Here is a 56,770-nt window from a genome sequence, read left to right on the forward strand (position 1 = left end):
CCCGCGCCGGGGGGGGCGCCGCCCGCCGGGGCCCCCCCCCGCCCACCCCCGCCCCGCCCCCCGCCGCCGCCGCGCCCCCCCGCGCCCTCGTGGACCCCAGGCCCGGCGCAACGGTCGTCCCCCGGGCCGCCCGGCCCGGGGGGTGACGCCCGTCCACCCCGCCCCGGTCCCCCCCCCCCCCCCGGACTAACGAGGGCGGCGCGCCCCGGGCCGGTCCGCGCCGCCGGATGACGGCCGGGGTCCTGACCCCTCACGCCTCCTGGAGGAGACGGGTCGAGTCGACGAGCCCGACGAACTCGTTCTCCGCTCCGATCAGGCCCCAGCTCGCGACCCAGTCGACGGTGCGGTTGAAGTGGTCCTCGGGATAGGGACCCGCGTGGATGTAGCGCAGCCGGCCCAGCTTGAAGTCGTCCGGCTCGAGCTCGGCCACGGGGGCGGCCGTCTCGATGAAGTACTTGAGGTAGGGGCGGATGTCCTCGTGGATCTTGTCGACGCCTCGGTTGACCGCCCGGGTGATGCGGGTGAGCTCGTCGGAGGTCAGGTTGTCCCCGGCGATCTCCGCGCCGAAGTAGTGCCCCTCGGCGAGGACCTTGTAGCCCTGCTTCTCTGCCACGGTGATCCACGGCTCCATCACGGCGACCGCGTCGATGTCGCCGTCGCGGAGCGCCGCGAAGCGCTCCTTGCCCTTGATGCCGACCAGGTTGATGTCGGTGCGGGGGAGGAAGCCCTCCAGCAGCTGCAGGACCAGGTAGTGCGAGCCATGGTGGAAGTTCACCCCGACCCGCACGCCCGCGAGGTCACCTGCCACGTTGTAGGGAGAGTCGGGCCGGACGATGATCGCCTGGCTGGCAACGGCCGAACGCCGCGCGACGACCTTGCCGTTGACCTGGCTGTCCTGGGACCGACGCAGCTGCCCCCACTCGCAGGCGTTGTAGAGCTGGCTGCGGCCGGCCTCGAACAGCTTGAAGCTGCTGAACGAGGAGACGACGTCGGGCCGTTCGACGAACCGCAGCTGCTGCTCGTCGGCGGCCGGCGTACGCAGGAGCTCGACGTCGAGGCCCTCGTCCTCGAAGTAGCCCTCCTCCTCGGCGACGTAGTAAGGCAGGTAGAAGACGGTGCCGGCCGCCTCGATCTTGATCGACATGATGCTCCTTATCGCTGGGTTCGCGTCTTGCACTAGAAGTTCTAGCAAGAAACCTAGCGTTGTGTACATAAAAATAATGTGGGATGTTCATATAGTGAGATGATCAAGTCTAGTGATCTACTAGGCATTAATGTCGGATCGTCGCCCTGTGCCGATCACCCCGAGAGAGCGAGTCCCATGACGCGTCCCACGCGAGGCCGACCAGCCCTCGTCCTTGTCGCCCTGATTGCTGCCGCCACCCTTCTCAACGCCTGCGGCGGCGCCGCCGGTGGCCGTGAGGGCGGCGGAGGTTCCACCACTCCCGTCGAAGGCGGGGTGCTGAAGTACCGCACGACCGGCGCGAACCTCAGCTCGACCGACCCTGGTGTCCACACCGGCTACGGGCCTGCCATTCCCGTGCGCGGGATCGTCGACTCGCTGGTGTTCCAGAACGAGTCCGGTGAGTTCGAGCCGTGGCTGGCGACCGAGTGGAAGGTGGACGAGACCGCGTCGCGCTACGAGTTCGTACTGCGCGACGACGTCACCTTCAGCAACGGTGAGGAGCTCGACTCCAGCGCGGTGAAGCAGAGCGTCGACGCGTTGGTGGAGCAGGGGGCCAAGTACGCCACGGTGAACCAGTGGATCGGCCGGCTGCGCGAGATCAGCACACCGGCTCCTACCACCGTCGTGTTCGAGTTCGCCGAGCCGAACTCCTCCTTCCTGCAGGCGGTCTCCACGACCTCCCTGGGGATCGTCGCCCCCGAGACCTCCGCCATGAGCTACGAGGAGCGTCAGGAGGGGACGACCATCATCGGCAGCGGGCCGTTCGTCGTCACCGAGTCCCGCGGCGAGGAGGGCTACGTGCTCGAGCGCCGCGAGGACTACGCCTGGCCCCCGGCCTCGGCCCAGAACCAGGGGCCGGCCCACCTCGAGGGCATCGAGGTGTTCACGACGCCTGACAACAGCATTGCCGCGGCTCAGTTGCGCGCCGGCGAGATCGACATGATGCACAACACCGAGCCCGTCGACAAGACGGAGTTCTCGAACAACCCCGACCTCACCATCAGGCGGGACCCGCTGCCCGGATCGGCGCTCGGCTTCACGGTCAACACCGAGGTTCCCGGACTCGACGAGCCGGAGGTGCGCCGGGCGCTGGCGCTCGCGATCGATCGCGACGCGGTGCTGGAGCGGGCTTCGGCGATCGACATCCCGCCGACCAGCCTCTTCGCGGCGAACAACCCGTACTGGACCGACCAGTCCGGTCTGATCTCGACGGACGTCGATGAGGCCGCGAGGCTCCTCGACGAGGCGGGTTGGGAACGTGGCGAGGACGGGGTGCGCGCCAAGGGCGGCGCGCGGCTCTCCTTCGACCTGATCTACAGTCCGTCGACCATCTCCCACGAGCCCAACATCGCCGTGGTCCAGTCGCAGTGGAAGGACATCGGGGTCGAGCTCACGTTCGGCAGCCTGACCGCAGCCGAGCTCAACCAGCGCCTGGTCAGCGGCGACTACTCGTTCTCGTGGGGCAGCAGCACCCGGCCGGATGTGGACATCCTGCGCAGCACCTATGCCGGCCTCGACCCAGAGCTGGACAAGGTGTTCACCCAGTTGCAGGCCGAGCCGGACATCGAGGCCAAGCGGCCGCTGGCCGACGAGGCGGTGCGCCGGATCCTGGAGCAGGGCTACTTCGTCCCGCTCTACGACTTCATCCAGCCCCTGGCCTACCGCAACACGACGCACGTGCCGACGCTCGAGGCGAGCACCATCCCGATCCTGAGTGACGCGTGGCTGGACCGGTCATGAGCCTGCCCTCGCCGGTCGACACCGAGCCGGAGCCGACGGTCGCGCTCGACCCGTCGGGGTCGCGGGGGCGCACGGTGGCGCGGGTCGTCGGCGTGCGCCTGCTGCATGCCGTCGCCGTGGTGGCGGTCGCCTACACAGCGTCGTTCCTGCTCCTGTTCGTACTGCCCGGCGACGCCGTTCTCGCCCGGATCGGTACGACCGACACCGTCGGGAACGCCGACCTCTCCGGCATGCAGCTCGACTCGCTGCGGGCCGAGGTCGGCCTCGACGCCAGCCTGGGCCGGCAGTACTGGAGCGGCCTGACCGGACTGGCGCGCGGCGACCTCGGCAGCTCGCTCATCAACGACCGGCCGGTCACCGCCCTGCTAGGGGAGGCGCTCCCCAACACGCTCACGCTGACCGGCCTGTCGCTGTTGTTCTCGGTGCCGCTCGGCTTCCTGCTCGCTCTCGTCGCCGTCGTGCCCCGCTCGCGTGCCGTGCGCTCTCTGGCAGCCCTGCTGCCCTCGGCCTACGTCAGTCTGCCGGTCTTCTGGATCGGTGTGCTCTTCATCTATCTCTTCGCCATCACGCTCGGCTGGTTCCCGTCCGGGGGCAGCCAGGGCGCTGCGTCGGCGGTGCTGCCCGTCGCCGTCCTGTCGCTGCTCGGCGCGGCGCAGTTCGCGCAGGTGCTGATCAGCAGCCTGCGCGCCGAGGTCGGCAAGACCTATGCCGCCGTCACCGCGCCCGCCAAGGGTGCCGGCCGCGCGTACACGGTGTTCCGGCACTGCCTGCGCAACGCCGCCTTCCCGTTCCTGGCCGTCTTCGGACTGCGCGTGGGTGCCCTGCTCGCCGGGACGGCGGTGGTCGAGGTGGTCTTCGCCCGCAACGGGATCGGCCGGCTCATGGTCGAGTCCGTGCGCGCCGTCGACCTGACCGTGGTCCTGGGACTCGTCGTCGTGCTCGCCCTGGTCTACGTCGTGATCAACACGCTCGTCGATGTCGGGTACGCCCTGCTCGACCCGCGCCTGCGCCGGATGGCGCCCGTCCGTTCAGGAGGCGAGTCGTGACCGCGACCGCCGTACGCCCGGCCGAGACCCTCACGCCGTCGGAGCCGCCGGAAGCGCGCGGGCCACGCCGGCGGCTCCGTGAGTTGCACGTGCACCTGGCGCTGCTCGCCGCTCTCGTGGCGATCGCGCTCCTCCCGTCTCTCATCGCGACCCACGATCCGCTCGCCCTCGACGGGCGCCCGTTCACCGCCCCGGGCGGCACCTACTGGTTCGGCACCGACGAGATCGGCCGCGACCTCTACTCACGGGTCGTCCACGGACTCCAGATCTCGTTCCTGTCGGCAGCACTCGCGGTGCTGGTGGCGCTGGTGCTCGGCGCCCTGGTCGGTGTGCTGTCCGGACTGCGCCCGGGCGGCGTACTCGATCGGGTGCTCAGTGTCCTCACCGAGGCGGTCATGGCGATCCCCGCGGTGCTCCTGGCGCTCGCCGCGATCACGGCCTACGGGCGCGGTGCCTACATCGCCGCCGTCGCCATCGGCGTCGCGGAGGCCACCGGCTTCGCCCGCCTCGTGCGCGGGCTGATGCTGCAGTCGCAGTCCCTGGTGTTCGTGGAGGCCGCTCGCACCTGCGGCACCAGCCCGTTCCGCGTGCTCGTGAGGCACGTCATCCCGACCGTCTATCACCCGGTGCTGTCCTACACCGCGATGCACTTCGGGCTGGCCATGCTGGCCATCGGCTCGCTGAGCTATCTCGGCTTCGGTGAGGCACCGCCCTCCCCGGAGTGGGGGGTGCTGATCAGCGGCGGTCAGAAGTACCTCGTGCACGCGTGGTGGGTGGCACTGATCCCCGGGATCGCGTTGACGGCGGTCGTCGTCCTCCTCAACCGCATCGCCAACCTGCTGCAGGAGGGGCGCTCGTGACCGAGACACTGCTGGAGATCTCCGACCTCACCGTGACCTACGAGCGAGGGAGCACGGTCGACACCGCCCTTGCCGAGGTCGGGCTGAGCCTTCGACGCGGCAGCGTGACTGCCGTGATCGGGGAGTCGGGATCGGGGAAGAGCACCCTCGCGCACGCCGTGGTGCGGCTGCTTCCGGACAACGGCGCGATCACCCGGGGGACCGTCGTCCTCGACGGCGAGGACGTGCTGCGGCGCACCGAGCGTGAGTTCCGCCCGCTGCGCGGGCGCCACGTCGGGTTCGTCCCGCAGGACCCGATCGCCTCGCTCAACCCGACCAAGTCCATCGGCGCACAGGTCAAGGAGTCATTCGCGCTCGCCGGGTCGTCGCTGTCGGCGCGGCAGGTCGAGGAGCGGGTGGCGGGCGACCTGCGCGACCTCGGGTTCAGCGACCCCGAGGCGCTGCTGCGCTCCTATCCGCACGAGCTCTCCGGGGGAATGCGGCAACGTGTCCTGGTCGCCATCGCCTTCAGCCAGCGACCGCAGCTGGTGATCGCCGACGAGCCGACCAGCGCTCTCGATGTGCTCGTCGGGCAGGACGTGCTGCGGCGCCTGCACGCCCTCCGGGCGAAGCACGGCACCACGGTCCTGCTGATCACCCACGATCTCGCTCTCGCCAGCCGCAATGCCGACGACGTGGTCGTGCTGCAGCGGGGCCGGATCGTCGAGAGCGGCCCGATCGCCGAGGTCTTCGCCGACCCTCAACACACGTACACGCGCTCGCTGCTGGCCAGCTCGGCGCGCCTCGTCGCGGGGCGGGTGCTCGATGTCGGGGAGGCCTACCGGCGCTTCGCTCGCGCTGAGCCGGCCGACGTGGCGACCGTCGACCCGGTGATCGAGCTGGCCGGGGTCGCGCGCACCTTCCGGGCCGGTGGACGCGAGGTCGTCGCGGTCCGGGACCTGTCGCTGACCGTGCCGCGCGGAGCGACCTTCGCGCTGGTGGGGGAGTCGGGCTCCGGCAAGACCACCACCAGCCGGATCATCCTCGGCCTCGAGCGGGCTGACCGGGGCTCGGTCCGTGTGTTCGGCAACGACGTGGTCGGGCTCGGGCGCGGCGGGATGAAGGCGCTTCGAAGGCGGATGCAGGTCGTCTACCAGAGCCCGTTCGAGTCGCTGAACCCGCGCCTGTCGCTCCGCGAGATCGTGGCCGAGCCGCTCGATGCCTACCGGGTCGGGTCGCGTCAGGAGCGTCGCGCGCGGGTGGTCGAGCTCCTCGACCGGGTGCAGCTCCCGCCGTCGTACGCCGAACGTCGCCCGCGGGAGCTGTCCGGCGGCCAGCGGCAGCGAGTGGCGATCGCGCGGGCGCTGGCCCTCGAGCCCGAGCTGCTCGTGCTCGACGAGCCGGTCTCGGCGCTGGACGCCACGATCCAGGCCCAGGTGCTCACGTTGCTCACCGAGCTGCAGCGCGACCTGGGGCTGACCTACTTCCTCGTCACCCACGACCTCGGCGTCGTCGCCGACGTCGCCTCGCAGGTGGCGGTGATGCGGCGCGGCCGCCTCGTCGAGCACGGTTCCACCGCCGAGGTCGTGCTCCGGCCCAAGCACGACTACACCCAGGCACTGCTCGCTGTCTGAGCGACGAACCCCCGAAAGGAGCCCGGCCGTGTCCGGATACGACTACGCGAGTGCGATCACCGGCTGCACCACCGACGTGCACGGCAGGTTCGCGCTGCGCGGACCGTCCTTCGAGATGCTGGCCGACGGGTCCGTGGCCTCGGGCGGCCCAGGGCGCGCACCCGGCCCCCTCGACCTGCTGGTCTCGGCGCTGGTGGCCAACCTGCTCAATGTCCTGCACGACGGCCAGCTGGTCGACACAGGCCCGCGAGGTGACGCGGCCGACGAGGACCGTGACGCCGTCCGGCGCGATGTGCAGGTGCGCGCACGGGTGACCCGCTATCCCGCGGGGCGGCTGAAGGTGGGGTTGTTGACGGTGGACGTCCGCATCGGCGGACATGACGACGCCTCGACCCGGCGCCTGCTGGCCGACTACCGGAACGGCTGCCGGGTGCTCCCGGCCGTCGAGACGGTGGTCGACGTCGCGCTGCAGCCCGCGGCGTCGGATGCCGCGGCCTGAGCGCGGTCGCCGCGTCCCACTAGGCTGCTGGTCGGCGGCCGAACAACGGGGAAGAGATGGCGTTCGAGAAGAAGTACAGCGACGAGGTACGTGACGCTGCCGTGCGCAGGGTCGCCGAACGGCGCCAGAGCGAACCCGGCAACCGATCGATCCTGCGCGAGGTCGCCGAGGAGTTCGAGGTCGGCGAGCAGTCGCTCCGGATCTGGGTCAAGCGCCTCGACGACGGCATGTTCGACCCCGGTGAGGCGGCCCGGCTCCGCCAGGCGCCGCGCGAGCAGCTGCTCGCGCGGATCGCGGAGCTGGAGGCCGAGGCCGCCTCGCTGCGCGAGGACAACGAGGCGCTCAAGCGGGCCTCCATCATCTTCGCGGCCGAGGCCGCCAAGCAGTTCACACACTGACTGCGATGCGACGCTAGAAATTCTACTGTGCCATATAGCATCTAACTAGAGTTAGTTGATATAAATAAGGGTATGCACTTCTCCCTTCACCTGAGTCCGCAGAGCAAGGATCCGGCCGACGACGCCGAGATCATCGAGACGCTGGTCGAGACCGCCCTGCGCGCCGAGCGACACGGCGTCGCGTCGATCGGGCTGACCGAGCATCACCTCGCGGGCTACAACACGTACGTCGACCCGTTCATGCTCGGCGCGCACCTGGCCGGCCGGCTGACGACGGCGCACATCTCGGTGACCGTGGCCCAGGTCGCCCTGGAGCACCCGGTCCGCCTGGTCGAGAAGTGCAACCTGCTCGATGTGCTCACCCGGGGCCGGCTCCTCGTCGCCCTGGCGGCGGGGTCCGCGTCCCCGGTCGAGCTCGAGGCGTTCGGGGCGGGCAAGGTGGACCGCGCCGTGGTCACCGAGGAGCGGATCGAGGCGATGATGAAGATCTGGGCCCGCGAGGACGGCGATCCGCCGCTCGATGTCAGCACGAGCGTCGACCGCGGCGTCGTGGCGGCGCGTGTGGGACCCGCGTCCTACCGCCTGCCCCGACCGTTGGTCGCCCGCGCCACGCGGACCCCGGCGACCATCGCCCATCTCGGACGTCAGGGCATTCCGGTCGTCAACGGCCAGTGGTTGACCAAGGACGGCGACAACCGGGACCTGCTCGGTCTCTACGCCGACGCCCTCTTCGCCGGCGACTTCGACGAGCAGACCGTCGCCGACTGCCTCGCCTGGCACGGCTTCGGGCTGACGATCGTGATCGCGCCCACCCAGCGTGCCGCCGAGGAGCGGTGGGCGCGCTTCCTCGAGGTAGGCGGCGAGGGGCCGCAGCCGGGACGGCTCGGCGGCGCCGCCGTGTGGGAGAAGGAGTGGACCCACCGTGAGGTCGCTCGCTCCGCCGGCGCGCTCGTCGGCTCGCCGCAGCGCATCGTCGAGGAGATCGGGCTGATCCGCGAGCAGGGTGCGCGGCACGTGCGGATCATCCCGGCCATTCCGGCGGGCGCGGCCGAGGACCGCGACGAGATCTACGACCTGATCTTCGAGGAGGTCATGTCCCACGTGGATCCCGAGCCGTTGGCCGACCCCGTCCACGTGCGCCGCGCGACCGTGGCCGGCTGACGTGCGGGTCCGCACCCTCGAGGCCCCCGGGCTCGGCAACCGGAGAGCCATGTCGTCGACGCCTCGTTTCCACGAGCCACCGATCTGCGGCTGACCCGGGCCTCTGGCGAGTGGGGCGATCCGGCGCCGGGGTTGCCGATAGGTCGTCGAGCCGCGGGGCCGAGCGCGCTGGGTTGTGAGTTCCAACTGACCTACCATCGGGGTATGACGTCAGAGGTCCGCGAGTGCTCGGTGGCTCGCACGCTCGAGTTGGTGGGAGCGAAGTGGACGCTGCTCGCCGTGCGGGAGCTGCTTCTCGGCAGCCACCGGTTCGAGGAGATCGTGCGCTACACGGGGGCGCCGCGGGACATCCTCACCGACCGCCTCCGCAGGCTCGAGGCGGAGGGGTTGGTGGTGCGCTCGCAGTACCAGGAGCGCCCGCCCCGTTTCGAGTACCACCTGAGCGACCTCGGCCGGTCGCTCATTCCCATCATCGCGACGATGCGCGAGTTCGGAGACCGCCATCTCGCCGGTGCCGACGGCCCTCCGCTGCGACTCGAGCACTCCTGTGGCGAGGAGTACCACCCTGTGCTGGCGTGCAAGGCATGCGGAGAGGTCGTCGGCCGGGGCGAGGTCGGCGTGGTCGGCTTCCCTGCCGCCGCCAACTGAGTCGAGGAGCCCGGCTGCGGGGTGTCCCGTCCGGGGTGGCGCTGCCGTCGGATGTTCGTTCGTTGGTCCTGAGGGCCGCCCCTCCGATTGCGTTGGAATTTCCAACTGGTAAGTTGGAGAATCCAACTGAGGGTTCCGGCTGGCGCCCTCGCGCACGAAAGGGCACACCATGACCTCCGCAGTCATCGTCGATGCAGTCCGGACCCCCGTCGCCAAGGGCAAGCCCGGCAGCGCCTACTCCGAGATCCATGCGGTCGACCTGCATGCTCATGTCCTCGCCGCGTTGGTCGAGCGCACCGGCATCGATCCCGTGGTCGTCGACGACGTGATCAGTGGCGCAGTCGGCCAGGTGGGGGAGCAGTCCGGCAACACCGCGCGGTGGGCGCTGCTCGGCGCGGGCTTCCCCGAGTCGGTCCCGGGCGTGACGGTCGACCGTCAGTGCGGCAGCTCGCAGCAGGCTCTCCACTTCGCCGCCCAGGGCGTGATCGCAGGGGCGTACGACGTGGCCATCGCGTCGGGCGTGGAGTCGATGAGCCGCGTCCCGATGGGCTCGCAGTTCCTCGGCAAGGACTTCTACGGCTCGAAGGTGAGTGCCCGCTACGACAACGGTCTGGTCTTCCAGGGGATCTCGGCGGAGCTGATCGCCAGCAAGTGGGATCTCTCTCGAGCGCAGCTGGATGAGTTCGCCGCCGAGTCCCACCAGCGTGCGGCGACGGCCTGGAAGGACGGGCTCTTCGAGTCGCAGGTGGCCTACGTCAACGACCTGCGCACCGACGAGACCATCCGGCCCGCCACGACGGTGGAGTCGCTGGCCGGCCTGCGACCGGCCTTCGAGGACGCGGCCTCCGCCGCCAGGTTCCCCGGCATCGACTGGCGGGTGACAGCCGGCAACAGCTCCCCGATCAACGATGGCTCGGCGGCGATCCTGGTCACGAGCGAGGAGGCGGCAGCACGTCTCGGGCTGACCGCGCGTGCGCGCGTGCACTCCTTCGCGGTGGTCGGCGACGACCCGGTCCTGATGCTGACCGGCATCATCCCTGCCACCCAGAGGGTGCTGTCCCGGGCGGGGCTGTCCATCGAGGACATCGACGTCTTCGAGGTCAACGAGGCATTCGCCTCGGTCGTCCTGGCCTGGCAGCAGGAGACCGGCGCCGATCTCGCCAAGGTCAACATCAACGGGGGCGCCATCGCGATCGGCCACCCGCTGGGCGGCTCGGGTGCGCGACTCATGACGACCCTGCTGAACAACCTGGAGCAGACCGGCGGCCGCTACGGGCTCCAGGTCATGTGCGAGGCCGGCGGCCTGGCCAACGCCACCATCATCGAGAGGATCTGACATGACGACCCTGAGCGGAGCTGTCGTGCTCGTCACCGGAGCCAACGGCGGTCTGGGCACCCACTTCGTGGGCCAGGCCCTCGAACGTGGCGCCACCAAGGTGTATGCCGCCGCACGCACACCGCGCGAGTGGGAGGACGACCGCGTCGTGCCGTTGCGCCTCGACGTCACCGCCCCCGCGTCGATCGCCGCAGCGGCCGCGCAGGCCGACGACGTCACCGTGCTGATCAACAACGCGGGCACCGCCAACGGCTCGAGCGTGGTGGGTGACCTCACCGCGACCCGCGAGCTGTTCGAGACCAACTTCTGGGGCGCCCTCGAGGTCGCCAACGCCTTCCTTCCCGCGCTGCGTTCCTCCCACGGCACCCTGCTCAACGTGCTGTCCGTGCTGAGCTGGCTCGGGATCGGCGACGCCTACAGCGCCACCAAGGCAGCTTTGTGGTCGGTCACCAACACCCAGCGGGTCGCCTGGGCCGCCGACGGCGTGCATGTCGCGGCACTGCACCTCGGGTACACCGACACCCCGATGACCGCAGGACTCGACGTCGAGAAGAACGACCCGGCTGATGTCGTCCGCGCCGCCTACGACGGGATCGAGGCAGGCGCCTTCGAGATCCTCGCCGACGACACCAGCCTCGCCGTCAAGGCCGCGTTGTCGGGCCCGGTCGAGAGTCTGTATCCGCAGCTTCAGGGCGCGGCTCGTTGAACCGCGAGCGGACCTCCACCGGGGACGACCCCATCGCCCCGGTCGCGGTTGCCATCTGCATCCTGTCGCGCTCCTCGTACTCGTCGACCCGGTGAGCGCCGGGCGGCAGGGGGCGCCCGTGGGCGACGGGCAGGCTGTCCTGAGCAGTCCCTCCTCGGCGCGATCCCGGGTCCGGGCTCGCGGCGGGTTCGTGCTGGCGCTCGCCGGTGCGCTGGCGATGATGGCGGGGGCGAGTGCTCCGTCGCCGTTCTATCCGGTGCTGCAGGAGCGGATCGGCTTCTCGGCCGGCACCATGACGATCATCTTCGCGGTCTACGCCCTCGCGCTGCTGGTGACGCTGCTCGTCGCCGGTTCGCTGTCCGATCACCTGGGACGGCGGCCGGTGATCAGTGCGGGCTTGTTGATCCTGTCGGCGAGCATGGTCGCGTTCTGGCATGCCGACAGCATCGGGGTGCTCATCGCGGCGCGGATCGTGCAGGGCGTCGCAGCGGGTCTCCTGATGTCCTCCCTGTCCGCTGCGGTCGTCGATCTCGAGCCGCCCACGCGACCGGGGTCGGCCGCGGTGCTCAACGCGGTGACGCCGCTGGCCGGACTCGCGGTCGGGGCGCTGGCCTCGGGCCTGGCGCTGGACCGGATCGACGACGACCCCCTTGCCGCGGTCTTCTCCGCGCTGTCCGTGCTGTTCGCGGTGCTCGGTGCCCTCGTCTGGCTGGCACCCGAGACCTCCTCCCGGGTCGCCGGCCTGCGCGCTTCGCTGCGGCCCGAGGTCGGCATCCCCGCGCCGGCGCGCGCCGAGTTCCTCCGGGCCCTGCCCGCGCTCGTGGCCGGGTGGGCGACCGGAGGGCTCTACCTCTCCCTGGGCGCACCGCTCGTCGCCCGTGAGCTCGACGGCAGCGGCCACCTCTCGCAGGGCCTCGTCGTCACCGCCCTCGCCGCCGCCGGCTCCTTGGCGTGCTTCGTCGCGCGGGGATGGAACGGCCACGCGACGACGCTGTACGGCACGACCGCGCTCGCCACGGGTACGGCGCTGTCTCTGGTCGCGCTCGGGTTCGGCAGCCTGCCGGGCTTCATTGCGGCAGCCGTGGTGGCGGGAACGGGCTTCGGCACGTCGTTCCTGGGGATCATGCGGTCCATCACCCCCTTGGTCGGCATCCACCAGCGCGGCGAGCTGTTCGCAGCGGTCTTCGTGGTCAGCTACCTCGCCTTCGGCCTCCCCGCCGTCGTCGCGGGGTACGCCAGCACGGAGACGGGGCTCGCCGCGGCGGCCTATGCGTACGGCGGAGCCGTCGTACTCCTCGCGGCCGCCGCAACGATCCTGCGGCTCAGGTCAGAGCGCTCCCACCCGAGCTCGCAACACCATGGTCCATGAGAGGCGCGGGCACGGGAGATGGTACTGAGGGCTGATCCGGATCATCCCGGCGTCTGATGTGCCGGCACCCGGCCGCTCGTAGCGTGGGTGCGGTGCGTATCGAGGGAACCGCTGGTGAAGCACCTGGCCGCTGGACGCTCGTGCTCGGCATCGCGACCGTCGCCCTTGCCGCGTTGCTTGTCCCGTTTCCGGGAAGCCTCAGCGTCGTCGTGACGAGGGCGCTGGCGACGGCGACGGCGGGTGCGCCGGGCATCGACCTGATCTCGGAGGTGGGACTCGTCGTCCTGGCTGTCGCGACGCTCGCCGCGCTGGTCCTCGCCCGACGGCTCTGGCCCCGCCGGCTCGCTCCCGCCGTCGCGGCGTCCGTGGGAGTGGTCGTCGCCTACGGGGTCAGCGAGCTGCTGAAGGACGTGTTCTCCCAAACGCGCCCCTGTGCGCGGTGGACGTTCGCGGGTGAGTGTCCGCCCGCCGGGGACTGGTCGTTCCCGTCGAACCACGCCACGCTCGCGTTCGGAGCGGTGCTCGTCATCGTGATCGCGACTCCTCGGCGCTGGGCGGCATGGGCCGTCGTGGCGCTCGCCGTCGTGGTCGCCGTCGGCCGGGTCGCGCAGGGCGTGCACTACGTCCACGACGTCGCCGCAGGGGCATTGCTCGGACTCGCCATCCCGGCGGCTTTCGGTCTTGTGCTGGGCTGGTGGGGTGTGTCGCGCCGACAGTGCGCGGTTCCGTCGTCAGGAGGGAAGGGCGGCTGAGCGAATCGAGTCGTCCCGATCGTCGGATTCGATCGCCCTCCATCAACCTGCCGAGAACGGCCGGGAGTCACGCCGAGACCGACTCTGACCATGTCTCGGCCGAGGCCGCCACACCACGACCGCCGCCGCGCCGAGGGCACCGAGCACGCCGAGGGCCAGGTCCGCCAGGGTGTCCTCGTAGGGCGGGTCGTCGTTGGTGCCGTGCCGGATGAAGGTGTACCACTCCGCCAGCTCGTAGCCGATCGCCAGCAGGGCACCGATGCCGGCGACCAGCGTCGCGACCACCCATCGCTGCTCCAGGCCCGCGGTCACGATCAGTCCCAGGCCGGTGCACAGGAGGAACCAGGTCACCACGTGCGCAACGTCGTCGAAGACATCGACGGTGTCGTAGAGATCGAGGGTGTTGCCGGTGACGTCGAACAGGAACGGGGCCATCACCAGGGCGAAGGCGCCGTACGGCGGATCGCGGTCCTTGTCTCGGTTCCAGAACCACCACACCGCCGGAACGACGGCCATGCCTGGAGCGAACGTCGCCAACCGCCAGCCGAATGCCTTGCCCTCGAACTGGGAGAGGTCCGGGCCGAGCACGGCAGCGACCAGCTGCACCGTCGTCAGCAGCCAGACGGCGATGGGAAGCCACGCACGTCGGCCCATCCTGCCCCCTTGCTGTGCGTGGGGAGTACCCGTCGCCAGAGGGGCTATGCGGGCGAGCGGTAAACCCGTTGCGGCGGCGGGGAGGATGGCGGGGTGCTGACCATCTCGACCACCCATCGTCCCGCGACGGACCTGGGCTACCTCCTGCACAAGCACCCCGACCGGGTCCAGGAGTTCCCGCAGTCGTTCGGGACCGCGACCGTGCTCTACCCGGAGGCGGGGGAGGAGCGGTGCACGGCGGCGCTGCTGCTGGAGGTGGACCCGGTGCGGCTCGCCCGCCGGCTGGGCCGGAGCACGCCCGACTTCAGCCTGGCGCAGTACGTCAACGACCGTTCGTACGCCGCCTCCTCGCTGCTCGGCGTCGCCCTGGCCGGTGTGTTCAGCACGGCGCGCAGCGGCGTCTGCAAGGCTCGCCCCGACCTGGTGGAGCAGACGCTCCCACTGGAGATCGCGATCCCGGTGCTGCCCTGCCGGGGCGGCCCGGAGATCGCGCGTCGGCTGTTCGAGCCGCTCGGGTGGTCCGTGGTGGCAGAGCCGATCGCGCTCGACGAGGGATTCCCGGAGTGGGGCGACGCACGCTACGTGCAGCTGGTGCTCACCGGACAGGTGCGCCTGGCCGATGCGCTGACGCAGCTGCACGTGCTGCTGCCCGTGCTCGACGAGTCCAAGCACTACTGGCAGGGACCGGACGAGGTGGACAAGCTGCTCCGCTCCGGCGGCGACTGGCTCGCGGGCCACCCCGACCGCACCCTGATCACCCGGCGCTATCTCGGTCGCCGGGGCGGCCTCACCCGGGTCGCGCTCGCTCGGCTGGCCGAGCTCGACGACCGCGACGCCGCGGTCGACGAGGCGACCGACGCGCCCGCGGAGGAGGAGGTCCGCCCATCCGAGGAGAGGCGGCTGCCCCTCAACGCCCAGCGCCACGAGGCGGTCCTGCGGGTGCTGGCCGAGCTCGGCGCGCGATCGGTGATCGACCTCGGCTGCGGGCCGGGCCAGCTCCTCGGGCGACTGCTGAAGGTGCCCGGCATCGACCGGGTCGCGGGCTGCGACGTGTCCACCCGCGCCCTCCAGCAGGCCGTCCGCCGGCTGCAGGTCGACCGGATGACCGAGCGGCAGGCCGACCGGCTGGAGCTCTTCCAGGGCGCCCTCACCTACGAGGACCCCCGCTTCGGCGGGTACGACGCCGCGGTGCTGATGGAGGTCGTCGAGCACGTCGACGCCCCCCGGCTCGACGCGCTCGAGAGGGTGGTGTTCGGCGCCGCGCGGCCCGGGGCGGTCGTCGTGACGACGCCGAACCGCGAGTACAACGTCCTCTACGAGGGGCTGCGGGGCAGGCGGCACCCGGACCACCGCTTCGAGTGGGACCGCCCGGAGTTCGCCGCATGGTGCGAGCGGGTCGCGGCGACGTACGGCTACGACGTCGAGCGCCGAGGCGTCGGCGAATCGGACGAGACCCACGGAACCCCCACCCAGCTGGCGGTCTTCACGAGGAAGGAGGCGACCGATGCCTGAGCTCAGCATCCCCGCGATGGGCCTGGTCGTGCTCGTCGGTGTGTCCGGCAGTGGCAAGTCGACCTTCGCCCGGGCGCACTTCAGGCCGACGGAGGTCGTGTCCAGCGACTTCTGCCGCGGGCTGGTCGCCGATGACGAGAACGACCAGGCGGCGACGCCCGACGCGTTCGACGTGCTCCACTACATCGTCGGCACGCGACTGCGCCGTGGCCTGCTCACCGTCGTCGACGCGACCAACGTCCAGCAGGCGGCGCGGGCCTCGCTGGTCCGGCTCGCGAAGAGCCACGACGTGATGGTCGACGCGATCGTGCTCGACGTGCCCGAGGCCCTCGCGGTCGAGTGCAACGAGAGCCGGCCCGACCGCACCTTCGGCAAGCACGTCGTCACGCGCCAGCACCGCGACCTCAAGCGGTCGCTGGGCCGGCTCCGCAAGGAGGGCTTCCGCCGCGTCCACGTGCTGCGCGGCACCGAGGAGGTCGCCGCGACGACGATCGTCCGGGAGCGCTCGTGGAACGACCGCCGCGACGTGTCCGGACCGTTCGACCTCATCGGCGACGTGCACGGCTGTGCGTCGGAGCTGCGGACCCTGCTGGGCGATCTCGGCTGGCAGCTCTCGTACGACGCCACGGGCGCCGCGACGGGAGCGACCCACCCCGAGGGCCGGCAGGCGTTGTTCGTCGGCGACCTCGTCGACCGGGGACCGGACACGCCGGGCGTACTGCGGCTGGTGATGGGGATGGTCGCCGCCGGGACCGCCCTGTGCGTCTCGGGCAACCACGAGGCCAAGCTGGTCCGTGCCCTCAAGGGCGCCGACGTGAAGGTGACGCACGGACTGGCCGAGTCCCTCGAGCAGCTCGCGCGGGAGCCCGACGAGTTCCGGGCGCGGGCGCTGTCGTTCATGGACGGCCTGGTCAGCCACTACGTCCTCGATGACGGCCGCCTCGTCGTCGCCCATGCCGGGCTGAAGGAGGCGTACCACGGCCGGGCGTCGGGACGCGTGCGGGCGTTCGCGCTCTACGGCGACACCACCGGCGAGACCGACGAGTACGGCCTGCCGGTGCGCTACCCGTGGGCCACGGAGTACCGCGGCGACGCGATGGTCGTCTACGGCCACACCCCGGTCCCTGCGTCGGTGTGGGTCAACAACACCATCTGCCTCGACACCGGCGTCGTCTTCGGCGGCGCCCTCACCGCGCTGCGCTACCCCGAGCGGGAGCTCGTGTCCGTGCCGGCCGAGCAGCAGTGGTACGAGCCGGTCCGGCCGCTGGCGCCCGCCGCCGGCGACCGGGAGCCGTCGGTCCTCGCCATCGACGACGTCGCCGGCACGCGCTGGATCGAGTCGCCGCACGCCGGCAAGGTCAAGGTGCCCGAGGAGAACGCCGCGGCCGCGCTGGAGGTGATGAGCCGGTTCGCGGTCGACCCGCGCTGGCTGGTCTACCTGCCACCGACGATGTCGCCGGTGGCCACCTCGCGGGAGGAGGGCTTCTTGGAGCACCCCGCCCAGGCGTTCGACGAGTACGCCGGGTGGGGGGTCACCCACGTCGTGTGCGAGGAGAAGCACATGGGCTCGCGGGCGATCGCGGTCCTGGCGTGCGACCCTGCCGTGGCCGCGCGCCGGTTCGGCATCGGCGACGGCTCCTCGGGGGTCGTCCACACCCGCACCGGCCGGCCGTTCTTCGCCGACGCCGCCGTGGCCGACGAGCTGGTCGCCAGGCTCCGGGAGGCCGCGGCGCCGCTGTTCGCGTCGCTCGACACCGACTGGCTGGCGCTCGACTGCGAGCTGCTGCCCTGGTCGGCCAAGGCACTGGAGCTGATCAAGGACCAGTACGCCGCCGTGGGTGCCGCCGCCCGCGAGGTGCTCCCGGCGGCCGCGGACGTGCTCGCCCGCGCCGCGGCCCGGGGGCTCGAGGTCGCGGCACTGGCCGAGCGCGTGCAGCGACGACAGGTCAACGCGGCGGCGTTCCGCGACGCCTATGCGTCGTACTGCCGACCGGCCGACGGCCTCGACGGCGTCACCGTCGCGCCGTTCCAGGTGCTGGCTGCCGAGGGGCGCGCGCTCGCGCACACCGAGCCGCACACCTGGCATCTCGACCGGCTTGCCGCGCTGGAGGGTGACCTGATCACGCCGACCCGGCACCGCGTCGTCGACCTCTCCTCGCCGGCCGACCGGGAGGCGGCCACCCGGTGGTGGCTCGATCTCACCGCCGCGGGCGGTGAGGGCATGGTCGTGAAGCCGGCCCATCTCGTCGACAGTCGGGTGCAGCCGGGCCTGAAGGTCCGCGGCCGGGAGTACCTGCGGATCATCTACGGCCCCGACTACACCGACTCCCTCGACCTGCTGCGCCAGCGGCACCTCGGCAAGAAGCGGCAGCTCGCGCTGCGGGAGCACGGACTCGGCCTCGACGCACTCACGGCGTTCGTCGGCAACGAGCCGCTGTGGAAGGTGCACCAGGCGGTGTTCGCCGTGCTGGCGCTGGAGTCGGAGCCGGTCGACCCCCGGCTGTGACGGCGGCCGGCACGTCACCTCGCCGTCTCGATCAGCTGATCGTGGGCAGCTCCTGCGCCGCGCCGAGCAGCGTGCGGAACGGGTCGCCGCGCTCGGCCAGCCGGTCCAGCACGGTCCGGATCGTCCAGCGATCGGGGCGCAGCCCGGGATCGTCCAGCTCGCCCCAGCCGATCGGCACCGAGACCGGTGCGCCGGCCGCGGCGCGCGGGGAGTACGGCGCCACCAGGGTCTTGTTGACGGCGTTCTGGGTGTAGTCCAGCCGGGCCCGTCCGCCGCGGGCGCGGACCTCCCACTTCCAGCTCACCAGGTCGGGCACCACCTTGCCGACGGTGCGGGAGAGCCGCTCCACCCACGCGCGGGTGTCGGTGAAGGTGGAGCCCGGCGCGACCGGGATCCAGATCTGGATGCCGGACCGTCCGGTCACCTTGGGCCGTGCCGTCACGCCGAGGTGGTCGAGTGCGGTGCGGTGCAGCCGCGCCAGGGTGAGCACCTCCTCCCAGGTCGTGCGCTCCCCGGGGTCGATGTCGACCAGGGCGTACGTCGGCTCGTCCGGTGCCTCGGCCCGGGAGGTCCACGGGTGCCACTCGAGGGCGCCGAAGCTCGCGGCCCAGACCAGTGCCGCCGGCTCGTCGGCGACGACGTACGTCGTGGTCTCGTCCGGATCGGCTGCCGGGTTGTCCCAGGCGCCGAGCCAGGCGGGGGCGTGCTCGGGGCGCTGCCGGTGCCAGAAGCCCTTGCCGGTGGCGCCGTCGGGGTAGCGGTGCAGGTTGAGAGGACGCCCCGCCAGGTAGGGGAGCGCGACCGGCGCGATCCGAGCGGTGTAGGCGAGGAGCTCCCGCTTGGTGACCGGCGGCTCGCCGGGGAAGAGCACCTTGTCGAGGTGGGTGAGCCTCAGCCGCCGGCCGAACACCTCCCAGGTGCCCTCCCGGTCGAGTGAGGCGAGCTCGTCGAGGGTCTCGTCCGGGAGCGGCTCCGGCAGCAGCGCCTCCTCGGCCTCGGCGGCAGGGGCCCCCGACCGCCACCGGCGGTCCGGGTCCGCGGCGACGTCGTCGTTGGTGCGACCGGTCAGCACCGAGCGCGGATGGTCCTCGGGGTCCCAGCCGTCGACCGCGTGCGCGTCGTGCTTGTGCAGGAGCATCCACCGCTCGCGGTCCCCATCGGTGCCGGTCCGGACCAGCACGAGGCGGCCATGCAGCTTCTGTCCGTGCACCTCCGCGCGCAGCTCCCCGTCACGTACGGCGGCGCGCGGGTCCTCGGTCTTCACCGGCTCCCACGTCCCGGTGTCCCACACGATCACGTCGCCCCCGCCGTACTGCCCGGAGGGGATGACGCCCTCGAAGTGGAGGTACTCGACCGGGTGGTCCTCGACATGCATCGCGAGCCGCCGGACGCCCGGGTCGAGCGTCGGCCCCTTCGGCACCGCCCAGCTGACCAGGACGCCGTCGATCTCGAAGCGCAGGTCGTAGTGCAGCCGGCTCGCGCGATGACGCTGAACGACGAACCGGGCGCCGCCGGATGGCGGCGGCGCGCCGGCCGGCTCCGAGGTCCGCGTGAAGTCGCGCTTGCGTCGGTAGGTCGCCAGCAGGTCGCCCATGGGCCATCGGTGCCCGCGACCGGTCCGGCCATGCGGGAGGCGGCTGTAACTATCTGTTGTTGCCCCTACCGGGCCCGTAGACCGGGGCGGTAGTGGCAACAACAGGTAGTTACACGTGTCGGCCGGCTCAGATGTCGTTGGCCAGGATGTGGTCGATGTTGCGCTCGGCCAACGCGGTGATCGTGACGAACGGGTTCACCGTGGTGTTGCCGGGGATGAGGGCGCCGTCGATGACGTACAGCCCGTCGTACCCGTGCAGGCGCCCGTGGTTGTCAGTTGCCTTGTTGAGCACCGCGCCGCCCAGGGGGTGGTAGGTGAGGCCGTCCTGCCAGACCTTGTAGACGCCGAAGAGGTCGGTGCGGTAGATCGTCCCCTCCTTGCTGTTGATCTTGTCGAAGATCGTCTTGGCCATGTTGATGGAGTCCTGCTTCCAGGCGGTCTGCCAGGACAGGTCGACCTTGTTGGCGGCGGCGTTCCACGAGAACTCCGCGCGCCGGGTCGTGTTGGTGATCGACAGGTAGAGCGAGGCATAGGTCTCGATGCCGGTGGGCAGGGGCGCGACCTCGGCGAACGCGCCGCCGGCGTCCCAGTTGTCGATGCCCGAGCAGGGGATCGTCGACTGCAGCGATCCGGTCGGGTCCCACATGTGGTTGGCCCGGCCGCACATGACGTTGCCGTTGTCGCCCCAGCCCTTGCCGATCTCGTTGTTGAGCGCGGGCAGGACGCCGGTCGCCTTGAGCTTGGTCAGCAGCTTGCTGGTGCCGACGCTGCCGGCGGCGAAGAAGACCTTGGCGGCGGTGACCGACTTGGTGCCGACCACGTTGCCGGCGGTGTCGAGCTGCTCGATCGAGACCGTGTAGCCGCCTCCGCCGGGGACCGGGCCGACTGAGGTGACCCGGTGCAGCGGCGAGACGTTGACCCGCCCGGTCGCGAGCGCCTGGGCGAGGTAGGTCTGCACGAGCGACTTCTTGCCGTGGTCGTTGCCGTACATGACCTGGCCGTCGAGGGCCGAGCGGGTGACGGTGCCGGCCTGCTCGGCCTTCATGTAGTTCCAGTCGTAGACGTCCGGCACGAACGTCCAGGCGAAGCCGGAGCGCTGCGCGTGCTTGCGGCCGACGCGGGCGTACTTGTAGCACTCGGCCGTCTCGAACCAGGCCGGGTCGATCGAGCCGACACCGAGGCCGGCATTGGCGCGGGGGTAGTAGGTGCCGTACATCTCCGCGACGTCGACGGAGGGCAGGATCGAGCTGAACCGCGACTGCTTCGGTGTGACCGCCATGCCGCCGTTGACCAGCGAGCCGCCGCCCACGCCGCGGCCCTGGTAGACGGTGATGCCCGCGAACTCCTCGGCGTCGAGGATGCCGGTGTACTTGGGGATGGTGGCGTCGATGGGGAAGCCGAAGAAGTTGCTCACCGGCGCCTTGGTCTTGGTGCGCAGCCAGTAGGCGCGCTTGTCGGGCGAGGTGACCTTGGGGAAGATCTTGCCGTCGGAGCCGGGGGTGTCCCACGACATGCCCATCTCGATCATCTCGACCGGTACGCCGGCCTGGGCGAGGCGGAGGGCGGCCACCGCGCCGCCGTACCCCGTGCCGATGACGAGCACGGGGACCTGGGCGCCGTTGCCGATGGCGGCGGAGGCGGGACTCGACAGTGCCGGCACGCCGAGCGAGGCGGCGCCGAGCGCCGCTCCGGTGCCGGCGATGAATCCACGTCGGGTGAGCCGAGACGACGTGGGGCGGGGGGTGTAAGGCATGTGACCTCCATCACAACAAGTGGAATAAGAACGTGTTCTACCGGTTGTGGAGAGGATTCGTCACTACCTACTGGCGGGTAGTCTGCGGACGGCTCATCCCGCCTCGGCCGATTCGATCCGCGCGACGGCCACGCGGGCGACGCCGCTGAGCACGACCGGCTCGTCGCCGACCGCGACGTCTCCGGTCTCCAGCGTCGTGCCCGGAGCCAGCCGGACGGTGCCGTCGAGGACCACGAGCACCACCGTCCCCGAGGCAGGTACGACGACCGGCGGCGCATCCTCGGCGAGGACCCGCACGTCCAGCGTGGCCCGCGCGACGCCCCGGCGGGTCATCACGTTGAGGTCGCGGGTCGGCTGCTCGACGGTGCACCGCACCGGCACGCCGCCGTCGAAGCCGAACGGCTCGTCGGGCCGCAGGACCTGCGTGTGGCCGGGCAGGTGCAGCGTCATCGCGGCGCCCTCGATGAGCACGATGATCCGGTCGATGCCCGGGAACGGCGAGAAGTCGCCGCTGCGCGCGACCTCGGCGAGGCTCACCCGCCAGCCGAAGTCGTCGGGATCCCCGCCGAGGGCGATCTCGGTGGTCATGCCCTGCCCGTTGCGCCACGGGACCCGCCGCAGGTCGCCGGCGCGCGTGATCGTCGTGCTCGTGGTGGTCATCGTGTCCAGTGCACCCGATCGCGGACGCCGGCGGAACACCGGACGGGACCAGAGCGTCTGGCATCCCAGACATCGGCGGGATCGCCGGCCCGAGGGCGTGGGTCAGGCGATGGCCAGCTGTGCCCGGGTCGGGACGAACGGCGCGGCGAGCAGGCGCATCCCGGCCTCGCGCGGCGTCCGGTTGGCCTTGCGGCCGTTGCACGGGCCGCATGCGGCGACCGTGTTGAGCCAGGTCCAACCGCCGCCGCGGCTCTGCGGGAGCAGGTGGTCGATGGTCGAGGCGTGCCGGCCGCAGTAGGCGCAGCGGTGGCGGTCCCGCTTGAGCACGTTGGTCCGGGAGTACGCCGCCGGGCGGTACATCCACTTCGCCGCGACATAGCGGACCAGCCGGATCACCCGGGGCCAGGGGTGCGGCCCGATCATCCGGTCGTCGTGCGCCTCCTCGACGGTGGCGACCTCGCGGAACAGCATCCGCACGGCGTGCTGGAAGGTGACGGTCCCGAGGGGCTCGTAGGAGGCGTTGAGCAGCGTCACGGTCGTCATGGCCGCTGTCACCTCCTCCGGTCGCTTCGTCGTGCGGCGCCTGTCGGATATCTACAAGGTCCGCATTTCCGTTCGGCCACGAAGGCATGAAGGACAGAAGACCTCTGCGCGAGGTCCGACGATCGAATGTACGTCGGCGCGCGCTCCGTCTCCACCGGTTTCCCCATTCCCGGCGTGCCCGGGAAGGCCGCACCGGGCGCACCCTCAGGGGAGGAACGGCGCGAGCTCCAGGGCGAGATGCAAGCGGAGCCGGTGGGTGCCGCGGGACAGGTCGTAGCCCGTGGCCCGCTCCACCTGACCGAGGCGGTGGTACACGGTCTGGCGATGGACGGCGAGCAGCGTCGCCGTACGCGAGGCGCTGCCGGCCTCGTCGAGCCAGACCCGCGCCGTGTGGAGGACGTCGGGGGTGGCCGTGGTGAGGAAGGCCCGCACCTGCGGGTCGATGACGGCCGCTGCGAGGTCGTCGTCGCGGGTCACGCCGAGCAGGGCGAGTGGGCCGAGGGACTCCCAGCGCACGACGGTCCCGGGCTCGGCGGTGCGGGCGACGCGCAGGCCGACCCGGGCGCCGCGGTGGGCGGCGGCCAGCGCGTCGATGCCGGCCACGGTGGGTCCGGTCGCGGCGCGGGTGACCCGGTCCAGGCTGTCGACGCGGCGGCCGAGGCCGAGGGCGCCGAGCAGGTCGGTGAGGCCGGCGGCGGGCTCGACGAGCGAGGCGCGGGTGACGGCGCAGGCCACGCCCGGGCTGGAGCGGACCCACACCACGCCGGGGCGCGAGGGACGGCTCGCGACCTGGTCGAGCAGCTCGGGGCGCTCGAGCAGCACGCAGGTGACGGGCTCGTGCAGGTCGAGGCCGCCGGCCTGGGCGAGGTCGGCCGCCGACTCCCGGGCCGCGAGCCGGCCGCCCTCGACCAGCTCGCGGAAGAGGGCGTCGCGGTGGGCCTGGCGGCGCTCGGCCACGTTGAGGAGCAGCGCCGCCGACTCGGCGATCCGGATCGCCTCCGGCCAGGTCGACTCGGCGATCCGGCCGTCCGGGTCGATGAGCCAGAAGTACCCGTGCACCCGGTCCAGGTGCCGGGCCGGGACGCAGAGCCGGGCGACGATCCCGAGCGCCTCGTCGGCGGGGGTGCGCAGCGGGCCGGGGGAGTCCTCGATGCCCTGGCCGCGGAACCACACGAGCACGTCCTCGGTGGAGCGTCGCTGCAGGATCGAGCGTTGCCGGATCGAGTCGATGACGTCGTCGCCGCGGTGGTCGGAGAAGCCGATCAGCCGGAAGTCCGGATCCTCGAGCGTGCACGGCGCGTCGGTCAGCCGGGCCATGTCCTCCACGAGGTCGTCGAGCGAGCTCACCGGACAAGTGTCTCATCATTGCCCGCAAATCCTGTGACAGATGTCCGTTTCCCGTGAGCGGTGACGCTCCTAGCGTGGAGACATGCTCGACCAGGCACTCACCCGCACCTTGGGCCACACCCTGAACCGCGCTTCGCGCAGCGCCCGTGCCCGCCGCGCGGTCGAGTCCCTCCCCCTCACCCGCAAGGTCGTCGACAGGTTCGTGCCCGGCGAGACCGCCGCCGACGCCGTCGACGCGACCCGTCGCCTGATCGCCACGGGCCGCACGGTCACCATCGACGTGCTCGGCGAGGACGTCCTCGACCTCGCCGGCGCCCGCGCGATGCGCGACGCGTACCTCGCCCTGCTGGCCGCGCTCGCCGAGGCGGACTGCGCCGCCGGTGCCGACGTCTCGCTCAAGCTCTCCGCGATGGGCCAGGCCCTGCCCGGCGGCACGACGATCGCCACCGACCACGCGGCCGAGATCGCCGCCGCGGCAGCCGCCCTCCGCTGCACGGTCACCCTCGACATGGAGGACCACACCACCGTCGACTCGACGCTCGCGATCGGCACCGCCCTGCGCGCGTCGTACCCGTTCGTCGGCAACGTGCTGCAGACCAACCTCCGCCGTACCCCCGGCGACATCGCGGACCTCGACGGATCCGGTGCCCGGATCCGGCTGGTCAAGGGCGCCTACCGGGAACCCGAGGCGGTCGCCTTGCAGCGCAAGGCCGAGGTCGACCACGCCTACGAGCGCGCGATCGACGCGCTGATGACCTCCGACTGCTACCCGATGATCGCCACCCACGACCCGGCGATGCTCGACCGCGCGGTGGCGCAGGCACTCGGCGCCGGCCGCGGGGCGGACCGCTGGGAGGCGCAGATGCTGTACGGCGTGCGCCCCGAGCTCGAGCAGCGGATGGTCGACGGCGGGCACCGGATGCGTGTCTACCTCCCGTTCGGCACCGACTGGTACGGGTACTTCATGCGGCGGCTGGCCGAGCGCCCCGCCAATGTCGCCTTCTTCCTGCGCGCACTCGCGCACCGCTGAGCCCCTACCCCCCGAGAGGACCCGACATGGACGCCATCACCACCCCGCCGGCCCCGGTCAACGAGCCGAACCTCACCTACGCGCCGGGCAGCGCGGAGCGCGACGCGCTCGTCGTGCAGCTCGACGCGCTCGGCGGCACGACCCGCCAGCTCGACGCCCACATCTGCGGCGAGAAGGTCGCCGGCGGCGGCGAGGAGATCGCCGTCGTGCAGCCGCACGCGCACCAGAAGGTCCTCGGCGTCCTGCGCAACAGCACCGCCGACGACGCGAAGACGGCCATCGCGGCGGCCCGCGAGGCGGCTCCCGGCTGGCAGGCCCTGCCCTTCGACGAGCGCGCCGCGGTCATCCTGCGCGCCGCCGAGCTGCTCGCCGGTCCCTGGCGCCAGCGGCTCAACGCCGCCACGATGCTCGGCCAGTCGAAGACCTCGTTCCAGGCCGAGATCGACGCGGCGTGCGAGCTGATCGACTTCTGGCGCCTCAACGTGCACTTCGCCCGGCAGATCCTCGCCGAGCAGCCGATCGCCAACGCACCCGGCATCTGGAACCGCACCGACCACCGCCCGCTCGAGGGCTTCGTCTACGCGATCACGCCGTTCAACTTCACCGCCATCGCCGGCAACCTCCCGACCGCGCCCGCCCTCATGGGCAATACGGTGCTCTGGAAGCCGTCGCCCACCCAGCAGCTCGCCGCCTCGTTGACCATGGAGCTGCTCGAGGAGGCGGGCATGCCGCCCGGCGTCATCAACATGCTCCCCGGCGACGGGCTCGCGGTGTCCGAGGTCGCGCTCGCGCACCCCGACCTGGCCGGCATCCACTTCACCGGCTCCACGCCGACCTTCCAGCACCTGTGGCGCACAGTCGGGGAGAACCTGCCGTCGTACCGGACCTATCCGCGACTGGTCGGCGAGACCGGCGGCAAGGACTTCGTCATCGCGCACCCCTCGGCCGACCCCGACGTGCTGCGCACCGCGTTGATCCGCGGCGCCTTCGAGTACTCCGGCCAGAAGTGCTCGGCCGCCTCGCGCGCCTACGTCCCTGCGTCGCTGTGGGCCCGGATGGGCGCCGACCTGGCCTCCCAGACCGACGCGCTGCCCGTCGGCGACCCGACCGACTTCGCCAACTTCACCGGCGCCGTCATCGACGCCCGCGCGTTCGCCAAGCACCAGGCGGCGATCGAGCGCGCTCGCGCCACCGAGGGGCTGCAGATCGTGGCCGGTGGCGAGGTCGACGACAGCGTCGGGTACTTCGTCCGCCCGACCGTCGTGGTCGCCGAGAACCCCACCGACGAGATGTTCTCCACCGAGTACTTCGGTCCGATCCTCGTCGTCCACGTGTACGACGACAGCCGCCCCGGCGCGTTCGAGGAGACGGTGAAGCAGGCCGAGTCCGCGGCGCCGTACGCCCTGACCGGGTCGGTGCTCGCCACCGACCGCACGGCCATCGACTGGGCCAGCAACCACCTGCGCTTCGCGGCCGGCAACTTCTACGTCAACGACAAGCCCACTGGCGCGGTCGTGGGCCAGCAGCCCTTCGGCGGCGGTCGCGCGTCGGGCACCAACGACAAGGCGGGCTCGGCGCTCAACCTGCTGCGCTGGACCTCGCCCCGCTCGATCAAGGAGACCCTCGTCCCGCCGACGGACCACCGCTACCCCCACATGGGGTGATCAGGTGGGGTTGAGTCGTCACATCTGACCCGGTGAGTCGTCGCTTGTGACCCGGTGAGTCGTCGCTTGTGACCGCTTCAGTCGCCGCTTTCGGTCGTTGCCGGCGGCGAACGCCGAGGCTCACGACCCGCCGCGAGGAAGCGACGACTCAAGCGGTCAGATCCGACGACTCAAGGGGTCAGATCCGACGACTCAAGCGGTCAGATGGGGCGACTCAACGGGTACGCTGCCGATGTGGCGAGCGCCGTGACCCAGGAGGTCCGCTTCTGCCGCACGGATGACGGTGTGCGGTTGGCGTGGGCGCGCCACGGGTCGGGTCCGCCGTTGCTCATCGTGTCTTGCTGGCTCAGTCACCTGCAGCACGACTGGCAGAGTCCGGTGTGGCGGCACTTCCTGGACGATCTCGGCGAGGTCGCGACCGTGGTGAGGTACGACGAGCGCGGGTTCGGGCTCTCGGAGTGGGAGGTCGCCGACTTCTCCCTCGAGCGGCGGCTCGCCGACCTCGAAGCGCTGGTGGAGGCCGCCGGTCTGGGCCGGTTCGCGGTGCTCGGGATGTCCGGCGGGGCGCCGGTCGCGGTCGCCTACGCACATGCCCATCCGGAGCGGGTGACGCGGCTGGTGCTCTACGGCGGCATGGCCGGCGGCGGAATCCAGCAGGAGGACGCGGCCGCCGAGGAGGCCTTCCAGGCGATGATCCGCGCCGGCTGGGCCCGGCCGGACCCGCTGTTCCGGCGGGTGTTCACGAACGCCTTCATCCCGGACGCCACCGAGGAGCAGATGGCCTGGATGGACGAGCTGCAGCGGACCTCGACCAACACCGAGAACGCCGTGTGCAGCCGGGTCGCCCGGCACGAGGTCGACGTCCGCGGGCTGCTGCCCGCGATCTCCGCACCGACGCTGGTGCTGCACGCGGAGGGCGACCGGGTCGCTCCCGGCTGGGGCCCGCGGCTCGCGGCGGCCGTCCCCGACGCCCGGCTGGTCCTGCTCGACTCCCGCAACCACGTGCTGCTCGCCGACGAGCCGGCCTGGCCGGTGTTCCGTGCCGAGGTGACCGCCTTCCTCGCGGCGGACCGGGTCGTCGTACCGGTCGACCACCTCTCCGCCCGCGAGCGCGAGCTCCTGCTGCTGGCCGCCGAGGGGCTCGACAACACCGCGATCGCGGACCGGCTGACCCTGAGCGTGCGCACCGTCGAGCGGCACTTCCAGAACGTCTACCTCAAGCTCGGCCTGTCCGGGCGTACGGCGCGCGCGGCCGCCGTCTGTCGCGTGCTCGGCGTCGACCCGCGCGGCTGATCCACGCGTACGCGTGCACCGCCCGGCGGGGGCCGTGGCGGGTCGACGAGTGCGCGTCGGCACCGATGCCCGCGGGGGCCAGGGTTCCTAGCGTCGGACCCATCGGCGAACACCCGCCGTACCGACGAAGGAGACGACGATGTCGAACAAGGCAGTGGTCAGCCTGGCCACCGGGCTGGAGGACCCCGAGCGGGTCACGGTGGCGTTCCTGGTCGCGCTGGGCGCGGCCGAGCAGGGTCGTCCGACCCTGATGTTCCTGACGAAGGAGGCGGTCCGGCTCGCCGTGCCCGGCGTCGCGGTCGGCCGCTCCTGCGAGGGCTGCCCGTCGCTGCCCGAGCTGCTGGAGCGCTTCCTTGCCGCCGGCGGCACCTACCTGGTCTGTCCGCTGTGCTTCAACGCGAAGGCGCTCGACCCGGAGCGCCTGATCAAGGGCGCGGAGATCGGCGGCACGATCCCGATGTGGCAGTGGATCGGCGACGAGGGCGCGACCTCGTTCAGCTACTGAGCCAGCTCCGGGATCGGCGTGCGCAGGGTGCCGTCGGCCAGCCAGGAGGCGAGGTTGTCGAGGGTGAGGGCGCGCATCGCCGCCCGGGTGACGTGGGTGCCGGAGGCGACGTGGGGGAGGAGCACCACGTTGTCCATCGTGGTCAGCTCCTCGGGCACCCTCGGCTCGTCGGCGTAGACGTCGAGCCCGGCGCCGCCCAGCCGACCGTCCTGGAGGGCGGCGACGAGCGCGGGCTGGTCGACGACCGAGCCGCGGGCGATGTTGACCAGCACGCCGTCCGGGCCGAGGGCGTCGAGCACCGCACGGTCGATCAGCGCGGTGGTGTCGTCGCCGCCCGGGACGACCACGACCAGGCTGTCGGCGGCCGCGGCCAGCTCGGCGGGGGAGGCGGCGTAGTCGTACGGGACGTCCGCCAGCCGGTGCCGGTTGTGATAGCTCACGGTGCAGCCGAGGGCCTCGAGCCGGGTGGCGACGGCCTGGCCGATCCGGCCCAGGCCGATGATGCCCACCAGGCTGCCCGCGACCTGGTCGGTGAGGGGGAAGCTGCCGTCCAGCCACCGGCCGTCGCGGACGAAGCGGTCGGCGGCGACCACCTGGCGTCGTACGGCGAGCAGCAGGGCCAGTGCGGTCTCGGCGACCGCGTCGTCGAGGACGCCGGGCGTGTGGCTGACCGCGATCCCGCGGGCCAGCGCGGCGGGCACGTCGATGTTGTCGTAGCCGACGCCGTGGTTGGCGATCACGCCCAGCCGGGGGAGGGCGGCGATCAGGTCGGCGTCCACGGGGCTGGCATTGCTGCACACGATGGCGACGACATCGCCGCCGCGGGTATCGAGATCGGCGGGGTCCACGGCGTCGTACCGCTCGCCGACGGCGTCGTGGAGCTGGGGGCTCAGGGGTGGGACACGAAGGACGCTGCCGCTGTGGGTCACGCTCCTCAACCTACTCAGGGAGCCGAGCGACGCGACTCCGCTCCGACGGTGTCGGCGAGCGTGATGATCGCCTGCTGGAAGGCCTCGATCGGCGGGTGCACGATGCCCGCGCCGATCATGCCGATGCCCGGGTCCTTGTGGGCGATCGCGGTGTTGATCAGCGGCAGGACGCCGGTCTCGATGACCTTGCGGACGTCGATGCCGGTCGGCACGCCCATGAAGTCCAGTGCCGGGATGGTGACATTGGGGTTGTTGGCCGCGGTGATGGCGTTCATCGTCCTCGAGTGGCCCATCGCCTCCTGCACGGTGCCGCCGACGAGGGCGACGATGGCGGGGGCCGCGGCCATGGCGAAGCCGCCGATGCCGTAGGTCTCGGTGATGGCCGAGTCGCCCATGTCGAGGCCGGAGTCCGCCGGGGTGTAGCCGGCGAACATCGGGCCGACGACCTGCTGCGCGGGACCGGTGAACCACCGGTCGCCGGTGCCCGCGACGCGGATGCCGAAGTCGACGCCGTTGCGGCACATGGCCGTGACGACGGTGGAGTCCTGGATGCCCGCGGCGGCGTCCATGGCGGCCTTCGCGGTGACCATCCAGGTCGGGCCGGAGAAGTAGTCCGAGGACGCGACGAAGTCGAAGACCTCTCGCTTCTCCTGGGTGGAGAAGTCGGTCTCGACGATGTACGGCGTCAGCGCCTGGATCAGCAGGGTCGTGCCGGCCACGTTGCGGTTGTGCGCCTCGTCGCCCATGTGCAGCGCCTGGGAGAGGAGCAGGCGCAGGTCGAGGCCGGCCTCGTTGAGCTCCATCGCGGCGGCCAGGACCGGGCCGAGGACGTCGCGCATCCAGTTGAGCCGGTCGATGACCGACCGGTCGTTGGCGCCGAACCGCAGGATCTTCGAGAGCTGCTCGGAGAGGTTCGTGTAGGCGGTGTTGCCGTGGGTGCGGTTGGTGACCTTGTGGACCCACATGCTCGCGCTGGTGACGCCGGCCATCGAGCCGACCGACTGGTGCTCGTGGCAGGGGGAGAAGGCGATCTCGCCCGAGCCGGCGAGCTCGGCGGCCTCGTCGAGGTCCTTCGCGAGACCCTCGAAGACGAGCGCGCCGGTGACGGCACCCTTCATCGGGCCCGACATCCGCTCCCACGTGATCGGGGGGCCGGCGTGCAGGATGGTCGTCCTCGTCATCCCGGGCACGGTGTCGATCGCCTGGCCGAAGCCCTCGAGGAAGGGCTGCGCGGCGAGCACGCGGCCGACCGCCTCCTCGTTGGCGGTGTCGATCCTCTCGGCGACCTCGGGGCGCTCGAGGCGACCGAGGGCCGCGATCATCTCCGGGTCGCCGCCGCCCGGCGGGGTCCAGTCCATCCGGACCGGCGCCACGCCCTGGGCGGTGAGGTCCTCGGCGAACATGTCGAGACCGAGGTTGACCGGCTTGAGACCGGTCGAGAACAGGCTGGTGATGCTCATCGGTGGTCACCCTTCGCAACGAATTCGCGGGCCAGCAGGCCGAGGTTGGTGGAGGAGGAGGCGATGGTCACGCCGGCGGCCTCGAGCTGCGCCACCTGGTCGGCGATGGCCGGGGTGTCGAGGTCGGTGCCGAGGACGTAGCCGAGGATCTCCAGGTGCTGGCCGCGGTCGGCGGCCTTGGCCTTCGCCTCCTCGATGGCGGGGATGGTCACGCCGACCGGGTCCTCGTGGGCGCCGAAGCCGAGGACGAAGTCCATCGCGATGACGCCGACCTCGGGGTCGTCGGCCTCCCGGACGAGGCGCTGCAGGCGCAGCGACGGGTCGATCATCGGGTGCGGGCGGCCGTCGGTGAAGTCGTCGCCGCCCAGGTCGAGGAAGGTGTGCCCGCGCGAGGCGTCGGTCGCGCCGAGGACGTACGCCGGGTCCCGCTGGATGTTGGACCAGACGTCGTCGTACGTCGCCAGGGCCGCGAACATCGCCTCGTCGCAGAGGGTGCCGCCGCAGAACAGGCCGCGGACGTACTTCTGCTCGGGGGCCAGCCTGGCGCGGACCTCCTCGATCAGCGGCACGTTGAGGGCGTGCAGGTCGAGCGTCGACTCATCGACGCCGGTGGCGAGGACGGCGGCCAGTGCGGCGGGCTTGGTGCCCGACACCAGCTGCACGTCGGCGTAGCCCGACTCCGTGCGCGGCGAGCCGAGGAAGCAGACCACGGCCGGCTTTCCGGCCCCTCCCAGGACGCCGAGCACCTTGTCGGCGACCTCCTCGGCCGGCGGCTTGGAGACGACCACGATGACCTCGGTCGCGGGATCGGCCGCGAGGGCCTCGATGCCGTCGATCATCATCAGGCCGCCGACCTCGGCGGACAGGTCGCGACCGCCGGTGCCGATCAGCTGCGAGACGCCGCCGCCGAAGTCGTGCACGCGCACGGCGATCTCCTGGCTGCCGGTGCCCGAGGCGCCGACGATGCCGACCGAGCCGCGGCGGACGGCGTTGGCGAAGGCCAGGCCGGTGCCGTTGATGATCGCCGTGCCGCAGTCGGGGCCCATGAGGAGCAGGCCCCGGTCGTGGGCGAGCTCCTTGAGCTCGATCTCGTCCTCGACCGACACGTTGTCGGAGAAGACCATCACGTGCTTGCCGGCGACCAGCGCCTTGCGGGCCTCGCGGGCGGCGAAGGCGCCGTTGACCGAGATGAGCACCAGGTTGCTGTCCGGGACCTCGGTGAAGGCGCCGTCGAGCGTGCGGTGGCGGATCTCGGCGGTGCTCTCGGCGGCGCCGTTCCTGCGGGCGAGGATCTCGTCGACGGCCGCGATCGCGTCCTCGACGAGGTCGTCGGCAGCGTCGATCACGATCATCAGGTCGCTGGGCCTGGCCGCGTCGATGGCGGGGTCCCGCACGCCGACGTTGAGCAGCACCTCCTTGTTCATCGGCGTCGCCATGCCGAGCAGGGCCCGGGTGACGCCTTCGACGGCGTTCGCCCTGGTGCTCATGGACATGAGCGAGACGGAGTCGAGGTAGGTGTTCTTGCGGATGTCGACGTACCTGGTCATTCCGGGTCCTTTCCGAGGTAGCGCTCGATCACGGCGGCGAGATCGTCGAACCCGCGCTGGCGCGCGAGGTCGAGGGGCGTGATGCCCCACTCGTCCGTCAGGCCGGGCTTGGCGCCGTGCTCGAGCAGCAGCTCGGCGGTCTGCTGGCGGACCGGGCCGCCGTCGCCGAGGATGATCGTCTCGATCAGGGCGGTCCACCCGAGGGTGTTGGTCAGGTTGACGTTGATGTCCGTGTGCTCGAGCAGGTAGCGGACGATCCCGAGGTGGCCCTTCTCGGCGGCCGGGGTGAGGCCGTTGCCGCCGAAGCGGGTGAGCCGCCTCAGGTCGGTGCCCGCCTCGACCATGATCCTCACCAGCTCGAGGTCGTCGTGGATGCAGCCGTGGAGGAAGGGGTTGAAGCAGGTCTGGTCCTGCGCGTCGATGTCGACGCCCTGGCCGATGAGGAAGCGGACCACGTCGTAGTGCCTGCCCCTCGCGGCGGCGAGGATCGCGCTCGCCTCCTCCCGGTCCCGGGCGTCCTTGTCCGCGCCGTCGGCGAGAGCGGCGCGGACGCCGTCGAGGTCGCCGGTCGCCGCGGCGGCGAGGTACCGCTCGTCGGCTGAGGGTGTGGTCACGAGTTCTCCTTCGGGTGGGTGGGAGCCGCGAGGCGGTTCGCCTCGCGCAGGTCAGCCTCGAGGGTGAGGCCGAGGCGGAGGCCGGTGAGGATGTCGGCGCCGGAGGTGTGCCCGATGGCGCGTACCCGCAGGACGGCGTCGACCAGGGACGACCTGCCGCCGGAGCCGACGCCGCCAGCAGTGCCGGCCTCGCCCGTGCTGACGAGCGCGGTGACCAGGTCGTGGATCCGCTGGCGGGCGCGTCCCGCGACCGCCTCGGTCAGCGTGGCCGCGCTGACGGCGGTGGTGCGCTCCTCCAGGGGTGCATGGCCGAGGACCGCCTCCGCGAGCGCCGGCCGGATCCGGCCGAGCGCCATCCCGTCGGCGGCGGCGAGCACGGCGAGCCCGGTGAGCAGGTCGTCGCCGCTCGGGGTGAGCCCGGCGCCCAGCCCGACCAGCCGGGCGGCCGCGGCGGTGACGGCGGTCGCGGCGTCGCCCCGGATCGCGTCGGCCAGCGCGGTCGTACGACGACCCAGCTCGTCGGCGCTCGCGACCTCGAACGGGGTGCGGTGGGCCGGGGTGAGGAGATGTCGCTCGACCGTGGCGGCGGCGTGCCGCAGCAGGTCGGGCGTCAGGGCGGACGTGTCGGCGGGGGAGGGCTGCCAGGGCGTGGCGCCGGCGAGGACGACGGTGGTGCCGTCGTACGCGTGGGTGAGTGCGGGGCCGAAGCGGACCGGGTCGTCGCGGTGCCACCCGATCCGCCCCCAGTCGGCGGCGGCGATCAGCACGGTGCGCGGCGCGTCGTCGAGCTCGTCGCTCGCCAGGCAGCAGAGCAGCCCGTCGGGGGTGCGCAGGTTGACGACCCTCGCGTGCACGGAGTGCACGGTGCCGGTGCGGCCGTCGATGGGCAGCGCAGCGGCGAGCCGGGCGTCGACGGACACGGCGTCCACCGGCCGTCCCGCGTGCTCTCCTGCTGTCGCCGTCACCCGGGACTCCTTCGCTGGGCCGTCAGAGGGGTTCGTCAGGGGACTCGGTGAGCGCCCCGTTCCCGACCATTTTGGTATACCATTCTTCGAGAAATGGTATACCACCCGGAATCCCAGAAGGTCGACCCCCATCGAGCAGGAGAAGGTCCATGCGAGTCGTAGTGGCGCTGGGCGGCAACGCCCTGGCGCGTCGAGGCGAGCCGATGACGGCGGAGTTCCTGCGAACCAACGTCCGCTCCACCTGCCAGGCGCTCGCCGCGCTGGCGCGCACCGCCGAGCTGGTGATCACGCACGGCAACGGCCCGCAGGTCGGCCTGCTGGCGCTGCAGAACCTCGCCTACCAGGACGTCGCGGCGTACCCGCTCGACATCCTCGGCGCCGAGACCCAGGGCATGATCGGCTATGTCGTGCAACAGGAGCTCGCCAACGCGGTCGAGGGCGAGCGCGAGGTCGCCGGCATCATCACGACGACCGTCGTGTCCGAGGACGACCCGGCCTTCGACCGGCCCACCAAGCTGATCGGCCCCCAGTACTCCGGGCACGACGCCGCCGAGGCCGCGGCGGCGTACCGCTGGACGATCGCCAGGGACGGCGCCGCCTTCCGTCGCGTGGTCCCGTCGCCGCGGCCGCTCGCGATCGTCCAGGCGCCCCTCATCCGGCGTCTGCTCGAGGGCGGCACCCTGTGCGTGTGCGTCGGCGGTGGCGGCGTCCCCGTCCGCCTCGACAGCCTGGGTCGCCACGTCGGGGTCCAGGCCGTCGTCGACAAGGACCAGGCGAGCGCCGCGCTGGCCGTCGAGATCGGTGCCGACGTGTTGATCATGCTCACCGACGGCGACTACGTGAGCGAGAGCTGGGGCACGCCCGAGCAGCGCGACATCGTCACCGCCTCGGCCGACGCGATCGCGAAGCTGGCCTTCGCCGAGGGCTCGATGCAGCCGAAGGTGGACGCCGCGATCCGCGTCGCCCGCGCCGGCGGCCGGGTCCTGATCGGTCCCCTGGACCGCCTCGACGACCTGCTCGCCCGCAAGGTCGGCACCGAGATCGTGCCGTCCCTGGACGAGGGCATCCTCTTCCTCGAGCGCCGGCCGAGCGACTGACGTCGTACCCTCGTCCTCGCGAACGGAAGGCGGGCACGGTGAGTCGAGCTGCGGAGGGACCCAAGGAGTCCTCGCGCGTCGCGGACTGGCTCCGCAACCAGATCATCGACGGGGAGCGCGCGCCGGGCAGCAAGCTCGTCGAGCGCGACCTGGCCACGGAGTTCGGCGTCAGCCGGGTCCCGGTCCGCGAGGCCCTGACCCTGCTCGACGCCGAGGGGCTCGTGACGCTGCGCCCCCACACCTGGGCGATCGTGCGTGAGTTCTCGCCCGAGGACCTCGCCGAGCTCGACGAGGTCCGCGCGGCCCTGGAGGTCCTCACCTTCCGCCTGGCCGCCCAGCGCCGGACCACGGCCGGCCTGGCTCGGCTCCGTGACGCGCTCGGGGCCGAGCTGGCCGGTGCCCGCGCGGGCGACCGCGTCGCCGCCCGCCGCGCGGCCGCCGACTTCCACGAGATCGTCACCGACCTGGCCGGCAACCGCCTGCTCAGTGAGCTCTCCCAGACCATGCGCAGTCGCCTGCGCTGGCTCCTCGGCCAGCACGACGACCTCCTGCACGTCAGCGAGGAGCACAACGTCCTGTACGACGCCATCGCCGGCGGCGACGTCGCGGGCATCGAGGACCTCGTCCTCGCCCACATCGCGAGCAGCCATCGGCAGCGGGCCGAGCACCAGCGAGCGCTGCGGGACGGCTGAGCCGCGACCGCGCCAGGGGAGCGGGGCTCAGCCGTCCAGCATCTTCCCCAGTGCCTCCAGCGTCGGCCGGCGCCCGCGGGCGACGTGGGCGTAGGCCAGGGCCGCCGCGATCTCCTCGTCGCCGTTGCGGATCGCGTCGAGCAGCGCGTCGTGCTCGGCCCGGTGTCCGTGGTCGCCGCGGAAGGTGGTGAGCCGGAACAGCCAGTGCACGCGGCCCGAGACCACCCGCATCAGCGCCTTGAGGAGGCTGCTGCCCGTGAGCTCGAGCATCACCTCGTGGAACTGGGAGGTGGCCGCCGCGATCCGCCGCTGGTCGCCCGTCTCGTGGGCGCCCCCGGTCCGCTCGAGCGCCTCCTCGAGCCGGGCGATCCCGTGCTCGGAGATGTGCCGGGCGGCCAGCCGGGCGACCAGCACCTCCAGCGCCTCGCGGACGTCGAAGAGCTCCTCGACGTCGGCGATCGTCAGCTGCCGTACGGTCGCGCCGCGGCGCGGCCGGATCTCGACCAGGCCGTCGAACTCGAGGCGCCGAAGGGCCTCGCGGACAGGCACCCGGGAGACGTCGAGCAGGTCGGCGACGTGGGTCTCCCGCAGTCGCTCGCCGGGCGCGACGGCGCCGGAGACGATCCGCTCCACGAGCTCGGCGTAGATGCGGTCGACGAGCAGGTCGTCGTTGAGGTCGTCGTCCCCGTCGGGGTGATGGATGTCGAGCATCGCCTACACCACGTTGACCTGGAGGCAGAGCGCGTTGAGCTCCTCCACGCCGTCATCGGTCACGATCACCGTGCCCCCGATGCTCACCCGTGAGCGGTCCTGGCAGGCGTTGGGCTCGAACGCGAAGGCGATGCCCGACTCGATCACGAAGTCGCCGTCGCGCGGCGACGTGTGGGGGAGCGGTACGCCGGCCAGGCCGGTCTGCCGGTCGAGTCCGACGTGGGTCGCCCCGTTGTAGATCACGGGCGACACGGTCTGCACGACGGGTCCCATGTTCCAGGCACCTGCCTCCCGTAGCGGCTTCTCCATCACCTCGCACAGCTCGGCAAAGGTACCGCCCACGTGCAGGTACTCCACACCGCGCCGGTAGGCATCGACGGCGACCTCCTCGAGCCGGCGATGCACGTCGTCGGGCCGGCCGATCGAGATCTCCACCTGCTGCTGGGACTCGAAGCCGCCGTAGAGCGTGAAGAGCTCGGCGCCGAAGACGTCTCCCTTGTCGAGGACCCGCGAGCCGCCGCCCATCCAGAGCCAGTCGGCGCCGGCCCAGCCGAGCCGCTCGGCTCCGCTGCGCTGCGGGCCGTTGAGCCACAGTCCCCCGGCGGCGGTCACCGACTGCATCCCGGCGGCGACGATCTCCGACTCCCGTACGCCGGCGCCGGCTGCGGCGATCATCGCCGCGCACGCGGCCTCGCCGATCACCGCGGAGTGCCGGATCATCGCCAGCTCCGCCTCGCTGTGCACGAGCATCAGCTGCTCGAACTCGGCGTGCAGGTCGACGAACCTCGCCTCGGGGAGGCGATCGACGACCCGCTGCCACGTGCCGAACGGGATGGTGCCGGCGACGCTGGCCGGTGCGCGGCTGCGCAGCCCGACCACGCCGATGGTGGCGGCGGTGAGCCCGAGGTCGGCGAGGACGTCGCCGAGCTGGTGGCCGGGCCGGGTGAGCCGCTGGTCGGCGACCCAGCGTTCGTAGCGGCCGCCGGGCTCGTCGTACCGGCCGAGGGTGATGTTGCCGGTGGGTACGACGGAGACCGGGTTGCCGTGCCGGGGGAGGACGCAGTAGCTGCGGGTGCCCTCGTTGGTCAGGTAGCGGTCGAGCTGGTCGCGTCCCTGTCCCGAGACGAGCACGGCGTCGACGCCGACTCGGTCCATGAGGGCGCGGACGGACGCGTAGCGCCGGTCCCGCTCGGTGGTCGTCAGGGTGGGGAACTCGGTCACGATCGTCTCCTCGTATACCAAATGGGTTCTGCGGGCCTGGGTGCGCTGTCGGCCGGTACGGCCCGATTCGCGCCCAAAGCCACCGTACCAAGCGGGAAGCAGATGTTTAAGACATTAGAAATTTACATGGAAGCCTTGTCTGCCTGCCGGTGGATGTGGTGTTGTATGTATACAGGTCACGTGAGGTGGCTCACAGGCCGACCCGAACAAGAAGGAGCACGGAGTGAGCACGTTTCGAACGAAGAGGGCGCTCGGCCTCGGCCTGGCCGCCCTCGCGCTGGGGACCGTCACCGCCTGTGCTGCCGATCCCAGCGGCCCGGGCGCTGACGGCGACACGACCCTCACCTTCGGCGTGGACGGCACGGTGCCCAGCATCGACCCGGTGCTGGCGGACAACAGCACCGTCGACCAGTCGGTGGTGCCGATGTACGAGTCCCTCGTCGACTACGACCCCGACGGCACCCTCCAGGGCCGCCTCGCGACCGACTGGACCGTCGCCGAGGACGCCCACTCGGTGACCTTCACGCTGCGCGACGGCGCGGCCTTCCACGACGGCGCGCCGGTCACCGCCGAGGACGTCAAGTACACCTTCGACCGGGCCAAGGCGCTCGGCGTCGGTGTCGCCCAGTTCCTCTCGGACTACGAGTCGGCCGAGGTCGTCAGCGACACGGAGATCAAGATCAACCTGCTCAGCCCCTCGTCCCTCTTCCTCGGCGGCCTCGCCAAGGTCTACATCGTCAACTCCGCGCTGGTGGAGAAGAACGCCGGCGACGACCAGGGACAGTCGTGGCTCGCGTCCAACGAGGCGGGCAGCGGCCCGTACACGCTCGACGACTTCAAGCCCAACCGCCAGATCATCTTCAGCAGGTACGACGACTTCACCGGTGCCGTCAACGAGGACGCTCCCGAGAAGATCGTCTACCGGCTGATCCCCGAGAGCTCCACGCAGCGCGAGGAGATGCTGGCCGGCAACATCGACGTGGCCGACGGCATCGAGCCCCAGGACCTGCAGGCCGTGCTCGAGCAGGACCAGCTGACCTCGGTGGAGCTCGCCAAGGCGCAGGGCCTCTACGTCTACTTCAACACCCAGCGGGCGCCGTTCGACGACCCCAAGGTCCGCGAGGGGATCCGGCACGCCTACGACTACCAGGCCCACGTCGCCACGATCCTCGGCGGCCACGGCTCGGTCGCGAGCGGCGTCGCGCCCGCGGTGATGGACTGCCGGCCGGAGATCGCCCCCTTCGAGCAGGACCTCGACCAGGCGCGCACGCTGCTGTCCGACCTGGCCGCGAGCGGCAAGGAGCTGACCTTGGCCTACCAGTCGGTCTTCGCCGAGCAGGCGGACGCGGCGACCGCGCTGCAGTCGGTCCTGCGCGACCTCGGGGTCACCGTGAAGCTCAAGACGGTCGACTACCCCACCTACATCGAGTCGCTCGGCGCCATCACCACCACCCCGGACATGGCCGTGATCTGGGACAACCCGCCGACGCCGGACGTCGGGAGCCTGCTCACCACGCGCTACCACTCGAAGTTCCGGGAGACCTCCACCAACTTCGGGCAGTACGCCGACCCGGAGATCGACGAGCTCCTCGACCGGGCGAACGCGATGGGCGACGACGACGCGCGCTGCGAGATCTACGAGGAGGTCGAGCAGCGGCTCGTCGACGACTCGGCCTCGATGCCCGTCGCCGACGAGGTGACCACGGTCGTCGTGCCGAAGACCGTCTCCGGCGTCGAGCTCTATCCCGCCCACACCGGCTACATGCCGCAGACCTACAAGATCGAGGACTGATCGGCTGATGGAGAAGTCGCTTCTCGCCCGGTATCTCGCGCGAAGGCTCGCGCTGCTGGCCACGACCCTGTGGGGGGTCGTCACCATCGTCTTCCTCCTGATCAAGGCGATCCCGGGCGACGAGGCGCAGGCCGCCGCCGGCGTCACGGCCACCCCCGAGCAGGTGGAGGTCGTGCGCCAGCGGCTGGGCCTGGACGAGTCGGTCCTCCACCAGTACGTCAGCTATCTGGGACGGCTGCTCCACGGCGACCTCGGCACGTCCATCTTCACCTTCCAGCCGGTGCTGGGCGACCTGCAGCAGCTCATCCCCTACACCATGGAGCTGGTCGGGCTCGCGATGGTCATCAACCTGACCTGCGGCGTCCCCCTCGGTGTGTGGGCCGCGGCCCGGCACCGGACCCGCACCGACAACGCGGTGCGGCTCACCGCGATCTTCTGCGGGGCGCTGCCGACCTTCTGGCTGGCCATGATCGCGCAGACGACGATCGGACGGCAGCTCGGTGCGGTGCCGATCTCCGGGGTCTCGACGCTCGGCGTCGAGGTGCCGCGCCGCACCGGCTTCCTCACCGTCGACAGCCTGCTCGCCGGGGACCTCGCGGCGTTCTCCGACGCGCTCGCGCACCTCGTCCTGCCCGCGGCGGTGCTCGCGATCCCGTTCATGTCGTTCGTCATCCGCGTCGTGCGGGGCTCGATGGTGACCGCGCTCGAGGCCGACCACGTGACGGCGGCGCGGGCCAAGGGCGCGCGGGAGCGCACCGTCCTCCTGCAGCACGGCCTCCGCAACTCCGTCGCGCCGGTCACCACACTGATCGGCCTGCAGGTCGGCTGGATGATGGGCGGCGCGGTGATGGTGGAGACCGTCTTCAGCCGCCCGGGATTCGGCAGCTACCTGACCCAGGCGGTCGCGCAGAAGGACACCTTCGCGGTCATCGGCATGGTGCTCGTCGTCGGCGTGATCGTCACCTTCGTCGGCCTCGTCGTCGACCTCGTCCAGCTCGCCGCGGACCCCCGGGTCCGCCTCCTCGAGACCCGGAGGGCCACCGCATGACCACCGTCGCCACCACCCACGCCGTGCCGCGGGTGCGCCGTACACGCCGCCGGCTCCCGTGGCTGGACCGGATCGCCTACGGCACCGTGGTGCTGCTCCTCGGGCTCGCGATCCTCGGGCCGCTGCTCACTCCGCACGACCCGTACGCCGTCGACCTCGGCCAGGCGCTCCAGGCGCCGTCCGGCGGCCACCTGCTCGGCACCGACGGCCTCGGCCGCGACGTGCTGAGCCGGGCGCTGGCAGGTGCCCGGTCCTCGATCCTCGGAGCGCTCCTGGCCGTCGCCGGCGCCGCCGCGATCGGCATCCTGGTGGCCTGCGTCGCGACGATCGGCGGCCGCTGGGTCGACGACGTCGTGATGCGCTTCTGCGACATCACCCTGTCGCTGCCCGTCATGGTCATGGCGCTCGGCGTCGCCGTCGCCCTCGGCCCGAGCCTGCGCTCGGCGGTCATCGCGATGGTCGTGGCCTGGTGGCCCGGCTTCGCCCGCATCGCCAGGGCCGAGATGCGCACGGTGATCACCTCGCCCTATGTCGAGGCCGCCCGCGTCCTCGGTGCCAGCCGGTGGCGGGTGATGCTGCGTCACGTCCTGCCCAACTCGCTCGACGGCGTCTACGTGCAGGCCACCTTGGAGATCGGCGGCGCCACGCTGATCATGGCCGGCCTGTCCTTCGTCGGTGCCGGCGCACAGCCGCCGAGCGCCGAATGGGGCGCCATGGTCGAGACCGGTGCCCGCTATCTCACCAGCGCCTGGTGGATCTCGGTGGTCCCCGGCCTGCTGATCACCCTCACCGCGCTGGCCTTCGCGATCAGCGGCGACTCCCTGCGCACCCGCAACCACCCCGACGCGGCCCTGACATGAAAGGTCTCGACATCGTGAGCCTCAACGTGGAGGTACCCGTCCCGGCAACGGGCGAGGACCTCGCACCCCGTCCCCTCCTCGAGGTGAGGGACCTGACGGTCAGCTACCCCGGCATCGGCGGTCCGGTGGAGATCGTCTCCGGCTTCGACCTGACCGTCGCCCGGGGCGAGCGGGTGGCCCTCGTCGGCGAGTCCGGATCGGGCAAGTCCGTGACGGCCCGCGCCCTGCTCCGCCTCGACCACCGGGCGTCGGTCAGCGGCCGGGTGCTCCTCGACGGCACCGACCTGCTCGCCCTCGGCGACGCGGAGATGCGGGCCCGTCGCGGCAGCCGGATCGGGCTGATGCTGCAGGACCCGATGACCACGCTCAACCCGGTGCGGACCATCGGCAGCCAGGTCATGGAGTCGCTGCGCGTCCACGGGATCGGCCGGGCAGAGGCCCGGCGCCGCTCGGTCGAGACCCTCGACAAGCTGGGCATCCCGGACGCCGCGCGCCGGATGCGGGCCTATCCGCACGAGTTCTCGGGCGGCATGCGCCAGCGGGTCTGCCTCGCGATGGCGATCGTGGCCCATCCGGACCTGCTGATCGCCGACGAGCCGACCACCGCGCTCGACGTCCGGGTGCAGGAGCAGGTGCTCTCCCTCATCGACTCGCTCGTCGCCGAGCTCGGCATGGGCGTCGTGCTGATCACCCACGACCTCGGCCTCGTCGCCGGCTTCGCCGACCGGGTCGCCGTGATGTACGCCGGCCGCGGCGTCGAGACCGGTCCGGTCAGCGAGCTCTACCGAACGCCGCGCCACCCCTACACGTCCGGGCTGCTCGCCTCCGTGCCTCGCGTCGACCGGGACGGCGCCCTCGCCCCGATCGCCGGCAGCCCCGCGCAGCCGACGTCGCGACCCGGTGGCTGCGCCTTCCACCCGCGCTGCGCGCGGGCCGAGGCGGACTGCACCCGGGACCGTCCGGAGGTCCGCCCCATCGGCGGCGCCGACGTCGCCTGTCACCACCCGCTCGCGATGGCGGGGGAGGGGGCCCGATGAGCGGGCCGATCCTGGCGGCGCGCGGCCTGACCAAGTCCTTCGGGCCACGCCGGGACGCGCGACGCGTGGTCGACGACGTGAGCTTCAGCGTCGGGCCGGGGGCGATCCTCGGCATCGTCGGCGAGTCCGGCAGCGGCAAGTCGACGACGCTGCGCTGCGTCGTCGGCCTGGAGCGGGCCGACGCGGGCGAGGTCCTCTTCGACGGCGTGCCGCTCGCCGGCGCGGACCGCGAGATGCGGCGCAGCTTCCGCCGCGACGTCCAGATGGTCTTCCAGGACCCGTACTCCAGCCTGAACCCCCGGATGACCGTCGAGACGATCGTCGGCGAGGGGCTGGACATCCACCGCGCGGCCGCCTCGAAGCAGGGTCGTCGCGACCGCGTGGTCGAGGTGCTCGAGCTCGTCGGCCTGGACGCCACGATCCTGGAGCGCTTCCCGCGGTCGTTCTCGGGTGGCCAGCGGCAGCGGATCGCGATCGCCCGGGCGCTCGCCGTCGGACCGCGCGTGCTGGTCTGCGACGAGCCGGTCTCGGCCCTCGACGTCTCGGTCCAGGCGCAGGTCGTCAACCTGCTGCTCGACATGCAGCAGCAGCTGGGCCTCGCGGTCGTCTTCGTCGCGCACGACCTCGCACTGGTGCGCCACCTGTGCCACGAGGTGATGGTGATGCAGCACGGTGTCGTGGTGGAGGACGGCGCGTGCGCCGACGTCTTCGACCGGCCCCGGCACGACTACACCAAGAGCCTGCTCGCCGCGATCCCGATCCCCGACCCCGAGCGCGACCGGGCCCGCCGCGCTGCCGCGGCCGTGGACCGGAGGTCGGCATGAGTGCCCCGGTGGGCGCCGACGTCAAGCTGCCCTCGCCGCACCGCGCCCTCAAGGGCGCCGTCGACGCGCCCTGGCAGCAGGTGCTCGCGGACACCGCGGCGCAGGGGCTGGACGGTGTCCTGCTCCGCACGCTCTACGAGCTCTCGCCCACCCTCGACGCGGGGTTGCTGCGCGAGGTCGCCGACACGGCCGCCGGGCTCGGCCTCTACCTCGAGCTCGGCGTCGGCAAGGTCAACCCGTACATGACCGCGGAGCTGCCGGAGATCCGCAGGCTCGGCGACGGCAGCTACCTGGCCGGCATGGAGCGGATGATCGAGGCCGCGGCCGCGATCGGCTGCCACGAGCTGTGGACCGCAACCGGCAACTTCCAGGCCGGGCTGCCGGGACTCCACAAGAACGACCGCTACCGGCGCGACGCCCCGTGGACCGACCAGCTGGCGGCGACGGAGCGGCTGCTCGCCCGGCTCGCCCCGGTCCTGCGGGCGTGCGGTTCGCACCTCAACCTCGAGACCCACGAGGAGATCACCACGCTTGACGTGGTGCGCCTGGTCGAGGCGGTCGGGCCCGACGTCATCGGGATCACCTTCGACAGCGGGAACGTCTACGTGCACGGCGAGACCGCCGAGGCGGCAGCCCGTCGCGTGGCGCCGTACACCCGGATGTGCCACCTGCGCGACGTCGCGATCGTCCCGGGGCCGGATGCCCCCGACCGCTATCTCGTCCCCTGCGGCGAGGGCGTGATTGACTGGGCCGCGGTGCTCGGCGTCCTGCTCGAGGCCCGGCCCGGTCTCCATCTCACGGTCGAGCCGGCCGGTCCGCACCAGCCGGCCATGCAGATCTGGTCCGACGACCCGCGCTGGCGGGCCGCGCATCCGGACCTGGATCCCCACGAGCTTGGCGCGGTCCTCGACTGCGTCGGTGCCTATGAGCACCACGTCCGCTCATTCGACCGACCCGACGCAGCGACGCTGCGGGCGGGCGGGCTGTTCATGCGGGAGGACTTCCTCCGCCGAAGTGCCGGGCACCTCCGCAGCGTGACCGCTGCCGGAGACCACACCCCACCCATGAAGGAGTACATCCGATGAGCACGACCGCGAACGCCACGCAGGCGGACCTCGCCGGGCTCAAGAGCGCCGTCGACTGCCCCGTGATCCTGCCCGGCGAGCGGCACTACGACCTGGAGCGGCACGTCTGGAACGCCGACATCGACCGCAGCCCGGCGGCGGTCGTCCTGTGCCGGACCGCCCAGGACGTGTCCAGGGCGTTGACCTGGTCGCTCGCGAACGGTCACGAGGTCACCGTCCGCGGCGGAGGGCACAACCTCGCCGGCACCGCCGTCATCGACGGTGCGGTGCTGCTCGACACGGGCCCGATGAAGGACGTCAGCTTCGACCACGAGACCGGGACGGTCACGGCCGGTGCCGGCTGCCGGCTGGGCGACCTCGACCGCGCGTGCGCCGAGCACGGCGTCGTCGTACCGGCGGGCACGGTGTCGCACACCGGCGTCGCCGGGCTGACCCTCGGCGGCGGGACCGGCTATCTGTCGCGGATGTACGGGCTCACCACCGACCACGTCGTCGAGGTGGAGTTCGTCGTCGCCGACGGCCGGATCCTCACCGTCAACGAGAACGAGCACCCGGAGCTGTTCTGGGCGGTGCGCGGCGCGGGCCACAACTACGGCATCGCGACCAAGTTCACCTTCCGCTACACGCCGTTCACGATGAAGGCCAACGTGCGCCAGGCGTTCTACGTCGGCGAGGACCGCAAGCGCGTCCTGCAGCACTTCCGCGACTGGAGCTACGACGCCGAGGACAACGTCGTCACCTATGCCCGGACCGTGGAGGTGCCGGACTTCTGGACCGTCGTGCCCGCGAAGTACCGCGGCAGCCAGGTCGTCTCGGTCGCCACCATCCACTGGGGCGACGCCGAGGAGGGCCGCCGGCTCACCGACGACATGATGGGCGCGGGATCGCCGGTCTGGCAGACCGAGTACCAGCTGCCGCACGTCGAGCTCCAAGGTGCGTGCGACGACGACTTCCGGTACGGCGTGCGCCGCTACTGGAAGAACAGCATGCTCAACGAGTTCCCCGACGAGGCGATCGAGACCGTGCTCAAGTGGTCGGACGCGTATCCCGGCCGACCGCTGCAGGCCCGCTCGACGATCGCGCCCCACTTCGCGTGTCCCTACCAGCTCTACCCTCGCGGCGGACAGGCGGCGCGGGTCGACCCGATGGCGACCTCGACCAGCGACCGCACCTCGGCGAGGTTCATGGCGAGCGCGGGTGCCGAGTGGGAGTTCCCGTCGGAGGCGCCGGAGCTGATGGACTGGGTGTCGGCGTTCGACGCGGAGATGGACCCCTACAAGAACGGCACCTACATCAACTTCACCAGCGTGGCCGGCGACGAGTCGGCCGCCCGCTACGCCTACGGCGACAAGTACGACCGGCTGGTGGCCGTGAAGCGGGAGTACGACCCGCACAACGTGTTCCGCCGCGGTCTCGTGGACCTGTCGGACCACACGGACGACGCGGACGACGCGGACAGCGCAGGTGGGGGAACCGCCGATGCCGGTGCCTGAGCCGGCCTTCCGGATCGGGACCGACAGCTCGAAGTTCCCCGCTCCCGAGGGCACCGACGCGGCCTGGCTGCTGGAGCGTGCGGCGAAGGTCGGCCTGGAGGGTGTCTTCTTCAGGTCCGCCCTCGAGCTCAGTCCCACCCTGGACGTCGGTGAGCTCGCCGCCCTGCGTCAACAGGCCGACGACCTCGACCTGTACCTCGAGGTCGGGGCCGCGAAGATCAACCCCTTCGCGGCCCCGGAGGCGCCGGAGATCCGGGCCCTCGGCGACGGCGACTACCTGTTCGGCATCGAGCGGATCGTGGCGGCCTGCGCGGCCGCGGGAATCCACGAGATCTGGGCGGCCACCGCGAACTACAAGTTCGACCTGGCCGGCCGGCTCGCCTGCGACCGGTACCGCACCGACGTCACCTGGCACGACCAGCTGAGGGCGACCGCGAAGGTGATGGCCGAGCTCGCTCCCGTCCTGCGCGCGCACGGCTCGCACCTCAACATCGAGACGCACGAGGAGATCACGACCTTCGAGCTGGTCCGGCTCGTGGAGGAGGGTGGGCCGGACGCGTTCGGGATCACCTTCGACACCGCGAACGTGCTGATCCGCGGCGAGGATCCGGTCGCGGCCGCGCACCGGGTGGCGCCGTACACGCGGCAGACGCATGTGCGCGACGGCGCGCTCTTCTTCACCGACCAGGGGCTGTGCCGGGTGCTGGCGCCCTGCGGGCAGGGCGTCATCGACTGGTCGGCGCTGCTGTCGGCGCTCCTCGTGGCGCCCCGCCGGGCGTTGTCCATCGAGGGGATCATGGGCCGCCGCTTCCAGCTGCCGATCCCGATCCACGACCCGCTGTGGCACGCCGGGCAGCCGGACATGACCACCGTGGAGCTGGCGGAGCTGGTCCGGCTCGCCCGCGGGTACGAGGCGGCGGTCGCCCGCGGCGAGCGCCGCACGCTCGCCTCCCTGGCCGAGCCGGCCGACGACGCCGAGCGCCAGCAGTTCGTGCTCGACAGCGTCGCCCACCTGCGCGCCGCCGCCGCGCGGATCGGGGCGGGCCCGGAGTGACGCGCCGGCTACTGCCGCGCGGCCAGGATCGAGTCCTCCAGGCGCTGCAGCAGCGCGGCGAGCTGGTCGGCGTCGGCGTCGTCGACGCCGGCCAGCAGCCGGTGCTCGTTGTCGAGGTGCGCGGCGATGGCCTCGTCGATGAGGGCCAGGCCCTCGGGGGTGAGCTGGGAGTGGACCACCCGTCGGTCCTGGGTGTCCCGGATGCGCGTGATCAGCCCGGCCTGCTCCAGCTTGTCGAGCCGGAAGGTGATGCCGGCCGAGGAGAGCAGCGACTCGGCGGCCAGCTCGGTGCCGGTCATCCGGTACGGCGCGCCCGCCCGCCGCAGCGCCGCGAGCACGTCGAAGGACGCCGGGTTGAGCCCGAAGTCCTCGAAGCACTTCGTGATGACCGCCTGGTAGCGCAGGTAGACCCGGTGCACGCGACCGAAGAGCGCGATCGGCGACGGGTCGAGGTCGGGGCGTTGCTCGCGCCACTGCTGGACGAACCGGTCGACGTCGGAGAGAGCGGAGCCGGCGGAGTCGTCGGGGACGTCAGCGTCCTGGTGAGCCATGACGGGGATGCTAGCGACGCCTCGCCGACTTCTTCTAGGCAACATGCTTGACAGTTAGTATCTAAGCACTTAAAGATTAAGTCCTGAGAGAAAAAGGAGGCGGACATGGAACAGCCCGTCGTACGACTGCACTCGCTGCGGTCGGTCCAGCTCGGCGTCCCGGACGTCGCCGCGTGCAGCGACTTCTACTCCGAGGTGTGGGGGCTGTCGGTCGTCGAGCGCGACACCGACGACGCCTGGCTGCGCGGCACGGGCCCGCAGCACCACGTGCTCCAGCTCAGCCGCTCCGAGCGCAACGCGCTGGGGCGGATCAGCTTCGCCGTCCGGACGCCCGCCGAGGTCGACGCGGCGGCGCGCCGGCTCGTGGCCCAGGGCGTTCCGCTGCTGCGCGAGCCCGGGCCGCTCGACGACGCCGGCGCCGGCTACGGCCTGGTGCTCGTCGACCCCGAGGGCCGCCGGATCGAGCTCAGCTGCGACGTCCACTCCGTGACGCCGCGGAGCAGGGACATCCCGGTCCCGATCGGCGTGACCCACGTGGTGCTCAACACCGTCGACATCGACCGTGCGGTCGCGTTCTACACCCAGGTCCTGGGCATGCGGGTCTCCGACTGGTCGGAGCACCAGATGGCGTTCCTGCGCTGCAACACCGATCACCACAGCATCGCCTTCAACCAGGCCGCGTGGACGTCGGTCAACCACGTCGCCTACGAGATGGCCTCGATGGACCATTTCATGCGCGGCATCGGCTCGCTCAAGCACCACGGCATCACGCCGCTGTGGGGGCCGGGTCGGCACGGTCCGGGCAACAACACCTTCTCCTACTTCGCCGACCCCGCCGGACTGGTGTGCGAGTACACCTCCGACGTCGCGCAGATCGTCGAGGACCAGTGGCTGTGCCGCGTCTGGCGCCGGGTGCCGGAGCTCTCCGACCTCTGGGGGACCGCCGGGCCGCCCTCGACGGACGTGCGCTCGCACATGGCCGGCGTGGAGGACCGCGGTGCCCTCGACGCACCCGCGCCGGTGACCGTGCCGGTGACCGCGCCATGAGCCGGACCGCGGAAGGGCCGGTGCGGGTCGTCGTCATCGGTGGTGGCGCGATCGGCGCCAGCGTGGTGGCGAGCCTCCTGCGGGGGGACCTGCCGGGCGTCGTACCCGTCGCGGTCGTGGACGGGCAGCCCGTCGGCGACCTCGGCGTGCCGCAGCTGCGACTGGACGCGGCTCTCGACCTGGCCGATGTGGTCGTCGAGTGCGCCGGGCAGGCGGTCGTCGCCCAACGTGCCGTCGACATCCTCGAGCGCGGGATCGACCTGCTCATCACCTCGGTGGGCGCCCTCGCCGACGCCGACCTGGCGACCGCGATCCGTGTCGCCGGTCCCGGCCGGTTCCTGCTGACGGCGGGGGCGATCGGCGGCCTCGACATCCTCTCCTCGGCCGCCGCCCAGGGACCGCTCACCCGGGTCGAGGTGACCACCACCAAGCTCCCCACCACCCTGGTGCAGCCGTGGATGGACGACCACGACGCCGACCTGCTGCGCGTCGCGACCGAGCCGGTCGAGGTGTTCCGCGGCAATGCCCGTGAGGCGACCCGGCTGTTCCCGCGCTCGCTCAACGTCGCCGCGACGCTGGGCTGGGTCGCCGGCGACTTCGACCTCGTCGACGTGCGGCTGGTCGCCGACCCCGCCGCGGAGCTGACCTGCCACCGGGTGGTGGCCGAGGGCGTCGCCGGCCGCTACACGTTCGAGATCCAGAACCTGCCGTCGCCGGACAACCCGCGCACCAGCGGCGTCGTCCCGCATGCCGTGCTCCGCTCCCTGGCCGCCCTGGTCGGTCGTCCGAGCGGAGTGATCTAGGTGGTCCTCGCGTTCCGCCGGGCCGGCACGGGTGCGCCGACGCTCCTGTTGCACGGCATCGGGTCGTCCTCGCTCGCCTTCGTGCCCCAGCTCTCCGCGCTCGCCGACGAGCTGCGGATGGTTGCGTGGGACGCACCCGGCTATGCCGCGTCGTCCGACCTGGCGGCGCCCCTCGACCTCGACGGGTACGTCGAGCAGGTCGCGGCGCTCGCCCAGGACCAGTTCGGCGACGAGCCGGTGCACCTCGTCGGTGTCTCGTGGGGTGGCGTGCTCGCCCTGCGCACCGCGGCCACGCGTCCCACGCTGGTCCGCAGCCTCACCGTCCTCGGCGCCAGCCTCGGCTCGGGTGCCGACCCGGCACGCGCGGCGCAGATGCGCGAGCGGGCCGGCGAGCTGGTCCGGCTCGGCAACGACGAGTTCGCGCGACGGCGTGGCCCCAGGCTCCTCGCGCCCGACGCCGATCCCGGGCTCGTCGCACAGGCCGTCGCCACGATGGCCGCCGCCGTCCGCCCGGCGGGCTATGCGTCCGCCGCCGAGGTGATGGCGGCCGCCGACCTGTCCGCGGACCTGCACCGGATCACCGCCCCCACCCTCGTCCTGGCCGGCGCCGCCGACCGGGTGACCGGGCCCGAGCGGGCCCGAGAGATCGCGGACCGGATCCCGGGAGCGGCCCTGGCGCTGATCCCGGGAGCCGGTCACCTCGCCAACCAGGAGCGCCCCGCCCTGGTGAACGCGTGGCTGCGCGGGTTCACCCGCGCAGCCGACCTCCTGGCCGCCGCACTGCCCGGTGACCTCGAGCCCACCGCACGCATCCATGCCGTGCCCATCCAAGAAAGGGAAGATCCGATGACCCTGCACTACGACGACGCCGACCTGGCGGAGTTCACCGACTCGCTCATCCTCACCCAGGCCAGCCGGCACGAGGACTGGGACACCCTGGGCTTCCAGGCCAAGGCCGGAGACCAGTTCCGCCGCGCCCAGATCCGCTACGTCGGCTCCGGCGCGACCGGCAACCACGAGACCGACCGCCGGACCATCGCGTCCCGGGGCTTCACCTTCTCCAACATGCTGCTGCCGTCGGGCGCCGAGGGCCCCGAGCACACGCACCACGACGCGGAGGAGGCATTCTTCGTGCTCGAGGGCGAGGTCGAGGTCGGCATCCACCGGGACGGACAGGTGGTCAAGCGGACCCTCGGCTACCGCGACATGATCGTGGTCCCGGCCGGCGTGCCGCGCAGCCTGAAGAACAACGGCGACAAGGACGCGCTGTTCTGCGTGATCATCGGCGCCCAGAAGCCGCAGGTGCCGACCTACCCCGAGACGTCGGCGATGCACGGCGTGACCCGGGACTGAGCGACGTGGACCTGGAGCTGCGCGGCCGCACCTACCTCGTCACCGGGGGCAGCTCGGGGGTGGGACTCGCCACCGTCGAGCTGCTCCTGGGCGAGGGTGCGCGTGTCGTCACCTGCGGTCGCCGGGCTGCCGCGCTCGACAGCGCGGCGGCGGGATTGGCCGCGTCGCTCGGGTCCGCTGAGCTGTCGGGCAGCCTGCTCGCCCGGGCGTGCGACGTACGCGATGCCGATGCCGTCGCCGCCCTCGTCGCCGAGGCCGGTCAGGTCTTCGGCGGCATCGACGGTGTGGTCAACAACGCCGGCCAGTCCCGGATGGCCGGGCTGGCGGAGGTGCGCACCGCCGACTTCCTGGACGAGCTGGACCTGAAGTTCAGCAGTGTGCTCAACGTGCTCGACGCCGCGCTGCCCTGGCTGGACAGGTCGTCGGCCGCCGCGGTCGTCAACGTCAACGCGGTGCTGGCCAAGCAGCCCGAACCGCGGTTGGTGACCACCTCCGCCGCGCGCGCCGGCCTGCTCAACCTGACCAAGTCGATGTCGATGGAGTACGCCGCCCGCGGCGTGCGGGTGAACTCCGTGTGCCTGGGCCTCGTCGACACCGGCCAGTGGCGCCGCCGCTACGAGGGCTCCGGCGACGACCGGGACTACGCCGCCTGGGAGCGGGAGATCGCCGCCGACCGCGGCATCGCGCTCGGGCGCTTCGGCCGGGCGGAGGAGGTCGCCTCGGCGATCGCCTTCCTGCTCTCGCCGCGCTCGTCGTACGTCACCGGCGCGGCCCTCGACGTCTGCGGCGGCGTCGCCCGCGGCCTGTTCTGACCACCCACACGAGGAGAGACCATGACCAGCCCGGACCGCACCGGCGGCGACCTGCTCGTCGACCTGCTGCGCCGCCATGACGTCGACACCGTCTTCGGCATCGTCAGCGTCCACAACCTGCCCCTGGTCGAGGCGGTCGCCCGGGACCTGAGGTTCGTGCCGGTCCGCCACGAGGCGAGCGCGGTCAACGCGGCCGACGGCTATGGCCGGGCCCGCGGTGGCCTGGGCTGCGCGCTCACGAGCACCGGGACCGGCGCCGGCAACGCGGCGGGCTCACTCGTGGAGTCGCTCAGCGCCGGCACCTCCGTGCTGCACGTGACCGGGCAGGTGGACACGCCCCATCTCGGCTCGGGGCGCGGGTTCATCCACGAGACCAAGGACCAGCTCGGCATGCTGACCGCGGTCTCCAAGCACGCGGTCACCGTCCCGGACGCCGCCTCCGCCGGCGCGGTGCTGCAGGAGGCGGTGGAGCGGGCCCTCGCCCGCCCCGGGGGACCCGCCAGCGTGGAGTGGCCGATCGACCTCCAGTACGCCGTGCCCGGCGCGCTGCCCGCCCCGGCCGAGCCCGCGGCGGCGCCGGCCGCCGACCCGGTGCGGATCGCCCGGGTGGTCAGCCTCCTGCGGGCCAGCGAGCGCCCCGCGATCTGGGCCGGCGGGGGTGTCGCCGAGGCGGGGGAGCAGCTGCGTCGGCTGGTCGAGCTCACCGGAGCCGCGCTGTTCACCAGCAACTCCGGGCGGGGCGCCGTCCCCGAGGACCACGAGCTCTGCGTCGGCAACTACGCCACGACGCCGGCAGGACGGGCGCTGCTGGGCGATGCCGACCTGCTGCTGAGCATCGGCACGCACTTCCGGTCCAACGAGACCGGCGACTACGCGCTCGTCGTACCGGACACGCACGTGCAGGTCGACCTGGACCCGGCCGCGCTCGGCCGGGTCTACCCCGCCACGCTGGGCGTCGTCGGCGATGCCGCGACCTTCCTGGATGCGGTGCTCGACGGCCTGGTCGCCGCCGAGGTGGAGCCGCGCGCGGCCTGGGCGGAGCGGGTCCGGGTCACCCGGGCCACGGTCCGCGAGACCCAGCGCGCGGGACTGGGGGAGCACGCCGCGTTCGCGGACGCGCTGCGCAAGGTGCTGCCGCGCGACGCGGTCGTCGCTCGCGATGTCACCATCGCGTCGAGCTCCTGGGGCAACCGGCTGCTCGAGATGTACGACCCCCGTAGCAACGTCTTCCCGCGCGGCGGCGGCATCGGCCAGGGCCTGGGCATGGCGATCGGCGCCGCTCTCGCCCGGCCGGACCGGCCGACGGTCGGGATCGTCGGCGACGGCGGCCTGGCGGTCCATCTCGGGGAGCTGACCACGCTGGCGCAGGAGGCGCCCTGGCTGGTCCTCGTCGTCTTCAACGACGGCGGCTACGGCGTCCTGCGCAACATGCAGGAGTCGCTGGGCAGTCCGCGCTCCGGCGTCGACCTGCTCACCCCGGACTACGCGACGCTGTGCCGCTCGCTCGGCCTGCCGCACCTGCGGATCGCCGAGCCCGGCGCCGTTGCGGCGACCCTCGGGAGTGCCGTCGCCCGCGGCGGTCCGGTCGTCGTCGAGGTCGACCTGGCGGCGTACCCGCCGATGCCCCGCCCCTTCACCCCGCCCGTCCACGTGCCCGGAGCCCCGTCATGACCGATCTGCTCAGCGCCGACCCGGCGACCCGCCTCGCCCCCAAGGGGCGGATCCTCGTGGGCGGCGCATGGGTGACGGGCTCCGGCGAGGACATCGTCGCCACCGACCCCGCCGACGGCAGCACGGTCGCGACCCTGGCCGGCGCGACGCCGGCCGACGTCGAGGTCGCCGTACGCCGTGGCGAGGCGGCGCGCTCGGCGGCGGCCTGGCGCGCGATGCTCCCGCACCAGCGGGCCCGCCACCTGTCCCGCGTCGCCGACCTGATCGAGACCCGCAGCGAGCAGCTGGCCGTGCTGCAGAGCCGCGACAACGGCAAGCCGATCGCCGAGACCCGGACCCTGGTCGCGAGCGCTGCCGGGACGTTCCGCTACGTCGCGGCCCTGCTGGAGACCCAGGAGGGCGCGATCCCGCCCTCGCGCGGTGACCACCTGGCGTTCTCGGTACACGAGCCGATCGGCGTGGTCGGGGCGATCACCCCGTGGAACAGCCCGATCGCCTCGGACGCCCAGAAGGTCGCCCCGGCACTCGCCGCCGGCAACGCCGTGATCCTCAAGCCCGCCGCCTGGACGCCGCTGCTCGCCCTGGAGCTCGGCGCGCTGCTGCTCGAGGCCGGCCTGCCCGAGGGGCTGGTCAGCGTGCTGCCGGGCCCCGGCCGCACCGTCGGCCAGGCACTGGTCGAGCACCCCGGCGTCGGCCACCTCTCCTTCACGGGCGGCACCGACACCGGCCGCGAGCTGGCCGCCACGGCCGCCCGGCTGCTGAAGACGACCTCTCTCGAGCTCGGCGGGAAGTCGCCGACCATCGTGCTCCCGGACGCCGACCTCGACGTCGCGGTCAACGGCATCCTGTTCGGGATCTTCAGCTCCCAGGGCCAGTCCTGCATCGCCGGCTCCCGCCTGTTCGTCCACGACAGCGTGTACGACGAGGTGGTGGCCCGCGTGGCCGAGCGCGCCGACGCGCTGCGGGTCGGCCACCCGCGGGCCGCCGGCACCCAGCTCGGTCCGCTCATCACGCCCGCGCACCGCGACTCCGTCGAGCGGTTCATCGCCGACGGGCTCGCCGCCGGGGGCACCCTCCGGGCCGGCGGCGTGCGGCCCTCCGACCCGGACCTGCGGGCCGGCAGCTATCTGCGGCCCACCGTGATCGACGGCCTCCCGGCCGACGCGCGGATCGTGCGGGACGAGATCTTCGGCCCGGTGCTCGTCGCCCTGCGCTGGCGCGACGAGGAGGAGCTGGTCGCGGCGGCCAACGACACGACCTACGGGCTGGCGTGCGGCATCTGGACCCGCGACTTCGCCCGGGCGTGGCGGATCGCCCGGGCCATCGACGCCGGCACGGTCTGGGTCAACACCTACAAGCAGCTGTCGATCGCGACGCCGTTCGGCGGAGTGAAGGACAGTGGCTCCTCCCGCGAGAAGGGGCTCGGCGCGATCCGCGCCTACCAACGGCAGAAGAGCATCTACCTCGGGACGTCCGGGCCAATCGCCTGGGCCGACTGAACCGACCGGCTGACAGAGCAGACCGGGCTGACTGAGCTGACTGAGAGAGGCGAAGAGACATGAGCGTGCACGTGGGCATCGTCGGGGGCGGCATCGGCGGCCTGGCCGCCGCCATCGGCCTCCGCGCGCAGGGGGTCGAGGTGACCGTCTTCGAGCAGGCACCCGAGTTCGGCCGCGTCGGCGCGGACATCAACCTGACCCCCAACGCGGTCCGGGCCCTCGACGGCCTGGGCGCAGGAGTCGGTGCGGCGATCCGGGACTCGGCCGCGCGGCCGTCGTACCGGATCAGCCGGACCTGGGACACGGGGGAGGAGACGTCGCGGTTGGAGATGGGTGCCGCCGCCGAGCAGAAGTACGCCGCGCCCCAGCTGACCATCCACCGCGCCGACCTCCTGGCGGCCCTCGAGACCGCACTTCCGGACGACGTGATCCGCCTCGGGCAACGGCTGACCGCCCTCGAGCAGACCCCCGGTGAGCCGGTGCGCCTCGGCTTCGACGGCGGCGTGACGGCCGAGGTCGACGTCGCGGTCGGCGCGGACGGCATCCACTCCAGCGTCCGCTCGGAGCTCTTCGGCAAGGAGAGCCCGGAGTTCACCGGGGTCGTCGCGTTCCGCGCGGTCGTCCCGTCCGACCGGCTCGACGTCCCCAACCTGGACGCGTTCACGAAGTGGTGGGGACCCGACGCCGAGACGCAGATCGTCACCTTCCCGCTCAACCGCGGGCGGGACACGTTCATCTTCGCGACCACCCCGCAGGAGTCGTGGACCGAGGAGTCCTGGACGACGCCGGGCGACGTGGTCGAGCTGCGGGCGATGTACGAGCGGTTCCACCCGGAGGCACGCGCGCTGCTGGCGGCGTGTGACTCGGTGCTGAAGTCCGCGCTCTACGTCCGGGACCCGCTGCCGCAGTGGTCCCTCGGCCGGGCCACCCTGCTCGGCGACGCGGCGCACCCGATGATGCCGTTCATGGCCCAGGGCGCGGCCATGTCCATCGAGGACGCGGTCGTGCTCACCCGGACGCTCACGCTGGGCGGACCCGACGTCGAGCAGGCGCTCAAGGCCTACGAGTCCGCGCGCCTGCCCCGCGCCAGCCGGATCCAGATCGGCTCACGCGGCAACACCTGGCTGAAGTCGAGTGCGGACGCCGACTGGGTCTACGCCTACGACGCCTGGACCACCGACCTGGCCTGAACCCACTGCCGAGGCGTCGCGGCCTCCCGGTCAGGAGACCGGTGTCACGGGACCCGGATGGCGCTGCGCCGTCCGGGTCTTCGGCGTCTCCGGCGGACGCGCCCGGGCCGCGGACCAGTGGGCCGGGAGCGACCGGGGCGACCGGGGGCGGGCCCGGGCCGGCGAGATCGGCATCACCTTCGTCAGCGATCGTACTAGTACTAAGATACTTGCAACCAAAGTATCTCGCGCGACTCGGAGTCGCCGTGTGAAGGAGCGCTCGCGATGTCAGACCAGAGCCGCCCGCGTCGGGGGCGTCCCGCCGCAGTCGAGCCGGACGAGGTCGACGCGATCCTCGCGGACTGGGCGGTCCAGCGGCCCTCCCTGGAGTCCTCGCCGATCGGGGTCTTCGGCCGGATCAGCCGGATCAACACGGTGCAGCGCTCCATCCTGCGCGACGTCGACGATCGCTACGGCCTGACGCTGGCGTCCTTCGACGTCCTGGCCAACCTCCGGCGCTCCGGGCCGCCCCATCGCAAGACGGCCGGCCAGCTGGCGGAGTCCTCCCTCCTCACGACGGGGGGCATCACGCTGCGCCTGGACAAGGCGGAGGCCGACGGCCTGGTCCGGCGGGTCCGGTCCGAGGAGGACCGCCGGGTCGTGCATGCCGAGCTCACCGACCGCGGCCGCGAGCTCATCGACAAGGTCGTCGACGCCCACGTGAGCACGGAGCGCGAGATGCTCGCCGAGCTCAGCGACGACGACGTCGAGGTGCTGTGCGACCTGTTGCGCTCGCTGGGCAGGTCGCTGCAGGCCCACACGCGACGAGCCGGCCGGTCACCTGAGTGACCGGCCGGCTCGGCCGTGCTGGCCGGGTCTCCGAGGGTCGGGCCCTCGGCGACCCGGCTCAGCCCTGCGGGAGGTGCGCGTTGGTGAAGAAGGTGCTCACGTCCTTGCCTTCGGGGACGTCCGTGTGGGCGACGAGGAAGTCGTAGCCGCTGCGGAAGAGATCCTCGGAGATGGCGCCGACCGGCGAGCCGTCCGCCGGTGCCGTGAACAGC

The 56,770-nt window shown here is 72.0% G+C and carries 52 protein-coding genes (1 of these 52 cut by a window edge); 36 read left to right on the forward strand and 16 right to left on the reverse strand.

Annotated elements, in window-relative coordinates:
- Positions 1–250: 250 nt before the first annotated feature.
- Complete coding sequence (locus KVF89_RS24295) at positions 251–1,144, reverse strand: ABC transporter substrate-binding protein (protein ID WP_257429358.1); 894 nt, start codon at positions 1,142–1,144, stop codon at positions 251–253.
- Between the two features lie 177 nt (positions 1,145–1,321).
- Between KVF89_RS24295 and KVF89_RS24300 the strand changes: the two genes are divergently transcribed.
- The 12 genes from KVF89_RS24300 to KVF89_RS24355 all read left to right on the forward strand — a co-directional run bounded on the left by KVF89_RS24300 (position 1,322) and on the right by KVF89_RS24355 (position 13,314).
- Complete coding sequence (locus tag KVF89_RS24300) at positions 1,322–2,926, forward strand: ABC transporter substrate-binding protein (RefSeq protein ID WP_257429360.1); 1,605 nt, start codon at positions 1,322–1,324, stop codon at positions 2,924–2,926.
- Positions 2,923–3,972 (forward strand): ABC transporter permease, encoded by a 1,050-nt coding sequence (locus tag KVF89_RS24305; protein ID WP_257429362.1) that lies wholly within the window; start codon positions 2,923–2,925, stop codon positions 3,970–3,972. The genes KVF89_RS24300 and KVF89_RS24305 overlap by 4 nt, the downstream gene beginning before the upstream one ends.
- A complete protein-coding gene (locus KVF89_RS24310) occupies positions 3,969–4,832 on the forward strand; it encodes an ABC transporter permease (protein ID WP_257429364.1) in 864 nt (287 codons plus the stop codon). The genes KVF89_RS24305 and KVF89_RS24310 overlap by 4 nt, the downstream gene beginning before the upstream one ends.
- Positions 4,829–6,445, forward strand: coding sequence for a dipeptide ABC transporter ATP-binding protein (locus KVF89_RS24315; RefSeq protein WP_257429366.1), 1,617 nt, complete (start codon positions 4,829–4,831; stop codon positions 6,443–6,445). The genes KVF89_RS24310 and KVF89_RS24315 overlap by 4 nt, the downstream gene beginning before the upstream one ends.
- A gap of 28 nt (positions 6,446–6,473) precedes the next feature.
- Positions 6,474–6,944, forward strand: coding sequence for a hypothetical protein (locus KVF89_RS24320; protein ID WP_257429368.1), 471 nt, complete (start codon positions 6,474–6,476; stop codon positions 6,942–6,944).
- Positions 6,945–7,000: 56 nt separating this feature from the next.
- Positions 7,001–7,342 (forward strand): transposase, encoded by a 342-nt coding sequence (locus KVF89_RS24325; protein WP_257429370.1) that lies wholly within the window; start codon positions 7,001–7,003, stop codon positions 7,340–7,342.
- Between the two features lie 72 nt (positions 7,343–7,414).
- The gene (locus KVF89_RS24330) at positions 7,415–8,503 is read left to right on the forward strand and encodes an LLM class flavin-dependent oxidoreductase (RefSeq protein ID WP_257429372.1); all 1,089 of its coding nucleotides are present in this window, start codon (positions 7,415–7,417) and stop codon (positions 8,501–8,503) included.
- Between the two features lie 204 nt (positions 8,504–8,707).
- Positions 8,708–9,151: a winged helix-turn-helix transcriptional regulator gene (locus tag KVF89_RS24335; RefSeq protein ID WP_257429374.1), complete on the forward strand. Its 444-nt coding sequence runs from the start codon at positions 8,708–8,710 to the stop codon at positions 9,149–9,151.
- A 169-nt stretch (positions 9,152–9,320) separates the two neighbouring features.
- On the forward strand, positions 9,321–10,487 hold the full coding sequence (locus tag KVF89_RS24340; RefSeq protein WP_257429376.1) for an acetyl-CoA C-acyltransferase: 1,167 nt from the start codon (positions 9,321–9,323) through the stop codon (positions 10,485–10,487).
- Position 10,488: 1 nt separating this feature from the next.
- On the forward strand, positions 10,489–11,193 hold the full coding sequence (locus KVF89_RS24345) for an SDR family oxidoreductase (RefSeq protein WP_257429378.1): 705 nt from the start codon (positions 10,489–10,491) through the stop codon (positions 11,191–11,193).
- 118 nt (positions 11,194–11,311) lie between these two features.
- The gene (locus KVF89_RS24350; protein WP_257429380.1) at positions 11,312–12,562 is read left to right on the forward strand and encodes an MFS transporter; all 1,251 of its coding nucleotides are present in this window, start codon (positions 11,312–11,314) and stop codon (positions 12,560–12,562) included.
- Between the two features lie 92 nt (positions 12,563–12,654).
- Positions 12,655–13,314: a phosphatase PAP2 family protein gene (locus KVF89_RS24355; protein WP_273475298.1), complete on the forward strand. Its 660-nt coding sequence runs from the start codon at positions 12,655–12,657 to the stop codon at positions 13,312–13,314.
- A gap of 42 nt (positions 13,315–13,356) precedes the next feature.
- Here the strand turns inward: KVF89_RS24355 and KVF89_RS24360 are convergent, their stop codons facing one another.
- The gene (locus tag KVF89_RS24360) at positions 13,357–13,968 is read right to left on the reverse strand and encodes a DUF2238 domain-containing protein (RefSeq protein ID WP_257429384.1); all 612 of its coding nucleotides are present in this window, start codon (positions 13,966–13,968) and stop codon (positions 13,357–13,359) included.
- Positions 13,969–14,061: 93 nt separating this feature from the next.
- On the opposite strand from KVF89_RS24360, the gene KVF89_RS24365 reads away from it, so the two are divergent.
- On the forward strand, positions 14,062–15,480 hold the full coding sequence (locus KVF89_RS24365) for a 3' terminal RNA ribose 2'-O-methyltransferase Hen1 (protein WP_257429386.1): 1,419 nt from the start codon (positions 14,062–14,064) through the stop codon (positions 15,478–15,480).
- Positions 15,473–17,986, forward strand: a complete 2,514-nt coding sequence (locus KVF89_RS24370; protein WP_257429388.1) for a polynucleotide kinase-phosphatase — start codon at positions 15,473–15,475, stop codon at positions 17,984–17,986. The genes KVF89_RS24365 and KVF89_RS24370 overlap by 8 nt, the downstream gene beginning before the upstream one ends.
- Positions 17,987–18,017: 31 nt before the next feature.
- Here KVF89_RS24370 and KVF89_RS24375 read toward each other — a convergent pair whose 3' ends face one another.
- The 5 genes from KVF89_RS24375 to KVF89_RS24395 all read right to left on the reverse strand — a co-directional run bounded on the left by KVF89_RS24375 (position 18,018) and on the right by KVF89_RS24395 (position 23,883).
- Positions 18,018–19,580, reverse strand: a complete 1,563-nt coding sequence (locus tag KVF89_RS24375; protein WP_257429390.1) for a non-homologous end-joining DNA ligase LigD — start codon at positions 19,578–19,580, stop codon at positions 18,018–18,020.
- 127 nt (positions 19,581–19,707) lie between these two features.
- Positions 19,708–21,333, reverse strand: coding sequence for a GMC oxidoreductase (locus KVF89_RS24380; protein ID WP_257429391.1), 1,626 nt, complete (start codon positions 21,331–21,333; stop codon positions 19,708–19,710).
- 93 nt (positions 21,334–21,426) lie between these two features.
- Positions 21,427–21,993 (reverse strand): HutD/Ves family protein, encoded by a 567-nt coding sequence (locus KVF89_RS24385; protein ID WP_257429393.1) that lies wholly within the window; start codon positions 21,991–21,993, stop codon positions 21,427–21,429.
- A gap of 102 nt (positions 21,994–22,095) precedes the next feature.
- A complete protein-coding gene (locus tag KVF89_RS24390; protein ID WP_257429394.1) occupies positions 22,096–22,536 on the reverse strand; it encodes an HNH endonuclease in 441 nt (146 codons plus the stop codon).
- 204 nt (positions 22,537–22,740) lie between these two features.
- A complete protein-coding gene (locus KVF89_RS24395; protein ID WP_257429396.1) occupies positions 22,741–23,883 on the reverse strand; it encodes a PucR family transcriptional regulator in 1,143 nt (380 codons plus the stop codon).
- An 82-nt stretch (positions 23,884–23,965) separates the two neighbouring features.
- On the opposite strand from KVF89_RS24395, the gene KVF89_RS24400 reads away from it, so the two are divergent.
- The 4 genes from KVF89_RS24400 (at position 23,966) to KVF89_RS24415 (ending at position 28,375) form a co-directional block, all read left to right on the forward strand.
- Positions 23,966–24,913: a proline dehydrogenase family protein gene (locus KVF89_RS24400; RefSeq protein ID WP_257429398.1), complete on the forward strand. Its 948-nt coding sequence runs from the start codon at positions 23,966–23,968 to the stop codon at positions 24,911–24,913.
- A gap of 26 nt (positions 24,914–24,939) precedes the next feature.
- A complete protein-coding gene (pruA, locus tag KVF89_RS24405) occupies positions 24,940–26,577 on the forward strand; it encodes an L-glutamate gamma-semialdehyde dehydrogenase (protein WP_257429400.1) in 1,638 nt (545 codons plus the stop codon).
- A 234-nt stretch (positions 26,578–26,811) separates the two neighbouring features.
- Positions 26,812–27,870, forward strand: a complete 1,059-nt coding sequence (locus KVF89_RS24410) for an alpha/beta fold hydrolase (RefSeq protein ID WP_257429402.1) — start codon at positions 26,812–26,814, stop codon at positions 27,868–27,870.
- A 139-nt stretch (positions 27,871–28,009) separates the two neighbouring features.
- Positions 28,010–28,375 carry a DsrE family protein gene (locus KVF89_RS24415; protein ID WP_257429403.1) on the forward strand — a complete coding sequence of 122 codons (366 nt, stop codon included), beginning with the start codon at positions 28,010–28,012 and terminating at the stop codon, positions 28,373–28,375.
- On the opposite strand, the gene KVF89_RS24420 is transcribed toward KVF89_RS24415, so the two are convergent.
- Genes KVF89_RS24420 through KVF89_RS24440 form a run of 5 tightly spaced genes read right to left on the reverse strand, consistent with a single transcriptional unit; the run spans position 28,369 to position 33,890 of the window.
- Positions 28,369–29,304 (reverse strand): 2-hydroxyacid dehydrogenase, encoded by a 936-nt coding sequence (locus KVF89_RS24420; RefSeq protein WP_257429405.1) that lies wholly within the window; start codon positions 29,302–29,304, stop codon positions 28,369–28,371. The genes KVF89_RS24415 and KVF89_RS24420 overlap by 7 nt on opposite strands.
- A gap of 14 nt (positions 29,305–29,318) precedes the next feature.
- Complete coding sequence (locus KVF89_RS24425) at positions 29,319–30,764, reverse strand: YlbE family protein (protein WP_257429406.1); 1,446 nt, start codon at positions 30,762–30,764, stop codon at positions 29,319–29,321.
- Positions 30,761–32,311, reverse strand: a complete 1,551-nt coding sequence (gene fdrA, locus KVF89_RS24430) for an acyl-CoA synthetase FdrA (RefSeq protein ID WP_257429408.1) — start codon at positions 32,309–32,311, stop codon at positions 30,761–30,763. Before fdrA ends, KVF89_RS24425 begins: the two co-directional genes overlap by 4 nt.
- Positions 32,308–32,925, reverse strand: coding sequence for an ankyrin repeat domain-containing protein (locus tag KVF89_RS24435; protein ID WP_257429410.1), 618 nt, complete (start codon positions 32,923–32,925; stop codon positions 32,308–32,310). The genes fdrA and KVF89_RS24435 overlap by 4 nt, the downstream gene beginning before the upstream one ends.
- Positions 32,922–33,890, reverse strand: coding sequence for an oxamate carbamoyltransferase subunit AllH family protein (locus KVF89_RS24440; RefSeq protein ID WP_257429412.1), 969 nt, complete (start codon positions 33,888–33,890; stop codon positions 32,922–32,924). Before KVF89_RS24440 ends, KVF89_RS24435 begins: the two co-directional genes overlap by 4 nt.
- 149 nt (positions 33,891–34,039) lie before the next feature.
- Here KVF89_RS24440 and KVF89_RS24445 point away from each other — a divergent pair, with 149 nt between their 5' ends.
- Positions 34,040–34,987, forward strand: coding sequence for a carbamate kinase (locus KVF89_RS24445; RefSeq protein WP_257429414.1), 948 nt, complete (start codon positions 34,040–34,042; stop codon positions 34,985–34,987).
- 38 nt (positions 34,988–35,025) lie between these two features.
- Complete coding sequence (locus KVF89_RS24450) at positions 35,026–35,679, forward strand: GntR family transcriptional regulator (RefSeq protein WP_257429416.1); 654 nt, start codon at positions 35,026–35,028, stop codon at positions 35,677–35,679.
- A 27-nt stretch (positions 35,680–35,706) separates the two neighbouring features.
- Here KVF89_RS24450 and KVF89_RS24455 read toward each other — a convergent pair whose 3' ends face one another.
- Positions 35,707–36,390: a GntR family transcriptional regulator gene (locus KVF89_RS24455; RefSeq protein ID WP_257429417.1), complete on the reverse strand. Its 684-nt coding sequence runs from the start codon at positions 36,388–36,390 to the stop codon at positions 35,707–35,709.
- Positions 36,391–36,393: 3 nt separating this feature from the next.
- Positions 36,394–37,611, reverse strand: a complete 1,218-nt coding sequence (locus KVF89_RS24460; protein ID WP_257429419.1) for an aminopeptidase P family protein — start codon at positions 37,609–37,611, stop codon at positions 36,394–36,396.
- A 223-nt stretch (positions 37,612–37,834) separates the two neighbouring features.
- On the opposite strand from KVF89_RS24460, the gene KVF89_RS24465 reads away from it, so the two are divergent.
- From KVF89_RS24465 to KVF89_RS24500, 8 genes are read left to right on the forward strand one after another with little or no spacing between them, the layout of a single operon-like run.
- Complete coding sequence (locus tag KVF89_RS24465; RefSeq protein ID WP_257429420.1) at positions 37,835–39,403, forward strand: ABC transporter substrate-binding protein; 1,569 nt, start codon at positions 37,835–37,837, stop codon at positions 39,401–39,403.
- 7 nt (positions 39,404–39,410) lie between these two features.
- A complete protein-coding gene (locus tag KVF89_RS24470) occupies positions 39,411–40,451 on the forward strand; it encodes an ABC transporter permease (RefSeq protein WP_257429422.1) in 1,041 nt (346 codons plus the stop codon).
- Positions 40,448–41,311, forward strand: a complete 864-nt coding sequence (locus tag KVF89_RS24475; RefSeq protein ID WP_257429424.1) for an ABC transporter permease — start codon at positions 40,448–40,450, stop codon at positions 41,309–41,311. Before KVF89_RS24470 ends, KVF89_RS24475 begins: the two co-directional genes overlap by 4 nt.
- Positions 41,312–41,325: 14 nt before the next feature.
- On the forward strand, positions 41,326–42,348 hold the full coding sequence (locus KVF89_RS24480; RefSeq protein ID WP_257429425.1) for an ABC transporter ATP-binding protein: 1,023 nt from the start codon (positions 41,326–41,328) through the stop codon (positions 42,346–42,348).
- Entirely contained in the window at positions 42,345–43,172 is an 828-nt protein-coding gene (locus KVF89_RS24485; RefSeq protein WP_257429427.1) for an ATP-binding cassette domain-containing protein, read from the forward strand. Before KVF89_RS24480 ends, KVF89_RS24485 begins: the two co-directional genes overlap by 4 nt.
- Positions 43,169–44,257: a sugar phosphate isomerase/epimerase family protein gene (locus KVF89_RS24490; RefSeq protein WP_257429429.1), complete on the forward strand. Its 1,089-nt coding sequence runs from the start codon at positions 43,169–43,171 to the stop codon at positions 44,255–44,257. Before KVF89_RS24485 ends, KVF89_RS24490 begins: the two co-directional genes overlap by 4 nt.
- Positions 44,254–45,750: an FAD-binding oxidoreductase gene (locus KVF89_RS24495; RefSeq protein ID WP_257429432.1), complete on the forward strand. Its 1,497-nt coding sequence runs from the start codon at positions 44,254–44,256 to the stop codon at positions 45,748–45,750. The genes KVF89_RS24490 and KVF89_RS24495 overlap by 4 nt, the downstream gene beginning before the upstream one ends.
- A complete protein-coding gene (locus tag KVF89_RS24500; RefSeq protein ID WP_257429434.1) occupies positions 45,737–46,804 on the forward strand; it encodes a sugar phosphate isomerase/epimerase family protein in 1,068 nt (355 codons plus the stop codon). The genes KVF89_RS24495 and KVF89_RS24500 overlap by 14 nt, the downstream gene beginning before the upstream one ends.
- Positions 46,805–46,812: 8 nt before the next feature.
- Here the strand turns inward: KVF89_RS24500 and KVF89_RS24505 are convergent, their stop codons facing one another.
- Positions 46,813–47,355, reverse strand: a complete 543-nt coding sequence (locus KVF89_RS24505; RefSeq protein WP_257429436.1) for a MarR family winged helix-turn-helix transcriptional regulator — start codon at positions 47,353–47,355, stop codon at positions 46,813–46,815.
- 105 nt (positions 47,356–47,460) lie between these two features.
- Here KVF89_RS24505 and KVF89_RS24510 point away from each other — a divergent pair, with 105 nt between their 5' ends.
- From KVF89_RS24510 to KVF89_RS24545, 8 genes are all read left to right on the forward strand, one after another.
- Positions 47,461–48,402: a VOC family protein gene (locus KVF89_RS24510; RefSeq protein WP_257429438.1), complete on the forward strand. Its 942-nt coding sequence runs from the start codon at positions 47,461–47,463 to the stop codon at positions 48,400–48,402.
- Positions 48,399–49,205, forward strand: a complete 807-nt coding sequence (locus KVF89_RS24515) for an aspartate dehydrogenase domain-containing protein (RefSeq protein ID WP_257429440.1) — start codon at positions 48,399–48,401, stop codon at positions 49,203–49,205. The genes KVF89_RS24510 and KVF89_RS24515 overlap by 4 nt, the downstream gene beginning before the upstream one ends.
- Positions 49,206–50,558: an alpha/beta fold hydrolase gene (locus KVF89_RS24520; RefSeq protein ID WP_257429441.1), complete on the forward strand. Its 1,353-nt coding sequence runs from the start codon at positions 49,206–49,208 to the stop codon at positions 50,556–50,558.
- A 5-nt stretch (positions 50,559–50,563) separates the two neighbouring features.
- A complete protein-coding gene (locus KVF89_RS24525) occupies positions 50,564–51,370 on the forward strand; it encodes an SDR family oxidoreductase (protein ID WP_257429444.1) in 807 nt (268 codons plus the stop codon).
- Positions 51,371–51,391: 21 nt separating this feature from the next.
- Complete coding sequence (locus KVF89_RS24530; RefSeq protein WP_257429446.1) at positions 51,392–53,041, forward strand: thiamine pyrophosphate-binding protein; 1,650 nt, start codon at positions 51,392–51,394, stop codon at positions 53,039–53,041.
- Positions 53,038–54,540: an aldehyde dehydrogenase gene (locus KVF89_RS24535; protein ID WP_257429447.1), complete on the forward strand. Its 1,503-nt coding sequence runs from the start codon at positions 53,038–53,040 to the stop codon at positions 54,538–54,540. The genes KVF89_RS24530 and KVF89_RS24535 overlap by 4 nt, the downstream gene beginning before the upstream one ends.
- Positions 54,541–54,599: 59 nt before the next feature.
- Positions 54,600–55,730 carry an FAD-dependent monooxygenase gene (locus KVF89_RS24540; protein ID WP_257429449.1) on the forward strand — a complete coding sequence of 377 codons (1,131 nt, stop codon included), beginning with the start codon at positions 54,600–54,602 and terminating at the stop codon, positions 55,728–55,730.
- Positions 55,731–55,994: 264 nt separating this feature from the next.
- Complete coding sequence (locus tag KVF89_RS24545; RefSeq protein ID WP_257429451.1) at positions 55,995–56,558, forward strand: MarR family winged helix-turn-helix transcriptional regulator; 564 nt, start codon at positions 55,995–55,997, stop codon at positions 56,556–56,558.
- Positions 56,559–56,616: 58 nt separating this feature from the next.
- On the opposite strand, the gene KVF89_RS24550 is transcribed toward KVF89_RS24545, so the two are convergent.
- Positions 56,617–56,770, reverse strand: the 3' end of a protein-coding gene (locus KVF89_RS24550; RefSeq protein ID WP_257429452.1) for an ABC transporter substrate-binding protein. It continues 845 nt past the right edge of the window; only the last 154 of its 999 coding nucleotides appear in the window; its start codon lies off the right edge, out of view; it ends in the stop codon at positions 56,617–56,619.

Source organism: Nocardioides carbamazepini (genome assembly GCF_024614185.1).
In the GTDB taxonomy this organism is placed as follows: Bacteria; Actinomycetota; Actinomycetes; order Propionibacteriales; family Nocardioidaceae; genus Nocardioides; species Nocardioides carbamazepini.

What these genes read in the sequence shown, in the direction of transcription:
- KVF89_RS24505 (WP_257429436.1), bottom strand. Translation starts at nt 47,355, where the DNA reads ATGGCTCACCAGGACGCTGACGTCCCCGACGACTCCGCCGGCTCCGCT.
- KVF89_RS24335 (WP_257429374.1), top strand. Translation starts at nt 8,708, where the DNA reads ATGACGTCAGAGGTCCGCGAGTGCTCGGTGGCTCGCACGCTCGAGTTG.
- KVF89_RS24380 (WP_257429391.1), bottom strand. Translation starts at nt 21,333, where the DNA reads ATGCCTTACACCCCCCGCCCCACGTCGTCTCGGCTCACCCGACGTGGA.
- KVF89_RS24325 (WP_257429370.1), top strand. Translation starts at nt 7,001, where the DNA reads ATGGCGTTCGAGAAGAAGTACAGCGACGAGGTACGTGACGCTGCCGTG.
- KVF89_RS24470 (WP_257429422.1), top strand. Translation starts at nt 39,411, where the DNA reads ATGGAGAAGTCGCTTCTCGCCCGGTATCTCGCGCGAAGGCTCGCGCTG.
- KVF89_RS24495 (WP_257429432.1), top strand. Translation starts at nt 44,254, where the DNA reads ATGAGCACGACCGCGAACGCCACGCAGGCGGACCTCGCCGGGCTCAAG.
- KVF89_RS24345 (WP_257429378.1), top strand. Translation starts at nt 10,489, where the DNA reads ATGACGACCCTGAGCGGAGCTGTCGTGCTCGTCACCGGAGCCAACGGC.
- pruA (WP_257429400.1), top strand. Translation starts at nt 24,940, where the DNA reads ATGGACGCCATCACCACCCCGCCGGCCCCGGTCAACGAGCCGAACCTC.
- KVF89_RS24455 (WP_257429417.1), bottom strand. Translation starts at nt 36,390, where the DNA reads ATGCTCGACATCCATCACCCCGACGGGGACGACGACCTCAACGACGAC.
- KVF89_RS24330 (WP_257429372.1), top strand. Translation starts at nt 7,415, where the DNA reads ATGCACTTCTCCCTTCACCTGAGTCCGCAGAGCAAGGATCCGGCCGAC.
- KVF89_RS24375 (WP_257429390.1), bottom strand. Translation starts at nt 19,580, where the DNA reads ATGGGCGACCTGCTGGCGACCTACCGACGCAAGCGCGACTTCACGCGG.
- KVF89_RS24305 (WP_257429362.1), top strand. Translation starts at nt 2,923, where the DNA reads ATGAGCCTGCCCTCGCCGGTCGACACCGAGCCGGAGCCGACGGTCGCG.
- KVF89_RS24540 (WP_257429449.1), top strand. Translation starts at nt 54,600, where the DNA reads ATGAGCGTGCACGTGGGCATCGTCGGGGGCGGCATCGGCGGCCTGGCC.
- KVF89_RS24500 (WP_257429434.1), top strand. Translation starts at nt 45,737, where the DNA reads ATGCCGGTGCCTGAGCCGGCCTTCCGGATCGGGACCGACAGCTCGAAG.
- fdrA (WP_257429408.1), bottom strand. Translation starts at nt 32,311, where the DNA reads ATGACCAGGTACGTCGACATCCGCAAGAACACCTACCTCGACTCCGTC.
- KVF89_RS24300 (WP_257429360.1), top strand. Translation starts at nt 1,322, where the DNA reads ATGACGCGTCCCACGCGAGGCCGACCAGCCCTCGTCCTTGTCGCCCTG.
- KVF89_RS24515 (WP_257429440.1), top strand. Translation starts at nt 48,399, where the DNA reads ATGAGCCGGACCGCGGAAGGGCCGGTGCGGGTCGTCGTCATCGGTGGT.
- KVF89_RS24340 (WP_257429376.1), top strand. Translation starts at nt 9,321, where the DNA reads ATGACCTCCGCAGTCATCGTCGATGCAGTCCGGACCCCCGTCGCCAAG.
- KVF89_RS24545 (WP_257429451.1), top strand. Translation starts at nt 55,995, where the DNA reads ATGTCAGACCAGAGCCGCCCGCGTCGGGGGCGTCCCGCCGCAGTCGAG.
- KVF89_RS24475 (WP_257429424.1), top strand. Translation starts at nt 40,448, where the DNA reads ATGACCACCGTCGCCACCACCCACGCCGTGCCGCGGGTGCGCCGTACA.
- KVF89_RS24445 (WP_257429414.1), top strand. Translation starts at nt 34,040, where the DNA reads ATGCGAGTCGTAGTGGCGCTGGGCGGCAACGCCCTGGCGCGTCGAGGC.
- KVF89_RS24295 (WP_257429358.1), bottom strand. Translation starts at nt 1,144, where the DNA reads ATGTCGATCAAGATCGAGGCGGCCGGCACCGTCTTCTACCTGCCTTAC.
- KVF89_RS24385 (WP_257429393.1), bottom strand. Translation starts at nt 21,993, where the DNA reads ATGACCACCACGAGCACGACGATCACGCGCGCCGGCGACCTGCGGCGG.
- KVF89_RS24390 (WP_257429394.1), bottom strand. Translation starts at nt 22,536, where the DNA reads ATGACGACCGTGACGCTGCTCAACGCCTCCTACGAGCCCCTCGGGACC.
- KVF89_RS24400 (WP_257429398.1), top strand. Translation starts at nt 23,966, where the DNA reads ATGCTCGACCAGGCACTCACCCGCACCTTGGGCCACACCCTGAACCGC.
- KVF89_RS24485 (WP_257429427.1), top strand. Translation starts at nt 42,345, where the DNA reads ATGAGCGGGCCGATCCTGGCGGCGCGCGGCCTGACCAAGTCCTTCGGG.
- KVF89_RS24490 (WP_257429429.1), top strand. Translation starts at nt 43,169, where the DNA reads ATGAGTGCCCCGGTGGGCGCCGACGTCAAGCTGCCCTCGCCGCACCGC.
- KVF89_RS24360 (WP_257429384.1), bottom strand. Translation starts at nt 13,968, where the DNA reads ATGGGCCGACGTGCGTGGCTTCCCATCGCCGTCTGGCTGCTGACGACG.
- KVF89_RS24415 (WP_257429403.1), top strand. Translation starts at nt 28,010, where the DNA reads ATGTCGAACAAGGCAGTGGTCAGCCTGGCCACCGGGCTGGAGGACCCC.
- KVF89_RS24370 (WP_257429388.1), top strand. Translation starts at nt 15,473, where the DNA reads ATGCCTGAGCTCAGCATCCCCGCGATGGGCCTGGTCGTGCTCGTCGGT.
- KVF89_RS24425 (WP_257429406.1), bottom strand. Translation starts at nt 30,764, where the DNA reads ATGAGCATCACCAGCCTGTTCTCGACCGGTCTCAAGCCGGTCAACCTC.
- KVF89_RS24510 (WP_257429438.1), top strand. Translation starts at nt 47,461, where the DNA reads ATGGAACAGCCCGTCGTACGACTGCACTCGCTGCGGTCGGTCCAGCTC.
- KVF89_RS24535 (WP_257429447.1), top strand. Translation starts at nt 53,038, where the DNA reads ATGACCGATCTGCTCAGCGCCGACCCGGCGACCCGCCTCGCCCCCAAG.
- KVF89_RS24530 (WP_257429446.1), top strand. Translation starts at nt 51,392, where the DNA reads ATGACCAGCCCGGACCGCACCGGCGGCGACCTGCTCGTCGACCTGCTG.